Raw genomic sequence first — 51203 nt, 5'->3', positions numbered from 1 at the left:
TATACCTTCTCAATCAAATTGCCATACTGTTCAAATATACAGCAGCTAATGGCTTAGGTATAGTGATAATTAGGTAACTTTTTAAGAAAGAGTAGTTTAATTGTTTGACAGAAAATTCATTTTACTGACATGCTTTTTTAAAAAATAGATCACAAAAAATTAACTTATGGGACAGACATAGGTAATGTAATTAAAAATGCGGCTCCCTGGTCAGGGGTGAGTGTTTCTATTTGCCCACCCAATGGGCCAACTACTAAATTATGTACTATATGCAAGCCTAAACCACTACCACCTTTTCCTCGTCGTGTAGTATAAAATGGCTCATAAATATGAGGTATTATATCTAAACTAATCCCTTTACCATTATCTTTATATAGTAAAGTTATATGGGTTGCCCCTTTTCTATTGACCTCTAGTACAATCTTTCCATGCTGGTCAGGTTCAAAACCATGGATTAATGAATTCATTAGTAAATTTGTAATAATTTGAGCAAGTAGTCCAGGATAACTATCCAACTCAATAGCATCATCACACTGAACAGTTATGATAATATTAGTTTTTCTAAAGTTTGGTCTTAAGCTATCCAATATATCCTCAAGATAGGATTGCAACTTAAATAGCCTCCTTTCTGCGTTCGTTTGATCAACAGCAACTGTTTTAAAACTACGGATAAGCTGTGAAGCTCTATTTGCATTTTTTAATAGCAATTGAACTGACTCTTGTATTTTATTCAGCCCTTCATTAAATACCTCTTCTGTCAATTCTCCACTACTATAATCACCAATAATCTGATTTATTTCCCCATTAATATGGCTTGCAGTCGTAACAGCAATACCCAGAGGGGTATTAACTTCATGAGCAATCCCTGCAACTAATTGCCCTAATGCTGCTAGCTTTTCTGTCTGCACTAAATGGTTTTGCATACTTTGTAGTTTTTCTAATGTATTTTCTGCCTGTTGTTTCGCATTCAATACCTGTAATTCTTTCTCTTTGCGTTCTGAAATATCCTTCAAAATAAGTGTATAGTAATTGTTTTTAGTTAAGGCTGTTTTAGCAAGACTAACTTCCAATAACAGTTTTTTGCCATCAGCTCGCCTACCTTCAATTTCTTCATATTTTGTATTTATCTTGCGTTTTAGCAAAGTATTCATTTTTTCTGCAGAAACCAGCTGAGTAATTGGTTTATTAAGCATTTCTTCTAAACCATACCCAAACAGCCGCTTAGTTGCTTTATTAACAGATACTACTATTAAATCATTGGGTTTGAAAGCTATTATAGGGTCTGCCACAGACTGTAATATGACATTACTTTGAGTGACTGTTTGCTGTAGCTTATCCAATACTTGATTATATTTTTCTGCAATAACACCAATCTCTGAAAATGGATCAATATTAGCTCGTAGAGATAAATCTTCATGAATAGTCTGCTGGTGCAGAAAATCCATAAAATCATGTAGCTCTGTTGGAGCCCCATGTTCAGTAATATTCAACCCCATCCGCTCAGCCACAGGTGTTACTCTTAACGGCGTAAATCGATTAATAGCATGTAATGCCAGAAATGAAACACCAAATGCCCACAACCCACAAACAATTACTCCTATACATTGTATTGCAAACTGTTCCAATGCATCCCAATGTGCCAAAGCTGGTTGAAAAGGACTTATCAGCACTAAACCTAGTGTTCCCCAGCAACCAGCCCCCAAATGAACAGCAATAGCATCCACTGCATCATCAATTTTCATATATACCAATAAACGACTGACAGATATCATGACATACCCACCAATCCCTCCCATAAAGATAGCTCCCCAGCTCGATAACACATTGGCACCTGCAGTTACTGATACCAAACCTGCCAAACATCCATTTAACAACATAGTTGGGTGTATTTTTACATTTCTATTTTTTAATAAACTGGACAAAACAGCACAACCACCAGCTGTTCCACCTAATAGTGTATTTACTACAGCAATAACTGACTGCTCATTAAAAGTAAAATTACTCCCACCATTGAAGCCAAACCAGCCTAACCACAACAGTAATGTCCCCAATAAAGAAATAGCTAAATTATGAGAAGAAAACTGGTTAACTTCTCCATTTTTGTTAAAGCGTTGCTGTCTGGGCCCAATTACGATGACTGCAGCTAATGCGACCCACCCTCCTAAACTATGAACAACAGTTGAGCCAGCATAATCATAAAACCCTAGCGCCGCCAACCAACCTTGTTGTGAATTATCAGTATGCCATGCCCAATGACCAAACAGAGGATAAATCACTAATGAAATAATCATGGCAATAAAAATAAAACCACGGTATCTAAGGCGTTCAGCTACTGCTCCTGACATTAAAGTAACAGCTGTCGCACAGAACATTGCCTGAAAGAAAAATATAATTATTTCACTGGAGCTGCCATACTCATATAAAGCAAATGTATCAAGCCCCACCAATCCATAAAAACTATCTCCATACATCAAGCTGTAGCCTACCAGCCAAAAAGCAGCGACTGATATTACTAAGTCAGTTGCATTTTTCATGGCAACATTAATAGTATTTTTTGACCGAGTAATACCTGCTTCAAGTGAAGTAAATCCCAGCTGCATAGTAAAAACAAGCGCAGCACAAATAAGCATCCATATTTGATCAATAACTGTAAGCTGGGGCATTAGATATGCAATTTACTTAATTAAAGGATTCATAAACTTGTTTGGAGTCGACATCTGCAGCAACTTCCATAAATGCTCGTACGACTGTTGGATCAAAATGAGAGCCGCTCTCTTCACTCACTTCAACGAATGCTTTTTGAAATGGCCAAGGAGGTTTATAAGGTCGCTGAGCCCTTAAAGCATCAAATACATCAGCCACTGCAACAATTCTTGCTGGTAATGGAATTGCCCTACCTATTAATCCATCCGGGTAGCCGTTGCCATCCCAATGCTCATGATGATAATGAGCAATCTCTTTAGCCATACCTAATAGCCCAGCTTCTTGCACAAAATGACTAGCACCTTCTAGAGTTTGATACCCTACTACTGAGTGGGTTTTCATGATCTCAAACTCTTTAGTTGTCAACGACCGTCGTGCATTTAAAATAGAATCAGGAACTGCAATTTTACCTGTATCATGAAGGGTGGCAGCAAGTTCAACTAACTCAATAAAATGTTCATCTACATTTTCTATCCTCATTTCCATCAGCTTTTGTGCAATTGCTTTGCTCATCGCCGCTACTCGTTGCACATGAGAACCTAGCCGGTGGTCACGACTCTCACATAAAGTAGCCATAGCATAAACTATCGCTTTTTGATTCCAGTCCATAATAGCAAGCAATTTTTTGATTGCTATTATATCATCATACCCCCGAAGCCCTGTTATAGTAGATGTCAGTAGTCTTTCGGCGGTCAGTTCTGACTTATCCTTGTAGTCATTAATGCCATAATCTAATACAACATTTTTTTCTGGTGCTTGACCTGGTTGGCCAGTCCTTAATACAACACGTATGTCTTTGGTTTGATGCACCTTGCGTAACCACTCAACAAAATCAAGCCCTGCACTTTCTGTTTCCATTACAACATCAACAAAAGCTAAAGCAATATCTGTATGTTCTTCAACCTTTTCCTTTGCCTCTTCAGCTGTATATGCACTAATAAATGATAGACTGCGCTGTTTATACACTAAACCACTTAAAGCAATTTTAGTTGCAACATGTACATCTTCATCATCATCGACTAATAATATTTTCCAGGGTTGAAGCCTGCTTTTACCCTGAGCCTCTTCTACACTTTTTGCCTTAAACTTTAGTTTTGTTCCCTTTCCCATGCTACTACCTCAACTGCACTTCACTATTTATAGCCAAGCTTATCTGAAGGAAGGGTATTCAGTATTTTTAAATATAGATGGTCTTACTGTGGGGCAAAAAGTTTATAGCGGAGTATAAAAAAGAAACATGTCAGCTAAACAAAAGAATAATAGCATTAAGAAATTAAAACACTACTAATGTAGCAAATAGTTTTAGGGATAAGCACCCTTCTCTCAAATCCGATTCAATATAGCACGCAAAAATTAACAAATAGTAAAAGGCCAAGTTGAATAACCTGGCCTTTCGTTTCTATGAGAGCAACTGTGTACTAACAGGTTAATTTGCTAGTTTAGCTCTGATAGTCACATTTTTATAGCTATTTTTGGGTTTTACTAGAATGTGATAATAATGATTTTCCTTTGGTGCTTCTATTAAAATTTGCTCAGTCGTACCATTATTAGTCGATGAATAATGATGCTCAGAGTCGGTTGGCCATCCTTCATCATTAGCATAGATATCTACATCACCTTCACCACCAGATGTTATTAATTGCAGCTGCTTAGTACCTGCAGGCACATAAATATAATAATAAGCAGGTGTTGCCCCTGAAATTACTTTAGGTGTACAACCATCCAGCTCATCTTCTCGACCACTTGTACTTGCTTCACAATCCTTTGGTGGATTAGGTGTATTCGTCGTATCAGAGCCATTATTTAAACTTGCCCTTAAAGAAAGCCCTGAATAGGCCTGTGCTGCCTCAACCATTATATGGTAATAACCTGCACCTGGTGTTTGTAAAGCAACTTGTTCTGAATTACCTGATTGATTCGACATCTGGTCATACTCAGTAGCACTTGGCCAACCCTCTTTTTTCAGATAAAGATTGGCATTACCTTCACCACCAGACAACTTCACTGTTAGCTGTTTAGCACAGTCAGGCACATAAACAAAATAATATTCATTGTCATTACCTGACAACTCTTGTTTAGCCTGATCAAGTAATATTTCATCATTTCTATCAGTAGACGTATTTCCTTTACAGTTACCATCTGGATTTGGATCATCCGGTGTTGGGTTTGGATCAGGATCCGGCTTAGGATCTGGATCTGGTTTTGGATTAGGCTTCGGATCAGGATCCGGCTTTGGATTAGGCTTCGGGTCTGGATCCGGCTTTGGATCAGGGTCTGGTTTCGGATCTGGCTTACCATCTTTCACTTCATCCAACCAGCGATGGAACTCCTGATTATAATTATTTCGCATACTATTTAAGTATTCCTCATAGGCTTTATATTCGCCTTTGCGGAAATATGACGTCATTTTATATACATCATTACTGTGATTTTCATGCATAAACCGAACAGCTAAATAGCCCCATCGGTAAATCCGATCAACACCTTTGCTATAGTCATTGGAAAATATTTCACTTAAGTGGAATGCTTTGGTTTTTGCTAGACGAATTGCTTCAGGGTTAACATCTTTTTTAGCAATATACTCACCTAATCCTTCAATCCACCAAACTGTAGATGATAATGGATAATCATTAAAGCCTCCTTTCATATCAAAACGACCATCCAGATAATGCACAAATTCGTGGCGTAAATTCCAAACCTCACCACCTTGTTCATAGGCAATAAAGCGAGCTTGGTTGTTAGGTTTAGATGGATCGCCTTCTAAATACATGCCACCATTGTTCGTATCCATGTTAAATAATACACCTGCGTAAGTGGAATAATCGTCCTTTGAATTAAAGGCCACCACTTCTATAGTGTCGTTATTATCATTTGCAACCGGCGTATAATTCGTATTTAGCTTATTATGAAAATAAGTTGCTTGTTTTGCCAAGGTTTGACATATTCCCGCTAACTCTTTTGCTGACAATTGCTGGGCACGAATTGAAATAGCATCATTACATTGATGCTTTATCGATAAAACACGGCTCTTAACCCTATCTTTAAAACCACAAATATTATACTCTTCACAGTTCTTCTGATCAAAATAGTCAGCCATCTCTGCTGCACCCATCCATAGTGCAGCTCCTTTACCTGTTTCATTATACTGACTTAATATTCTCTTAATACCTTTCTTTGCCTGGCTTTTCAGTGTACCTTCATACTGCAAAAAACGCCCAAGCTCTCTCACTGAGTTAGCTAATACATACTGGCTATCTGTACCCAGCAAATCAGCCTGACTCTTAGTAAATTGATCCAATGATGTGACAATTTGTGGAAATTCTTTTACTTTAGCTTTAAAATCATCAAATTGGTGACCACGGAATAGTACTGTAAACACACTATTAATCGATACAACCATATCCCGATATTTAGTGTATTGATAATTAAATTTATCCAGCATACGCTGCAAAGTTTCTAAATATTTTGCATTTAACTCAGCACTATCCATTAATGTTATAACTTCACTTAATACTTTTCCATGTTCATTAGAAATATTATTGAAATTTCGATTATTAATAAATGCATCAATAGCTCTTGCTATTTGCTGTTTTAATCTGTTGGAGTATTTGCTTATATCGTCCTGATAACCCCACTGGGCATAATATCCTGCACGTAAAAATAATACTGTCTGCAATAGCTTATCTTTATTATTACCTTGATAGTTACGAGATAAGTTTTCAACTTCGCTAGCCACCGAAAGCATTTGATCTTCACTGAAGATTGCTTTACTTTGACTTAAACTGGCACTGAACAGCTGATTGATACAGCTACTTGTCACTGATTTTACTTTACTAACTAGTGCACCTCCCCTTAAGTTTTGAAACTCATTCGTCTTACAGTTAGCTAGTTCATACATTTCCATACTAGCTTTAATAGGGTTTTGCGTGCCTAAGATTGGTGGTCTTACACTAGCTGACAAATTTTTTTGATGAGTATTATGCTGATGATGGGTTTGAATATAATTACTCTTCACCGGTGAAGGTAATTCAGCAGCAACTGTACAGGATAAAAGTGGTAAAACCCCTATCAGGATTTTCTTTTTCATATCACCTCTCTTAACTGCAAATATTATTCAATAATCAAATCGCAGATAATTAACAATCTTTCCAGAATTATAAAAACTATATATAGTTTATTTCCCTGTACATTTTTCACTCATTATATTTCTGGACATACCGTCGGATACCTAATGATCATTCGGCGGGATAGATAGTTTACTTTTATCTTTAATTGATCAAGCCATCCAATGTCATCTTTTTAAAATTTGGGACTAATTCTATTCTATAGTTGAATACACAGTGCAAGAGGTTATTAATTAATTCTCAAATAAAAAGGAAAAAAACAAACTTTGTAAATACAAATATCGAATTTAGTCATTACTAATATAGCAAATCAAAAAAATCACTCCTTTATATTAATATCAAGAAATCAATTAAGCTACATCACAAAATTCAAGAGCAATAACTCTGTAACAACAACGTCAGGAGTTGCTATGCTCTTTTAGGATTCACAGGCTAACAAGCTTCCCCATAGAGTTTCCTGTTGAAAGCATCCTTAGCAGGTCAAATACTACATCCAAAAGTATCAAATAGTGATACTTATCTAATAAAGCTGTTGCTAGAAAAACCCTTATGCAAAAATCCTTAGCAAGCAAACGCATCTTAACTAATACTTGGATTAAGAGGATCTAAACTGTGTTAGCAATGAACGAAGAAACTCACATTCATTATCAAGACAACTCAATTGATGAGCTTATTAATATCGTTAATAATAATATTAAAGAGGGTGATTTATTATTTATTTCAATAAGAAGTCCATTGTATAAACAAGTCGCCAAAACAACTAATACTTGGGTTTCTCATGTAGGTATTGCTCTATTTGAAAACGGACAATGGGTTGTTGCTGAAAGCGCCGTACCCTTCTCAAGAAAAACTCCTTTAAGCAAATATATTAAGAGAACTGTTGGTACACAACTATCCATACGCCGTCTTAATCAACCATTAAGTGAGGAGCAGCTTAGTGGTATAAAATCAAGCATTGATAAGCGTTTAGGTATTCTTTACCACCTAGGGTTTAAATATGACTCTAAACTACAGTTTTGCTCCAAATTTGTCCATGATGTATTTTCTGAATCACTCTCTATCCAATTAGGTAAAATTGAAACATTTAATGAGCTACTCAGGAGCAACCCCTCTACTAATTTAACATTTTGGCGCCTATGGTATTTTGGTCGAATTCCATGGCAACGTGAAACAGTCACTCCCTATAGTCAATTAATAGACGAACAAATGTATACTGTCTTATTCTCTGAATAAAATTAAGATATATCCCTATAGTTCACTTTATATCTAACAATCAGCTAGTCTTAACACTCTTTACCTATTAGTAGGTTATAGTACACCTTGTTCAAGCTCACTGAGCGCCAAAATAAATATATCACGATAGCCACCTTGAGGAGCAACTGTTAAAAAATCTGTTGTATTGTGATAAAGCAATTGATCATTAAACATCAGTAACTGGTTAACTGCCAAGGTTTGCTGCCAAATAGGAGCTTCATCTTTACTTTTAAACAATTGAGTCTCCTCACCTGAGACCCCTTGCTTGTTGACAACGGCTATACCTACATATAACCGTTCATCTCGATGAATACCTTCAGGTACAGGCTTACCTGGCAATGAAGACGATACATTGATTCGGATTTGGTGCACCCATAGAACTTTACCTACTGGTGATTCAGGTAAATTACTAATAAATAGTTTAACTAGAGCAATAAAACTACTATGGAAGACCAACTCCGGTTTTAATGGTTTAAATCGCCTGGATAAATCACCAAAAACCCGATTATTCTCTCTAGTTTGGTATACTGCAGTTGGTTGCAATAGATAAAGCTTATTATTTTCGCACTTAAAGCGACTAAGACAGCGCTGTCGATACCCACCAGCCAAATAGGGATCTCGCGGCATCTCATGCCAGTAAGGATATAATGCTTTTAACTTTTTACTAGTAATAGTCATTAACTTGTGAGTATTACAGCTATAGTCAACTCTTGCTTCTATATCAGCAACTCTCTCTAAATCAATCACATCAAACCTATTGAAGCGCTCTCCCATTACACTAATCACTCCATTGATCATCTTAGTCTACATATTTTACTAAACTGCCAACATTTTCAATATAACCCAATCAAATCAATGACTTCAACATGTCTCAGGCCATTATCATTCATACCAAATTAACTTAAAAACACAAAATGACTACTAGGCAAGGTTATCAAATTCTTACACTCTGTTAATGACTTCATATGATGTAAGGATACGAATAACACGAGTGTCTTATGAAAAGATCATATATTGGTTATTGGACGAACAGTTGACTTTAATCAATAATTTAAACTTACCAATACAAGACAAATAAAAAAGGAGACTTTATATAAACAACATATATACATTAAATACTAAAAAACAAACTTATTATAATCAAAATAATTTGAGACTAGTATTTTAATTAAAATGCACTTCTAGCTCACCAGTCAACTGGTAACGCTTGTTTACTTAGAAATTCAAAAATATTCTTCGTAAACAAACCTGCCAAGATGAGCACTCTTTTTATTAAAATCCTAGACCACTTAATTATAATTTATATCTACGCAGTCTTTTACATGTAGAATTGCCTGCTTTTAAATTATTTTCAAAAATTAATTTAGCACTTAGATTAATTTAATCCAGGGACGAACAACTATGAACAAAAAATTATTTCTAAGTTTTTTTATTTTTTCATCTATGCATAGCTATGCTGTAACATCACCAACAATTACAGCATTAACCAATCACCAGCCATCAAAGCAGTTAACTGCAAACCTTCGACCTCCTCACAAACTCAATTTACTCTCTGAGCATTCACTCTTCAATAATCTTCCCTTACAACTTACTGCCTGCAGAATTAGTGATTTTGAAAACCTTCAGGACAGTGTTTTGACTAATAAAGTAAAGTCTGTTAATACTAGCTGTATAAACCAGCTTTTTTCTACCAACTTACAGCAAACAAAAGCTATTTTCACTGAGCCTCAAATGCTTGCCGTAGCTAGTGAAATGGTTAGACTCGCCAAAGATTATAGCGGAGATAATCAAAATAAAATCCTAGAAATTATTTTATTTTTGAGGGCTGGCTATTACGCTAACTGGAACTACCAGGATCAACTTGACCCTTATTCAGAAAACTTAAAAAAACAAGTTGCTTATGCTCTGGATGCGTTTATAGCTAATCCTCATTTTAAAGATGTTAATGCTAAACATGGTGATGTTTTAAATGAAGCTATCATTTTAATCGACAGCTCAGAACTTAATGCCAAATACCTTGATACTTTAGCAGTTATGCTTTATCGCTTTAACGATAGCTACCTAAAACACTGGGGAATGCGTGCTGCAGTTAATAGCATTTTCACTATTTTATTTCGAGGGCATCAGTTTAATGACTTTCAGCAAAAGGTTAAAGATAATCCTCGCATGGCTAACACCCTAAGCGACTTTATTAAAACTAATGAAAAGCTTCTAGGTACAGATAATGAGTTTCTACTTGTTAATGCTACAAGGGAAATGGCAAGGTTTTTACAATATAATACAAAATCAAAAAACCAAGTACAAAGCAATGTAAAACGTATTTTTGACGACTATAGCATGCTCGGTTCTGGTGCAGCTTTATGGATTGGCGCTGCTGAAATGGTTAATTATTATGACCCAGCTAATTGCAGCTACTATGGTGTTTGCAACTTCAAAGATAAGTTAGCTGCAGCTGTTTTGCCAATTCGACATCAATGTGACAAGAGCATTGTCATCCGTGCACAAAACATTTCTAACCAAGACCTAACGATTACTTGTAATAAGCTAGCGCAACACAAAGTTACATTTCACAATAAGCTCAATACAAACTATAACCCAGTTGCTGATGACTATAATGAAACCCTGGAGGTTATAACATTTAATACTCGTAAGGATTATCAAACCTATGCTGGAGCTTTATTTGATATCAGTACAGATAATGGTGGCATGTATTTAGAAGGCGACCCTGCCGATCCTAACAATCAAGCACGCTTTATTGCTTATGAACGATCCACACCAGATAAAACCATTATCTGGAATTTAGAGCATGAGTACACTCACTACTTAGATGGTCGCTTTAATATGTGGGGTGGTTTTAATGATTTACCTTTGTACTCAACGGTATGGTGGGTAGAAGGGCTGGGAGAATACATGGCGTATGGTGATGACTACCAAGCTGCATTAGATTTAGCAAAAACTAAAGCCTTTCAGTTAAGTGACCTGTTTTACAACAACTACAATAGTGGTGTTAACCGGATTTACCGCTGGGGCTACTTAGCTGTTCGCTATATGTTTGAAAATCAACAAAATACACTACAACAAATGCTGGTTTATTTTAGGAAAGGAGACTACAGCAATTATAATGCTTATCTAAGTCAAATCAGGTATAGCTTTGACACAGATTTCCATAACTGGCTTGATAAAATAACAGATACTGATGGAGATAATGGTAACTGCAAAGGCAACACATCAACTGATAGGAATGATGAGTTAATTACCTCAAAGCCAAAGATGCTAACAAGCAGCTATAGCCAGATGTTTTTTATCCATGTGCCAGACTGCGCTACTAAATTTTCTCTTAAGTTATCAGGGGGAACAGGTGACGCAGACTTATACCTTAACCAAACAGGCTGGCCTGACACAAACAATTATGATTATGCATCAAAACAGACTGGCAATGAGGAAGAGATTTTAATCAACAGTCCTAGCTCTGGTTACTTTCATATCATGGTAAACCCGAAGGAATCTTATCAGCAGGTCAAATTGTCAGCTCATTTTAGCAGCAAGGAAAGTCATTAAAGTAACACTTAAAAAGGAGGACAGCATTCCTCCTTTTTAAATTATTTTGAGGGCACAGCTTTATGAGAGGAGGGAAACACAATCTATTTTGTTTCAGGCTTAAAAGCGCCACTCAAACTCAATTGCTACTTCATCAAGGTCATAATCTGACTTTAACTGTACCGAACCAAAACCTTTTATGCAGGTAACAGCTCGAAGTTGCTTTCTTAGCTTTACTTCTCCACATTGACCAAAGTTAAATTCAGTATTTTCTTTAACATATTTGACAGTATCTTCTACTGGCTCCAGCATATCCAGACTATCCAGCCCTTTCGCCAATGCCCCTGTTAGTAACTGCCTGGATACTTTTGAAGGATTATCCAGAGTCTGGTATAAGGCTTTAGCAACACCTTGCTCTGATATTTTATCTGACTTAAAAAACCGAATATGACTATATGGCCTGGTTTCATAACCTCTTGATGAGCTTGTTGACTCAGCAGAAACGGCTGATGAAACCAATAAGCTACCAACAAATAGCTTCACAGATAAAAGTTTAGGCTTGAAGTTATTAGATGCCATGTCCATAGCACTTATTATCTATTATCACTTTCACACCAGAGTTATGCTTTCCATAGCTCACTCTAACGCTGATTAAAATAAGGTTTATACATCTTGAATTAAACCTGCTGCAAGGGTAACCCCTGTTATCAACAAAGAGTTTAGCTCAAGATTTCAATAACGCACCGCCAAATTTATACCTTAAAAAAATGACATTATAAAAACAAAAAAGCCAGGCATTTGCCTGGCTTTTTTTCGATTAAACAACCCTACAAAAGAAGCTTAATCTTCAGCATCCTCTTCTAGCTCTGGCTGAGGGCGATCTACCAACTCAACATAAGCCATAGGCGCTTGGTCTCCCTGACGGTAACCACACTTTAAAATGCGGATATAACCACCTGGGCGCTCAGAAAAACGAGGTCCAAGCTCACTGAATAACTTACCAACAGTCGCTTTATTTCTTAGACGATCAAACGCCAAACGACGATTAGCAACACTATCTTCTTTTGCCAAAGTAATTAAAGGCTCAGCTACACGGCGAAGCTCTTTAGCTTTTGGCAAAGTTGTTTTAATTAACTCATGCTCTACAAGCGAACACGTCATGTTACGAAACATGGCGTGACGGTGAGAGCTGGTACGATTTAATTTTCTACCACTCTTACGATGACGCATTGCGAAAATCCTTAACCAAACTTGATGCTTGGTTACTCGTAATCTTTAAGCTGATACTTTATCGTCGTTTTTTAAACTGGCAGGAGGCCAATTATCTAAACGCATACCCAACGATAAGCCTCTTGAGGCAAGGACATCTTTAATTTCAGTTAAAGATTTTTTACCTAAGTTTGGCGTTTTTAACAACTCAACTTCAGTACGTTGGATTAAGTCACCAATGTAGTAGATATTTTCTGCTTTTAAGCAGTTAGCACTACGAACAGTGAGTTCCAAATCATCAACAGGACGCAATAGAATTGGATCAATTTCATCCTCTTCTTCTTCTGGCTCAGGTTCTTTGTCACCTTCAAGGTCAACAAAAACTGCCAGCTGTTGCTGAAGAATGGTTGCAGCTCGACGAATTGCTTCTTCTGGATCTAATGTTCCATCAGTTTCTAAGTCGAGCACTAACTTATCAAGGTCTGTGCGCTGCTCTACCCGAGCACTTTCAACTACATAAGACACACGGTAAACCGGGCTATATGTAGCATCTAGCTGAAGACGACCGATTGAGCGACTTTCATCTTCATCGCCCATACGCATATCAACAGGCTCATAACCACGACCACGAGCAACTTTGAGCTTCATATTAAGCTCACCTGCATCACTCAGGTGGGCAATGACATGGTCTGGGTTAACGATTTCAACATCGTGATCAAGCTGGATATCACCGGCAGTGACAGCTCCAGCACCCTTTTTCGATAAAGAGAGAATCACTTCATCGCGACCATGCATTTTTACAGCTAGGCCTTTTAGGTTCAGCAGGATCTCAATCACATCCTCCTGGACACCTTCGATCGCACTGTACTCGTGTAATACACCCTCGATTTCCGCTTCAACCACTGCACAACCGGGCATTGAAGAAAGCAAGATTCGACGAAGCGCATTACCCAAAGTATGTCCAAAGCCACGCTCTAATGGCTCCAGAGTTACTTTTGCGCGGGTAGCGCTGATTTCTTGTACGTCAATATGACGTGGTGTGAGAAATTCAGTTACTGAACTCTGCATGGATGTAATACCCTACTTAACCCTGATGCCTATCCTTTACTTGGAGTACAGCTCAACAATCAAGTTTTCGTTGATGTCTGCTGATAATTCACTCCGTTCAGGCTGAGCTTTGAACACACCTTCTTTTTTCTTAGTGTCCACCTCAACCCACTCAACCAAACCACGCTGAGCTGCTAATTCAAGTGCGGCATTAATACGCAACTGGTTTTTCGCTTTTTCACGAATAGCAATAACGTCACCTGGTTTTATTTGGTAAGAAGGAATATTTACTGCCTTACCATTAACCAGAATAGCTTTATGACTAACCAGCTGTCTCGCTTCAGCACGGGTGGAGCTAAAGCCCATCCGATATACGACATTATCTAAGCGAGACTCAAGCATCTGCAGCAGGTTTACGCCTGTGGCGCCTTTACGGCGGTCAGCTTCTTTATAGTAGTTGCGGAATTGTTTTTCCAGCAAACCGTACATTCTGCGTACTTTTTGCTTTTCCCGTAACTGTAAACCATAGTCTGAAAGACGACCGCGACGCTGACCATGTTGACCAGGAGCTGATTCAGCTCTGCACTTCGAGTCGTGAGGACGTACGCCACTTTTCAGAAATAAGTCGGTACCTTCACGACGAGACAGTTTACACTTAGGACCTAAATATCTAGCCATTTACTGTCTCCCCATTAAACACGACGTTTCTTAGGTGGACGACAACCGTTGTGTGGAATCGGTGTCACGTCTACGATGTTAGTAATCTTATAGCCACATGCATTTAATGCACGAACGGCAGACTCACGTCCTGGTCCTGGGCCTTTGACACACACATCTAAATTCTTCAGACCGTATTCAGCAGCGGCATTGCCTGCTCTTTCTGCTGCCACCTGAGCAGCGAAAGGCGTGCTTTTACGAGAACCACGGAAGCCGGAGCCACCCGCAGTTGCCCAAGCTAATGCATTGCCTTGACGATCGGTAATTGTCACGATTGTATTGTTAAAAGACGCATGGATGTGAGCAATGCCATCCACCACGGTCTTTTTCACTTTTTTACGTGAACGAGTACCTGGCTTTGCCATATTAGAACTTTCCTGTAATTGCGACTGCTACAGATTAAAAATTCTGTTTGCAGCGATTATTTACGAATTGGCTTGCGTGGACCTTTACGGGTACGAGCGTTAGTTTTAGAACGCTGTCCACGTACAGGTAAACTACGACGGTGGCGTAAACCACGGTAGCAACCCAAATCCATCAAACGCTTAATATTCATGCTAACTTCGCGGCGTAAGTCACCTTCTGTAGTATACTTGGCAACTTCATTACGCAGCTGATCAACCTGTTCTTCAGTAAGATCTTTTACTTTTGCCTCTGGGTTAATGCCAGTTGCTGCACAGATCTTCTGAGCGGTTGGTTTTCCTACACCAAAAATATAGGTGAGGGAGATAACAGCATGTTTGTTATCTGGAATATTGACGCCAGCTATACGGGCCATTCAATTAACTCCATCCTCGAACGAGCACTTAATATGCTCAACCTTAAATTACACCATTAGCGAAAGGCGCAATAGCATACTGACTACTGATCAATAAATCAACCGCCTGACTAGCCAGGCGGTAGTTATCAGTAAAACTGTATCCTTAGCCTTGACGCTGTTTATGGCGTGGTTCGGCACTGCAAATCACTCGCACAGAGCCATTTCGGCGAATGACTTTACAGTTACGACAGATTTTCTTTACAGAAGCTCTTACTTTCATAACTGTCTCCAAATCAATCGTCAGGGTAAATGTTTGTGAATAATTAATTCGCTAATTAGCGAATTAAGCCTCCACTACCATAGCCCTTAAGATTAGATTTTTTCATCAATGACTCATATTGGTGTGACATTAAATGTGACTGTACTTGTGACATGAAATCCATCACCACCACAACTACGATCAAGAGTGAAGTACCACCTAAATAGAAGGGAATATTCCACGCAACATTTAAAAATTGAGGCAGTAAACATACCGCCGCCATGTAAATCGCACCAACCATAGTCAAACGTGTGAGCACGCCATCAATATACTTGGCTGAATGTTCTCCAGGACGAATACCTGGAATATAGGCACCTGACTTTTTCAAATTATCCGCTACTTCTTTCGGGTTGAAAACAAGAGCCGTATAGAAGAAGCAGAAGAAGATGATACCCGCTGCAAATAAAATTAAATTCAGTGGTTGACCAGGGCCTATAGCTTGCGCTAAATCATTCAGCAAGCTCGTCACCCAGCTTTCTTCACCTTGCTGGCCTGGCGTACCAAACCATTGAGCAATCGACGCTGGAAAAAGCAAGATACTGCTAGCAAAGATAGCAGGTATTACACCCGCCATGTTTACTTTCAAGGGTAAATGACTTGATTGCGCAGCAAATACTTTTCTACCCTGCTGGCGTTTTGCATAATTCACCGTAATTCTACGCTGACCACGCTCAATAAACACCACAAATGCGATAACGGAAATTGCAATGATTGCAACTGCTAAAATTTTCAGCACAGCTCTTGCGTCTCGCTCACTAGAAGACTCAAAAAGCTGCCCTATTGCACTTGGTAATCCAGCTACTATCCCCGCAAATATTAAGATAGAAATACCATTACCAATTCCTCGCTCAGTCACCTGTTCTCCTAACCACATTAAGAAAACAGCACCAGTAACGAAGGTAGTAATAGCAACAAAATAAAAGCTGGGACCAGTGTCGTAGGCGATACCCTGATTAGCTAAGCTAACGGTAATACCAAAGCCTTGTACTAAAGCCAATAATACAGTGCCATAGCGCGTATACTGACTTATTTTACGTCGACCGGCTTCGCCTTCTTTTTTCAATTGCTCAAGTTGAGGACTAACAACAGTCATCAACTGCATTATGATGGAAGCTGAAATATACGGCATGATGCCTAGAGCTAATACAGACATTCGCTCTAGAGCACCACCCGAAAACATATTAAAAAGGCCAAGGATGGTTCCCTGATTTTGGTCGAATAAATTCGCCAGCGCGTCAGGATTAATTCCTGGAACAGGAATATGTGCACCGATGCGATAAACGATAATCGCCAAAAACACAAAGCGAAGCCGAGACCAAAGCTCGGTCAGCCCACTTTGATTACCTACGGGTAATGATCCTTTCTTAGCCATTTAGTCCTCGACTTTACCACCAGCAGCTTCAATTGCAGCACGAGCGCCTTTAGTAGCAGTAATACCTTTTAAGGTAACAGCCTTAGATAGCTCGCCTGAAAGAATGACTTTAGCACGTTGAATGCTGGCATTGATAATATTCGCCTCACGAAGTGCTTGTAAATCAATAATTTCACTATTGACCTTAGCCAACTCACTTAAGCGAATTTCTGCAGTAACCCGAGCCAGACGAGAGGTAAAGCCATACTTAGGTAGACGACGCTGTAATGGCTGTTGACCGCCTTCAAATCCTGGCTTAACAGAACCACCTGAGCGAGACTTCTGACCTTTGTGACCGCGACCACCGGTTTTACCCAAGCCGCTACCAATCCCGCGTCCAACACGTTTACCCGCTGGACGGCTACCCGGAGCAGAACCAAGAGAATTCAAACGCATGGTTATTCTCCTTCCACTTTAACCAGATAGGATACTTTATTAATCATGCCGCGTACTGAAGGGGTATCTTCCACTTCAACAGTATGGCCGATGCGCTTTAAGCCTAAGCCTGATACACAGGCTTTATGGCTGGCAAGACGGCCGCTACTGCTACGGACAAGCGTTACTTTGATTCGTTTCGCTGCTGCCATTGTCTTATCCCAGAATATCTTCTACCGACTTGCCACGCTTAGTCGCTACGTCTTCAGGTGAACGCATTTCTTTCAGGCCTTTAAAAGTAGCCTGAACAACGTTTACAGGATTAGTAGAGCCATAGCACTTAGCCAATACGTTTTGTACGCCAGTTACTTCCAAAACTGCACGCATTGCACCACCGGCAATTACACCAGTACCTTCAGAGGCTGGCTGCATGAATACTTTGGAAGCACCATGACGTGCTTTAACTGGATATTGGAGAGTCGTTCCATTCAGGTCGACTTGAATCATGTTACGACGAGCAGCTTCCATTGCTTTTTGAATAGCAATTGGCACTTCACGCGCTTTACCACGACCAAAGCCTACTTTGCCTTTACCGTCACCAACCACTGTTAATGCAGTAAAACCAAAAATACGACCACCTTTAACAACTTTTGCAACACGGTTAACTTGAACTAACTTCTCAATGTAACCTTCGTCGCTCTTACGTTCATTATTTGCCATAGTTCAGTACCTTTAGAACTCTAAGCCACCTTCGCGTGCAGCATCAGCTAATGCTTTCACACGACCATGGAATTGAAAGCCAGAGCGATCAAACGCTACATCTGTAACGCCAGCTGCTTTGGCACGCTCAGCAATCAGCGCACCTACTTTTTTAGCCGCTTCAACGTTGCCTGTCTTCTCATCGCGCAATTGTTTATCCAGCGTTGAGGCACTAGCCAACACTTGGCTGCCATCTGCTGCAATAACCTGAGCATAAATGTGACGAGGTGTACGGTGTACACACAAACGGGTTTTACCGAGCTCGCGAATTTTTGAGCGAGTGCTGCGGGCACGGCGTAACCGAGAATCTCTTTTAATAGACATATCAGTGCCCTACCTTACTTTTTCTTAGCTTCTTTACGGCGAACATGTTCATCCGCGTAACGAATTCCCTTGCCTTTATAAGGCTCAGGTGGACGGAAGTCGCGAATTTCTGCTGCTACCTGACCAACTAACTGCTTATCGATACCTCTGATAACAATTTCAGTTTGGCTTGGAGTTTCTGCAGAAATACCTTCTGGTAATTCGTAATCAACTGGATGAGAGAAGCCTAAGGTAAGGTTGATAGATTTACCTTTAGCTTGTGCCCGGTAACCAACACCAATCAACTGCAGCTTTTTCTCAAAACCACTATTTACACCAGTTACCATGTTACTAACTAAAGCACGAGTGGTACCAGCCATAGCACGAGAGTGTTTAGCACCGTTTTTAGCAACAAATGTTAGCACACTCTCTTCTTGAGCCACTTCAACACATGAAGCTAAGCCCATAGAAAGACTGCCTTTACTACCTTTAATAGTGATTTGTCCACCAGCAAGGCTAACTTCTACACCGCTAGGAAGTTCAACAGGGCTTTTTGCAATACGAGACATATCAAACCCTCCTAGAATACCGTGCAGAGAATTTCACCACCAACGCCAGCAGCACGAGCTGCACGGTCGGTCATGACGCCTTTATTAGTAGATACGATAGCAATCCCTAAACCACCATTCACTTTTGGCAGTTCTTCTTTACCTGCATAAGCACGTAATCCTGGGCGGCTAACACGCTTCAATTCTTCGATAACAGGCTTGCCTTGAAAGTACTTTAGCTCGATGCTCAGTACAGGCTTGGCATCGCCTTCTACCTGATAGTTTTCAATATAACCTTCTTCTTTCAGTACACTGGCAACAGCCACTTTTACCTTAGAGGAAGGCATGCTGACAGAAGTTTTTTCTGCCATTTGGGCATTACGGATGCGAGTTAGCATATCAGCTAACGGGTCCTGCATACTCATTTCTAAATTCTCCTCAGAATTTTAGCTACCAGCTCGCTTTCACTAAGCCAGGAATATCTCCACGCATCGCTGCTTCACGTAATTTAATCCGGCTTAAGCCAAACTTACGATAGTAGCCATGAGGACGCCCTGTTACACGACAACGGTTGTGTAGTCGGCTTGGGCTAGCATCACGAGGAAGCTTTTGAAAAGCCACTTGGGCTTCCCATTTTTCTTCTTCTGATGCATTAATATCAGCTAAAATTGCTTTAAGCTTAGCGCGCTTTTCAGCGAACTTTTGGACTGTCTTCTGGCGCTTTAATTCGCGCTGTTTCATTCCGATCTTTGCCATAACCCTACCCTAACTCTTAAAAGGGAAATTGAACGCTTTTAATAAAGCGCGCCCTTCTTCGTCAGTTTTAGCAGTGGTGGTAAGCGTAATATCCAACCCACGAAGTACATCGATTTTGTCGTAATCGATTTCTGGGAAGATAATTTGCTCTTTCACACCCATGCTGTAATTACCACGACCATCAAAAGACTTTGGGTTTAACCCACGGAAGTCGCGAACACGGGGTAGTGCCATTGATACCAAGCGATCCAAGAACTCATACATCCGATCACGGCGCAGAGTTACTTTTACACCGATTGGCCAACCTTGACGAATCTTAAAGCCGGCAACTGACTTACGAGCACGGGTTACGATTGGCTTTTGACCTGCGATTTTTTCCAGGTCAGCCAACGCATTTTGGATTACTTTTTTATCACCAACTGCTTCACCAACACCCATATTTAAGGTGATTTTGGTAATGCTTGGCACTTCATTAATATTGCTGTACCCAAGCTCTTCTTTAAGCTTGGGAGCAATTTCACTGCGATACTTTTCTAACAAATTTGTCATCGTCGTTACCTGCTAGCCCTATGCATCAACTGGCTTACCGGTAGACTTGAAGATACGCTTTTTCTCTTTACCAGCGCCTTCAAAGCCAACGCGATCAGCTTTTTTAGTTTCAGCATTGTAAATTGCAACGTTAGAAGCCTGAATAGGTGCTTCTTTTTCTACAATACCACCAGGCTTACCCAGCATTGGATTAGGCTTCACATGGCGTTTAACCATATTAATGCCAGATATAACAAAACGGCCATCTTGTTGTACTTTTACAACTTTGCCCGTTTTACCTTTATCTTTGCCGGTAATAACGATGACTTCGTCACCACGTTTAATTTTTTGCATTCTCCAGCCCTCTCTCTATAGCACTTCAGGTGCCAAAGAAATAATTTTCATAAACTGCTCTGAACGCAGCTCACGAGTAACAGGGCCGAAAATACGGGTGCCGATTGGCTGATTCTGAGTGTTTAACAGCACTGCAGCATTGCCATCAAAACGAATAACTGATCCGTCCTGACGACGAACACCTTTTCTCGTACGAACAACAACCGCATTCATGACTTGGCCTTTTTTGACCTTGCCACGTGGAATAGCTTCTTTAACTGTTACTTTGATAATATCGCCAACACTAGCGTAGCGACGGTGTGAGCCGCCTAATACCTTTATACACATCACTCGACGCGCACCGCTGTTATCAGCAACGTCAAGCACGGTTTCAGTCTGAATCATCTTTCTTCTCCCACCTCAACTAGGTTTTACCTTGAGGTCAAGAACTACGGTTAAACTTGTGTAGCTCGCTCATCAATAGAAACCAGCTCAAAGGTTTTGCACTTTGAAAGTGGTCTGGTTTCCTTGATGGTTACCCAATCACCAATTTGGCATTCGTTGCGTTCATCATGTGCATGCAACTTAGTTGAGCGTTTCACATACTTACCGTATATAGGGTGCTTCACTTTACGCTCTAGTAACACAGTAACGGTTTTATCCATTTTGTTACTGACTACTCGGCCGCTCAGTGTCCGCACTTTCTTTTCTGTGTCTGCCATCTTACTTACCTGCTCTTTCATTCAGCACAGTCTTAACACGGGCAATGTCACGGCGGACTTGTTTGAGCAAGTGAGTCTGCCCCAATTGTCCAGTCGCTTTTTGCATCCGATAGTTGAACTGGTCGTGCAACAGCGCTAACAGCTGTTCGTTCAGCTCTTCGACGGATTTTTCACGTAATTCAGTTGCTTTCATTACATCACCGTCCGTTTCACGAAAGTTGTTTCTACAGGTAGCTTAGCTGCCGCAAGCGCAAATGCTTCGCGTGCTAATTCTTCAGAAACACCTTCCATTTCGTAGAGCACACGACCTGGCTGAATCTGACAAACCCAGTATTCAACGCTACCTTTACCTTTACCTTGACGTACTTCCAAGGGTTTTTGGGTGATTGGCTTGTCTGGGAAAATACGGATCCAGATTTTACCACCACGCTTGATATGACGAGTCATTGCACGACGTGCTGCTTCGATTTGACGAGCAGTAATACGGCCACGACCAGTCGATTTTAAAGCATACTCACCGAAACTGACTTTAGAGCCACGAATCGCTAGACCGCGGTTACGGCCCTTCATTTGCTTACGAAACTTCGTACGCTTTGGTTGTAACATTTGCGTACTCCTTACTTAGCCGCTTTCTTCTTAGTGGCTGGCTTTTTGGCTGGCTTTTCGTCTTCACGAATACCACCAATTACCTCGCCTTTGAAGATCCAAACTTTAACACCCAAGATGCCGTATGTTGTCAGGGCTTCATAGTGGGCATAATCGATATCAGCACGCAGAGTGTGTAGAGGCACACGCCCTTCGCGGTACCACTCAGTACGGGCGATTTCTGCACCACCTAAACGGCCGCTGATTTGGATTTTGATACCCTTGGCACCTAAGCGCATCGCATTTTGCACCGCACGCTTCATCGCTCGACGGAACATTACACGGCGCTCTAGCTGGCTACACACGCTTTGTGCAACTAGCATGGCATCTAGCTCTGGCTTGCGAATTTCTTCAATGTTGATGTGAACTGGCACACCCATTTTTGCAGAAATATCGCGACGTAGTTTTTCAACGTCCTCGCCTTTTTTACCAATCACAATCCCTGGACGAGCAGTGTGAATAGTAATTTTGGCGTTCTGAGCAGGGCGTTGGATTTCTACGCGACTAACAGAAGCATTTTTCAGTTTCTCTTGAATATACTTACGAACTTGTAAGTCGGTAATCAGCTTGTCAGCGTATTCCCGTCCTTCTGCAAACCATACAGAAGTGTGGTCTTTTACGATGCCAAGGCGAATACCCGTTGGATGTACTTTCTGGCCCATCTGATCGTCTCCTATTTCTCAGCAACCTTGACCGTAATATGGCAAGACCGCTTCAGAATGCGATCAGCACGGCCTTTAGCACGAGGACGAATTCTTTTTAGGGTTCTACCTTCGTCAACGAAAACAGTAGAAACCTTTAATTCGTCGATATCAGCACCTTCATTGTGCTCAGCATTGGCAATAGCTGATTCCAATACTTTTTTAACCAAAACAGCAGCTTTTTTGTTGCTGAAGGTTAAAATATTCAGTGCTTCATCTACCGCTTTTCCGCGAATCTGGTCGGCAACCAAGCGCGCTTTTTGGGCAGATATGTTAGCGCCTTTATGACTAGCGGCTACTTCCATTGTCATTACCCCTTACTTACGCTTGGCTTTTTTGTCTGCAGCATGACCACGATAAGTACGTGTAGCTGCAAACTCGCCCAGTTTATGACCAACCATGTCTTCAGTAACAAAGACAGGTACATGCTGACGCCCGTTATGAACCGCAATAGTTAAACCAACCATTTGCGGTAGAATCATAGAGCGACGCGACCAAGTTTTAATGGGACGCTTATCGCTTTTCTCAACAGCGTCCTCAACCTTCTTCAGTAAGTGAAGGTCTATAAATGGACCTTTTTTAAGTGAACGTGGCACTGTCGTTTCCTCTATATCCGGTTAATTACTTGCCGCGGCGACGGACAATAAGTTTGTCTGTACGCTTATTGCTACGAGTCTTACGGCCTTTAGTCGGCATACCCCATGGAGAAACAGGGTGACGACCACCAGAAGTACGACCTTCACCACCACCGTGTGGGTGATCCACTGGGTTCATGGCAACACCACGAACAGTAGGACGAACACCACGCCAGCGTTTTGCACCAGCCTTACCTAAAGAACGTAGGTTATGCTCACTGTTTGACACTTCACCTAAAGTGGCGCGACATTCAGCAAGAATTTTACGCATCTCACCTGAACGAAGCCTTAGGGTAACGTAAGCACCTTCACGGGCAACTAGTTGTGCAGAGGCACCTGCACTACGCGCCATTTGGGCACCTTTACCAGGCTTCATTTCAATACAGTGAATTACACTACCAACAGGGATATTGCGAAGTGGTAGGGTATTACCTACTTTAATCGGCGCATCAACACCAGAAACAACCTGGTCGCCCTGCTTTAAGTTTTTAGGCGCGATGATATAGCGACGCTCACCATCAGCATATTTGATTAAAGCAATATTAGCTGTTCTGTTTGGATCGTACTCAAGACGCTCTACAACGCCATTGATACCATCTTTGTTACGACGAAAATCAATAATCCGGTAGTGTTGCTTGTGACCGCCGCCACGATGGCGAGTAGTAATTCGGCCACTGTTATTACGTCCACCTGACTTAGACTTTTTCTCTACTAAAGGCGCATAAGGAGCACCTTTGTGCAAGTCTTGGTTGACGACTTTAACTACAAAGCGACGCCCCGGAGATGTAGGTTTACATTTTACGATTGCCATACCTTGCTCCTCCGTTACTCAGCGTCAGCAAAATCAATTTCTTGACCTTGCTCAAGACAAACATACGCTTTCTTCCAGTCAGAGCGCTTGCCAAGACCACGCGCAGTGCGCTTGGTTTTGCCTTTAACCTTAACGGTTTGAACCGCTTTGACTTTCACCTCAAAAAGCTTTTCTACGGCTTTTTTGATTTCTAGCTTGGTAGCCGTGGTAGCAACTCGAAATACATACTGACCAGCTAAATCAGCTTGAAGCGTTGCTTTCTCGGAAATGTGTGGACCAAGCAGTACTTTAAAGATTCGCTCCTGGTTCATCCTAACATCTCCTCAAACTTTCTTAAGGCAGCGACAGTTGCGACAACTTTTTCATGAGCAACCAGACTTACTGGATTAGCAGCATTCACATCGCAAACATCAACATGAGGAATGTTCCGCGCACCCAGATACAGGTTTTCTTCAACTGCATCAGTGATGATCAGTGCATTAGTTGCATCAAGCTCTTTTAGCTTGCTCAGCACTTCTTTGGTTTTTGGCGCAGCAACTGAAAAGTCTTCTACAACAACTAAACGCTCTTGACGAACCAGCTCAGACAAGATGCTCCGCAATGCAGCGCGGTACATTTTCTTGTTTAGCTTTTGTGAGTGGTCTTGTGGCTTAGCTGCAAAAGTCACCCCACCAGAACGCCAGATTGGGCTACGAATAGTTCCCGCACGAGCACGACCAGTACCCTTTTGACGCCATGGCTTACGTCCACCGCCACTCACTTCTGAGCGAGTTTTCTGTGCACGAGTACCTTGGCGAGCACCTGCCAAATAAGCGACAACTGCCTGGTGAACCAGAGTTTCGTTAAACGCTGCGGTGAAGGTGTGATCAGAAACTTGAACCGTACCGGCACCAGTTACATTCAAATCCATAACTCTCCCCCTTAGCCACACTTAACGGCTGGACGAACGACCACATCAGAACCTGTAGCACCAGGAACTGCACCTTTGATTAGCAGCAGGTTGCGTTCGACATCAACACGTACAACTTCAAGGGACTGAACTGTCACCCGCTGGTTACCCATTTGACCCGCCATTTTCTTACCTTTGAAAACACGGCCTGGGGTTTGACACTGACCAATTGAGCCAGGGGCACGGTGAGACAGAGAGTTACCATGGCTAGCATCTTGGGTAGAGAAGTTCCAGCGCTTAACTGTGCCGGCAAACCCTTTACCTTTAGAGCGTCCAGTAACATCAACTTTTTGACCAGCCTCGAATAGGCTGACATTGATTTGGTCGCCTACTTTGTACTCTGCGTTATCTGCACGGAATTCCCACAAACCACGACCTGCTGGAGTATCAGCCTTAGCATAGTGGCCAGCCAAAGGCTTGCTTACGCGAGAAGCTTTTTTTGCACCAGTGGTAATTTGGATTGCGTTGTAGCCGTCAGTCGATTCCGTTTTAACCTGGGTAATCCGGTTAGGATCGACTTCAATAACAGTAACAGGTACAGAGGCACCGTCTTCGGTAAAAATGCGCGTCATGCCGCACTTTTTTCCGACTAATCCGATACTCATAATTTACCTCTTTCGTGTACGGGGCTATAACCCGCTATGGCCGCCCATTTCAGAGCGTTACACAAACAAAAAGCGTAGATCTTATTCAGTTCTACGCCCCCAATCACATCAGGCTAAGCTGATTTGAACCTCAACACCGGCAGCCAGATCTAACTTCATCAAAGCGTCAACTGTTTTATCAGTTGGCTCGACGATATCCAGCAAGCGCTTGTGAGTGCGAATTTCATACTGATCACGGGCATCTTTATTGACGTGAGGTGAAATCAGTACGGTAAACCGCTCTTTTTTGGTAGGCAATGGGATTGGACCACGCACCTGAGCCCCAGTACGCTTTGCAGTTTCTACAATTTCCTGGGTAGACACATCGATCAGGCGGTGATCAAACGCTTTTAAACGGATACGAATCTGCTGATTTTGCATTTGATCAAAACTCCGGGTAAAGAACTTAACTAGGCAATCAATGTTGCCATAGCAAAAGGAGGCAAGATTCTATAGACGCCACCTTTTCCTGTCAAGAAATATACAAAAAGAGGCCCTTTCTCCGAAGAGGGGGCCTCTTTTTGTTACAAGCCAATTATTAAGTTAGCTTACTCAATAATTTTTGCTACTACACCAGCACCTACAGTACGACCACCTTCACGGATGGCGAAGCGTAAGCCTTCTTCCATAGCGATTGGCGCAATCAAAGTGACTTTCATTTGAATGTTGTCACCAGGCATTACCATTTCAACGCCTTCTGGTAACTCAACAGCACCAGTCACATCCGTAGTACGGAAGTAGAACTGTGGACGATAACCTTTGAAGAATGGTGTATGACGACCACCTTCATCTTTACTTAATACGTATACTTCTGACTCAAACTTAGTGTGTGGAGTGATAGAGCCAGGAACAGCCAATACTTGGCCACGCTCTACATCATCACGCTTAGTACCACGTAACAACACACCAACGTTCTCACCTGCACGACCTTCGTCAAGCAGCTTACGGAACATCTCAACACCAGTACAGGTAGTCTTTTGAGTGTCACGGATACCAATGATTTCTATTTCTTCACCAACCTTAACAATGCCACGCTCTACACGACCGGTTACGACTGTACCGCGACCTGAAATAGAGAATACGTCTTCGATAGGCATCAAGAATGGCTGATCAATAGCACGCTCTGGCTCTGGAATGTACTCGTCTAAAGTCTCAACCAACTTCTTAACCGCAGAAGAGCCCATACCATTATCATCTTTACCTTCTAGTGCCATTAGCGCAGATCCGGTGATGATTGGGGTGTCGTCGCCTGGGAAGTCATACTGGCTTAACAGCTCACGCACTTCCATTTCTACCAGCTCAAGCAACTCTTCGTCGTCTACCATGTCAGCTTTGTTTAAGAAAACAACGATGTAAGGTACACCGACCTGACGAGACAATAAGATGTGCTCACGAGTCTGAGGCATGGGGCCGTCAGCTGCAGAACAAACTAAGATAGCGCCGTCCATCTGAGCCGCACCAGTGATCATGTTTTTCACATAGTCAGCGTGTCCTGGACAGTCAACGTGTGCATAGTGACGAGTTGGAGAATCATACTCAACGTGTGCAGTTGAGATAGTAATACCACGCTCGCGCTCTTCTGGTGCATTATCGATTTGATCGAATGCTTTTACTTCACCACCAAACGCCTCAGCACAAACCCGAGTTAATGCTGCAGTTAATGTAGTTTTACCATGGTCAACGTGGCCGATAGTACCTACGTTTACGTGGGGTTTGGTACGTTCAAACTTTTCTTTAGCCATTTTTAAAATATACCTTATTCAAATATCAGCGATCTGATTAAGCTTGAGTCTTAGTAACTGCTTCAGCAATACTGGCAGGCGCTTCTGCATAGTCCTCAAATTCCATTGAGTAAGTAGCACGGCCTTGTGTTGCTGAGCGTAAGTCAGTGGCATAGCCAAACATTTCACCCAGAGGTACTTGAGCACGAACGATTTTTCCAGAGGTGCTATCTTCCATCCCCTGAACAATACCGCGGCGGCGGTTCAAGTCACCCATGACATCTCCCATATAATCTTCAGGAGTCACTACTTCAACCTTCATCATCGGCTCAAGCAGTACTGGGCTTGCCTGTGGTGCATATTTTTTCAGTGCCTGAGAGGCAGCGATTTTAAATGCCATTTCGTTGGAGTCAACGTCATGGAAAGAGCCATCATATAAACGAGCTTTTAAGCCTAATAGTGGATAGCCAGCTATCACACCGTTTTGCATTTGCTCTTCGATACCCTTTTGAATCGCTGGAATGTATTCTTTTGGAATGACACCACCCACGATTTCGTTAACAAATTCCAAGCCTTCCTCTTCAGATGGCGAGAATTCAATAACAACGTGACCGTACTGACCACGACCACCGGTTTGACGAGCAAATTTATGATCGGCAACAACAGAACTACGTAGGCGCTCACGATAAGCAACCTGAGGCTTACCAATATTCGCTTCTACTTTAAACTCACGCTTCATCCGGTCGACAATGATATCCAGGTGAAGCTCACCCATACCTGCGATGATAGTCTGCCCAGACTCTTCATCAGTCCACACACGGAATGATGGGTCTTCTTGAGCCAGCTTACCTAAAGCAATACCCATTTTTTCTTGGTCTGCTTTAGACTTTGGCTCAACTGCTACAGAAATAACAGGCTCTGGGAATTCCATCCGCTCAAGCGTAATAATGCTGTCTTGAGAGCACAGAGTATCACCTGTAGTCACATCTTTAAGGCCAATTAGCGCAACGATGTCACCCGCTAATACTTCTTTCAGCTCTTCGCGGTTATTAGAGTGCATCTGTACCATCCGGCCGATACGCTCTTTCTTGTGCTTAACTGGGTTGTATACAGAATCACCAGAGCACACTTTACCAGAGTAAACTCGAACGAATGTCAGAGTTCCAACAAATGGGTCAGTAGCGATCTTAAATGCAAGCGCTGAGAAAGGTGCATTGTCATCCGCCTCACGGGTTTCGACAGTCTCTTCATCTTCAAGCACACCTTCGATAGCTTTTACATCTACTGGTGCTGGCAAATACTCAACAACAGCATCCAGAACAGCCTGCACACCTTTGTTCTTGAATGCAGAGCCACAAGCTACTAATACAATTTCGTTGTTTAGGGTACGCTGACGTAGGCCTTGCTTGATCTCTTCAACTGACAGATCACCTTCTTCCAGGTATTTTTCCATCAGCTCTTCTGTTGCTTCAGCAGCGGCTTCAAGCATTTTCTCACGCCACTCATCTGCAACATCTTGCAAGTCAGCTGGAATATCTTCCAGCTCGTAGGTCATACCTTGATCAGCCTCATTCCACATGATGGCTTTCATTCTGATCAGGTCAACAACCCCTTTAAATTCATCTTCAGCGCCAATATTAATTTGAATTGGCACAGCGTTAGCGCCTAAGCGATCAACCAGTTGGTCGACTACCATGAAGAAGTCAGCACCAGCACGGTCCATTTTGTTTACGAATACCATACGCGGTACTTCGTATTTGTTAGCCTGACGCCAAACTGTTTCAGTTTGCGGCTGCACACCAGAAGATCCACATAGAACAACAACTGCACCGTCAAGCACACGTAGTGAGCGCTCTACTTCGATGGTAAAGTCAACGTGTCCTGGCGTGTCAATGATATTGATCCGGTGTTCGTCGAACTGCTGGTTCATACCACTCCAGAAACAAGTGGTTGCAGCAGAAGTGATGGTGATACCACGCTCCTGTTCCTGCTCCATCCAGTCCATAGTGGCGGCGCCGTCGTGTACCTCACCAATTTTATGAGATACCCCGGTATAGAACAGAACACGCTCAGTTGTCGTAGTTTTACCAGCATCAACGTGAGCACAGATACCGATATTGCGGTAACGGCTAATGGGAGTTTTACGAGCCACGATACTATCCCCTGGTCATTAGAAACGGTAATGAGAGAAGGCTTTGTTGGCCTCAGCCATACGATGGACATCTTCACGTTTCTTAACAGCGGCACCTTTACCTTCTGCTGCATCTAGCATTTCACCAGCCAGACGTAAAGCCATCGATTTTTCGCCACGCTTACGAGCAGCGTCTACCAACCAGCGCATAGCTAACGCTGTACGACGAGAAGGACGCACTTCAACAGGCACTTGATAAGTAGCACCACCTACACGGCGAGACTTCACCTCTACCATCGGTGAAATAGCTTCTAGTGCTTTTTCAAACAATTCGATAGGCTCGCCCTTGCTACGCTCTTGCACTTTATCCAAAGCACCATAAACAATGCGTTCAGCAACGGACTTTTTACCACTGATCATTACGTGGTTGATAAATTTCGCTAATGTCTGATTTCCAAACTTGGGATCAGGCAGGATTTCTCTTTTTGCGACGACTCGTCTTCTTGGCATGATAAGCTCTCAAAAATCTGGTCTTCAGGATAGCCTAAGACACATTACCTTGCGCAATAATTAGCTTATTGACACAACAGGGACGTACTTAGCCTTACTCTTATCTAATATTCAGTCTATTAAGACTTAGGACGCTTGGTACCATACTTAGAACGACCTTGTTTACGATCGTTAACACCTTGAGTATCCAAGCTGCCACGTACTGTGTGATAACGCACACCTGGCAAGTCTTTTACCCGTCCACCACGAATCAGTACCACACTGTGCTCTTGCAAGTTGTGGCCTTCACCGCCGATGTAAGAAGTCACCTCAAAGCCATTCGTTAAGCGCACACGGCAAACTTTACGAAGCGCAGAGTTAGGCTTCTTGGGGGTAGTAGTGTAAACCCGGGTACAAACGCCACGACGCTGAGGACAGCTCTGCAAAGCAGGCACGTCACTCTTAGCTACTTTGCGTTTGCGAGGCTTGCGTACCAACTGGTTAATGGTAGCCATTTAAGCAAACTCCAATTTACTTTCATTTTTTGATGAAGAGACAACAAAATTCGGCAGGTATAAAACCTGCCGAAGAAAAAGACGCGAAATTTTAATGAGTGTACAAATCTGAGTCAAGCAAATGACTATAATCCACCCACTTTAGTGATGTAATCTTCAACGAAAATTGCACCACCAAACTTTATTTCGCTTAAGAACTACTTGAGTTCAGCGCCTCACTTAGTGCTTGCTCTACATCGCTAGCACTCACTTTAGCACTGGTTTTCAGTTCTTCCAGTTCACGCTTACGACGGCGCTCAGAGTGATAAGCCAAGCCGGTTCCTGCCGGAATCAAACGTCCAACTACAACGTTTTCTTTCAGTCCACGCAAGAAGTCCTGCTTACCTGTCACCGCCGCTTCCGTTAACACCCTAGTAGTTTCCTGGAAGGATGCTGCCGAAATAAAGGACTCAGTTGCCAATGACGCTTTAGTAATACCTAGCAGTACTCGCTCGCACTTCGCAGGGAACTTGTTGTTCTCTGCCAACACTTCGTTTTCTTCAAGTACAGAGGTGTACTCCAGCTGCTCACCTTTAATAAAGTCAGAGTCACCAGACTCACTGATCTCAGCTTTACGCAACATTTGTCGCAGAATGACTTCAATATGTTTATCGTTAATTTTTACCCCTTGTAAGCGGTATACATCTTGGATTTCATTAACGATATATTTAGCTAACTCGCTGACACCTAGTAGGCGTAATATGTCATGCGGGTTAGAAGGCCCATCAGAAACGACTTCCCCTTTCGTTACCTGCTCACCTTCAAATACGTTGAGATGACGCCATTTTGGAATCAGCTCTTCATAAGTGTCGCCATCAGGTGAAGTAATGATGAGTCGTTTCTTGCCTTTAGTTTCTTTACCAAAGCTGATAGTACCGCTGATTTCCGCCAGGATTGCAGACTCTTTTGGCTTACGCGCTTCAAACAGGTCAGCAACTCGAGGCAGACCACCCGTAATATCCTTGTTACCAGAAGTGGCTTGTGGAATCCGGGCAATTACATCACCCACTTCTACCTTAGCGTTATCAGTCAGGGTAACCAATGCATTTGCAGGCAAGAAGTACTGTGCCGGCATATCACTACCAGGCATCTTCAGCTCTTTGCCATTGCTATCTAATAACTGAATAGCTGGACGAATGTCTTTACCTGCAGACGGACGATCTTTAGGGTCAATTACCTCAATGTTGGACAAACCAGTAAATTCATCAGTTTGCTTCTTGATAGTAATCCCTTCATCCATACCTGAGAACGAAACAGTACCTGCCAGCTCAGCAACAATTGGGTGAGTATGTGGATCCCACTTAGCTACAACTTGGCCTGCTTCAACTTTAACGCCATCTTTAACGCTAATTACAGCACCATAAGGTAGCTTATAACGCTCACGCTCACGACCAAATTCATCAGCCAATGCCAGTTCACCTGAACGAGAGGTAGCCACAATTGAACCATCTTTACGCTCAACAAACTTCATATTATGCAAGCGGATAGTACCGGCATTTTTCACTTGAACGTTATCAGTTGCCGATGTTCTGGAAGCCGCACCACCAATGTGGAAGGTACGCATTGTCAGCTGGGTACCTGGCTCACCGATTGACTGAGCAGCAATAACCCCAATCGCCTCACCAACATTTACTAAATGCCCGCGACCAAGGTCACGTCCATAACAGCTTGAGCAGATACCGAAGCGAGTTTCACAGGTAATCGGCGAGCGAACCACCATCTCATCCACGTTCATGGCTTCTAGCTTTTCAACCCAAGCCTCGTCAATCAGAGTGCCTGCAGGAATAGCAATCTCACCATCAGCACCAGGCTTAGGCACATCAACCGCTACTACCCGGCCAAGAATACGCTCACCTAATGGCTCAACTACATCACCACCCTCAATGTGAGGCGTCATTATCAAGCCTTTATCAGTACCACAGTCTTGCCCTGTAACCACTAAGTCCTGAGCAACGTCCACTAAACGACGGGTCAGATAACCAGAGTTTGCCGTTTTCAGAGCGGTATCCGCCAAACCTTTCCGCGCACCGTGAGTCGAGATGAAGTACTGTAATACGTTCAAGCCTTCACGGAAGTTTGCCGTAATAGGTGTTTCGATGATCGAGCCATCTGGCTTAGCCATCAGCCCCCGCATCCCGGCCAACTGACGAATCTGCGCCGCACTACCCCGAGCACCGGAGTCTGCCATCATGTAAACAGAGTTGAACGACTCTTGCTGAACTGTTTTACCTTCACGGTCAACCACATCATCAGAGCCCAGGTTCTCCATCATTTTCTTGGCCACCAGCTCATTGGCACGAGACCAGATGTCGATTACCTTGTTGTATTTTTCACCCTGAGTTACCAGACCAGAAGCAAACTGGCTTTCGATTTCTTTTACTTCATCAGAAGCAGCATCAATAATTTCCAGTTTTTCATCAGGGATTACAAAGTCATTTACACCGATGGACGCACCTGACTTAGTTGCATAGGAAAAGCCCATGTACATCAGCTGGTCAGCAAAGATAACTGTCTCTTTTAAGCCAACATTGCGGTAGCAAGTGTTAATCAGCTTAGAGATAGACTTTTTCTTCATTGCCTGGTTAACCAGGTCAAATGGCATACCTTTAGGGCAAATTTCAAATAACAAAGCCCGGCCTACTGTGGTATCAGCAATACGAGTAGCTGATGTAACATTACCCACTAGGTCTTTAATGGTTTCCTTGATCCTAACCTTAACCTTGGCATGCAGCTCTACTTGACCTGCTCCATAAGCACGGCTGACTTCTTTAATGTCTTTAAATGCCATGCCCTCGCCTTTCGCATTGACCCGGTCTCGGGTCATGTAGTAAAGACCAAGAACCACGTCTTGCGATGGCACAATAATTGGCTCACCGTTAGCAGGTGCAAGCACGTTGTTGGTAGACATCATCAACGCACGAGACTCAAGCTGCGCTTCGATAGTCAACGGTACATGCACCGCCATCTGGTCACCGTCAAAGTCAGCGTTATAAGCCGCACAAACTAACGGGTGCAACTGAATCGCTTTACCTTCAATCAGTACAGGTTCAAATGCCTGAATCCCCAAACGGTGAAGAGTTGGCGCACGATTCAGCAACACAGGGTGCTCACGAATGACTTCTGCCAGGATATCCCATACTTCTGGGGTTTCCCGCTCAACCATTTTCTTAGCCGCTTTAATCGTTGTCGCTAGGCCACGATGCTCAAGCTTACCGAAGATAAAAGGCTTGAATAGCTCAAGTGCCATTTTCTTTGGTAGACCACACTGATGCAGACGCAAAGTAGGTCCAACCACGATTACCGAACGACCAGAGTAGTCAACCCGCTTACCTAACAGGTTCTGACGGAAACGACCTTGCTTACCCTTGATCATATCTGCCAAAGATTTCAGTGGGCGTTTGTTAGAACCAGTAATAGCACGACCACGACGACCGTTATCTAACAGCGCATCAACAGACTCCTGTAACATCCGCTTTTCGTTACGCACGATAATATCGGGTGCACTCAAGTCCAGCAGGCGCTTTAAACGATTATTTCGGTTAATGACTCGACGGTATAAGTCGTTCAAATCAGATGTAGCAAAACGACCACCATCAAGTGGTACTAATGGGCGTAAGTCAGGTGGTAATACAGGCAGAACTTTAAGAATCATCCACTCTGGGTTGTTATCTGACTTATGGAACGCTTCTAGCAGCTTCAAGCGCTTAGAAAGCTTCTTGATTTTGGTTTCAGAGTTCGTGTTAGGGATTTCTTCACGTAACTCTTGTACTTCTTGCTCAAGATCGATATCGAGCAATAATGCCTGAATCGCTTCAGCACCCATTTTGGCATCGAAGTCATCACCGAACTCTTCCAGTGAATCGTAATACTCTTCATCGTTTAGTAGCTGACCACGCTCAAGGGTCGTCATACCTGGGTCGATCACCACATATGACTCAAAGTACAACACACGCTCGATATCACGCAGGGTCATATCCAACATCAAGCCTATTCTGGAAGGCAATGACTTCAAGAACCAAATATGTGCAACTGGGCTAGCCAGCTCGATATGCCCCATTCGGTCACGGCGAACTTTTGAAAGCGCGACTTCTACACCACACTTTTCACAGATAACGCCACGGTGCTTTAAGCGCTTATATTTTCCACACAAACACTCATAATCTTTCACTGGACCAAAAATCTTGGCACAGAACAAACCATCGCGCTCCGGCTTAAAGGTACGATAGTTAATGGTTTCAGGCTTTTTCACTTCACCATATGACCAGGACCGAATCATTTCTGGTGAAGCCAAACCAATGCGTATGGAGTCAAATTCTTCTGACTGTCCTTGAGACTTCAGCAGGTTTAATAAATCTTTCAAGGCTATCTCTCCCAGCGGAGTTATTGATTCCGGGAGCCTTCTGGCTCCCGTGCCGCAATTAGGTTTTGGTCACGTGGACTATTCGCTTTCCAGCTCAATATCAATACCTAGCGAACGAATCTCTTTCACCAACACATTGAATGACTCTGGCATACCCGCTTCCATTCGGTGGTCACCGTCAACAATGTTTTTGTACATCTTGGTCCGACCTGCCACGTCATCAGACTTAACCGTTAGCATTTCCTGCAAGGTATAAGCTGCACCATATGCCTCCAGCGCCCACACCTCCATCTCACCGAAACGCTGACCACCAAACTGAGCTTTACCACCCAGTGGCTGTTGCGTTACTAGACTGTAAGAGCCAGTAGAACGGGCATGCATCTTGTCGTCAACCAAGTGGTTGAGTTTCAGCATATACATATAGCCAACAGTTACTGGTCGATCAAAGCGGTCACCGGTACGACCGTCATGAAGCACCATCTGGCCAGAATCAGGCATATCTGCAAGCCTTAGCAACGCCTTGATTTCTTCTTCTCTGGCACCATCGAATACTTGGGTAGCCATTGGCACCCCACCACGAAGGTTTTGAGCAAGCTCAACAAGCTCAGTATCAGAGAAACTATCAAGATCTTCGTAACGGCCTTCGCCAACTTCGTTGTAGACCTTCTTCAAAAAGTCACGCAGTTCAGCAATAGATTGCTGGGCTTTGACCATCTGATCAATTTTCTCACCCAGCCCTTTTGCCGCTAAGCCAAGGTGTGTCTCAAGAATCTGCCCAACGTTCATCCGTGACGGTACACCCAGCGGGTTAAGCACGATATCGACTGGATTACCCTGTTCGTCATAGGGCATATCCTCTACTGGCATGATGACAGAGATAACCCCCTTGTTACCATGACGCCCCGCCATTTTGTCACCAGGCTGAATTCGACGCTTAATTGCTAGATAAACCTTAACGATCTTCAGTACACCTGGAGCCAAGTCATCACCACACTGGAGCTTTTTCTTCTTGTCTTCGAAGCGTTGATCCAACTGGTCACGACGTTCTTGCAATTGCTCTTGAGCAGCTTCTAGCTGGTCGTTTAGTGCATCATTGGCCATCCGCAATTTAAACCAGTTACGATGCTCTAACTCTGCCAGGTATTCGCTGGTAATCTCATCACCTTTGGTAAGGTTTGGACCGCCTTCAACTTTTTGCCCAACCAAAGCGGCTTCTAAACGCTCAAAAGTAGCCGTTTCGACGATGCGAAACTCTTCATTCAAGTCTTTACGTACTTCATCAAGCTGGGCTTTTTCAATTGCTAATGCACGTGGGTCTTTCTCTACGCCATCACGGGTAAAGACCTGTACATCAATAACCGTACCTTTTACGCTGGTAGGTACCCGTAAAGAAGTGTCTTTAACATCAGAGGCTTTTTCGCCGAAAATTGCACGCAGCAACTTTTCTTCTGGTGTTAGCTGAGTTTCACCTTTCGGTGTCACTTTACCAACCAGAATGTCGCCAGCACCGACTTCAGCACCGACATAGACAATGCCTGACTCATCCAGTTTAGACAGCGCACCCTCTCCAACATTCGGAATATCTGAAGTAATTTCTTCAGACCCAAGTTTGGTATCTCGGGCGACACAGGTCATTTCCTGGATGTGGATAGTAGTGAAGCGATCCTCTTGAACGACACGCTCAGAAACTAAGATAGAATCCTCAAAGTTGTAGCCATTCCAAGGCATGAAGGCCACACGCATATTCTGACCAAGCGCCAGCTCACCCATATCAACAGATGGGCCATCAGCCAGAATATCACCACGAGTCACTTGATCACCCGTGCTCACCAAGGGGCGCTGGTTAATACAAGTATTTTGGTTAGAACGGGTGTATTTAGTCAGGTTGTAAATTTCTACGCCTGCTTCACCAGTAATCAGCTCGTCTTCATTAACCCGGACAACAATCCGTGCCGCATCAACAGACTCAATCACCCCACCCCGTCTGGCAACCACACAAACCCCAGAGTCGCTCGCCACGTTGCGCTCCATACCCGTACCCACTAATGGCTTTTCAGAAATTAGTGTAGGTACCGCCTGACGTTGCATGTTTGAGCCCATCAAAGCCCGGTTAGCATCGTCATGCTCAAGGAACGGGATTAATGAGGCAGCAACCGAAACCACCTGACGCGGTGATACGTCCATATACTGAACGTTTTCTGGAGGCATCAAGGTAAATTCATTCTTGTGGCGAACGTTTACCAGCTCATTTATTAGCTTACGATCTTCATCTAAAGGCGCATTTGCCTGAGCAATTACATATTCGCTCTCTTCGATGGCAGATAGGTAGTCAATTTCATCAGTAACCACACCATCAACCACTTTCCGGTAAGGCGACTCAAGGAAACCAAAAGCATTGGTTCTAGCGTAAGTCGCTAGAGAGTTAATCAGACCAATGTTTGGACCTTCAGGCGTTTCGATAGGACATACCCGACCATAATGAGTTGGGTGTACGTCACGCACCTCAAAACCAGCACGCTCACGAGTCAAACCACCTGGGCCTAACGCAGATACCCGACGCTTGTGAGTAACCTCAGAGAGCGGGTTATTCTGGTCCATAAACTGAGATAGCTGGCTAGAGCCAAAGAACTCTTTAATTGCTGCTGCTACTGGCTTGGCATTAATTAAATCCTGAGGCATAAGACCTTCAGACTCTGCCATACTTAAGCGCTCTTTTACTGCACGCTCAACTCGAACCAGGCCAACACGGAATTGGTTCTCAGCCATTTCACCAACGCTACGAATCCGGCGATTACCCAAGTGATCAATATCATCCACTTGACCTTTACCATTACGGATGTCTACCAGGGTCTTCATAACATCAATGATGTCACTGTTATCAAGCACACCCTGGCCTTGGTCATCTTTTCGACCTAACCGACGATTAAACTTCATCCGGCCTACGCCAGATAAGTCGTAACGCTCTGGAGAGAAAAACAGGTTTTCAAATAATGCTTCTGCCGCCTCTTTGGTTGGAGGCTCACCTGGACGCATCATTCGATAGATTTCAACTAAAGCTTCAAGCTGACTTGTCGTATTATCAGCTTTTACGGTATCTGAAATATAAGGCCCACAGTCGAGATCATTAATATAAAGCGTCTCGATTGTTTTAATGCCTTTAGTAATTAATTTTTCCAGCATTTCCAGGGTGATTTCAGAGTTACAGTTAAATAACACTTCACCTGTTGCTGAATCGATAATATCAGTGGCAGTAACCTTACCTAATAAGTATTCCGTTGGTGCATCAAGTGTCTTCAAATTAGACTTCTGCATCTGCCGTATATGACGTGCAGTAATCCGACGACCTTGCTCAACAATAACACTGCCATCTATATCTTTAATATCAAAGCTAGCCGCTTCACCACGCAAGCGTTCAGGCACCAGTTCCATTGACACCCCATCATCACTGACGTGAAACTTATTGGTATCAAAGAACATATCGAGAATTTGCTCAGATGAATAGCCTAACGCTCTAAGCAATATTGATGCTGGCAACTTACGACGACGGTCGATACGCACATATAGCAAGTCTTTTGGATCAAACTCGTAATCCAGCCAAGAGCCGCGATAAGGAATAATTCGGGCAGAATAAAGCAACTTGCCTGAAGAGTGAGTTTTTCCACGGTCATGATCAAAGAACACCCCAGGAGAACGATGCAACTGGGAAACTATCACCCGCTCAGTACCATTAATAACAAAGGTACCGTTTTCGGTCATTAATGGGATCTCTCCCATATAAACTTCTTGCTCTTTGATGTCTTTGATTGCTTTGTTTGCTGAATCCTTGTCGTAAATAATCAGGCGGACTTTAACCCGAAGTGGAACAGCATAAGTGACGCCGCGGAGTTGACACTCTTTAACATCAAAAGCTGGTTCACCCAGTTTGTAGCCTACGTACTCAAGAGCCGCACTACCTGAGTAACTTACGATTGGAAAAACGGATTTAAAAGCGGCATGCAAACCAAAGTCATTACGTTGATTCGAGCTGACTCCTGCCTGTAAAAACTTGCGGTAAGAATCAAGCTGAATTGCCAGGAGATAAGGAATATCCATAACATGCGGCAGTTTGCCGAAATCCTTACGGATACGTTTTTTCTCAGTATATGAGTAAGCCATTAGCGTTCCCCAGCTTGGTCACCTGCTAACCAGCGCTTTTACGCATGTCGTAAATAAGCGCGCAGTGAAAATAAGAACTAAAGTATTGTCCTTTTAAGCAGCATCTGTATGCTGTAATTGTGCAACATCAGCTGTATATTACTGACTTTACAACAGCAAAAGGCCGGCACCACGAGGTACCAGCCAAATTGGAAAAGAATTTATGCAGTCAGTGGAATTACTTAACTTCCACAGTTGCACCAGCTTCTTCCAGCTGCTTTTTAGCGTCTTCAGCTTCTTCTTTAGTAGCACCTTCTTTAACAGGAGCAGGCGCACCGTCAACTAAAGCTTTAGCTTCTTTTAAGCCAAGACCAGTGATACCGCGAACCGCTTTGATTACGTTCACTTTCTTGTCACCAGCGCTAGCTAAGATTACGTCAAATTCAGTTTGCTCTTCAGCAGCTGGAGCGTCACCAGCAGCAACAGGAGCAGCAGCAACTGCAGCAGCAGCAGAAACACCGAATTTGTCTTCCATTGCTTCAACAAGCTCAACAACTTCCATTACGCTCATTTCAGCAATTGCATTTAAGATATCTTCTTTAGACAGAGCCATTACTCTAATCTCCTAAAATTCTGTAGGTAAAACCAAACTTGTAAAAAACAGCTAATTAATAAAATTAAGCTGCTTCTTTCTTCTGGTCGCGAACCGCTGCCACTGCACGGGTAATTTTCGCTGGGAACTCGTTTAGAGTACGTGCCAGCTTGGTTACTGGTGCAATCATTACACTCATCAGCATTGCGCGAGCCTGATCCAAAGTAGGCATCTTCGCCAGCACATCAATTTGCTCTGGGCCAAGTAATTGACCACCAATTGACAATGCTTTTACTTCCAGTTCTTTGTTTTCTTTAGCGAAGTCTTGAATTACACGTGCAGCTGCACCTGGATCTTCGTTAGAGAAAGCAATTACTGTTGGACCAGTTAACGCTTCTTGTAGACACTCATAATCAGTGCCTTCAACTGCGCGGCGAGCAAGTGTGTTACGAACAACCTTTAAATAAACGCTGCCTTCACGAGCTTGCTTGCGGAGAGCAGTCATCTGATCAACCGTTAAACCACGGTAATCAGCGATTACTGCTGATAAAGCGCTTTTGGCAGCCTCGTTGACCTCAGCGACAATCGCCTTCTTGTCTTCGAGTTTTAATGCCATTGGCTTTACTCCTAAAAAAAGGAATTTCTGTTTTGGTAAAAAGCATTTGTATAAAACAACTGCCTTTTACTTAAGAATACGGTGAAGGGCTCATTGGATAATGAAGCTACACCGTCTGCGTAGGAAAATTAAGCTATTTTTTATCACTAAAAAACAACACCTACGGTCTTTGACGGCTCCTGTCTTACCTTAAACATTAATTACTATTTAAGATAAGCAAGAACCCCAAAGTCTGTTAAACGTCTAGGCTTGAAATATCAACCGTCAAGCCAGGCCCCATCGTTGTAGATAAGGTAACCTTTTTCATGTAGACGCCTTTGGCAGAAGCTGGCTTAGCTTTTTTCAAGTCAGCCAGCAACGCTTCAATATTCTGTTTAACTGCATCAGCAGCAAAACCTACTTTACCAACGCCACAGTGGATAATACCGTTTTTATCTGTACGGTATCTTACCTGACCAGCCTTAGCATTTTTTACCGCTTCAGCTACGTTAGGTGTTACAGTGCCCACTTTAGGGTTTGGCATCAGACCGCGTGGGCCTAGAATTTGACCTAACTGACCAACAACACGCATTGCATCAGGAGAAGCAATAACAACGTCAAAGTTTAAGTTGCCGCCTTTTACTTCAGCTGCCAAATCGTCCATACCAATGATATCAGCACCAGCTTCTTTAGCTGCATCAGCATTTGGGCCTTGGGTAAAAACTGCAACACGCACATCTTTACCAGTACCGTTAGGCAATACAGTAGAGCCACGAACAACTTGGTCAGATTTACGAGGATCAACGCCCAAGTTAACTGCAACATCAAAAGACTCAGTAAACTTGACAGCAGAGATTTCAGCTAATAGCTGTGCAGCTTCTTGAATTGGATACGCTTTTGTGCGATCAATTTTCTCAGCAATGGCTTTTGCGCGCTTAGATAACTTGGCCATTACACACCCTCCACATTTAAGCCCATGCTGCGAGCACTACCAGCGATAGTTCGAACCGCTGCATCAAGATCGGCTGCCGTTAAGTCAGGCTCTTTAGTCTTAGCGATCTCTTCTAGTTGCTCACGAGTCACAGTACCTACTTTTTCAGTGTTAGGACGGCCACTGCCTTTTTTCAGCTTGGCTGCTTTTTTCAATAACACAGATGCAGGTGGGGTTTTAGTCTCAAAAGTAAAGCTGCGGTCACTGTATACAGTAATCACAACTGGAATAGGCATACCCTGTTCCATGCTTTGAGTTTTGGCGTTAAACGCTTTACAGAACTCCATAATGTTAACGCCATGCTGACCCAATGCAGGACCAACAGGAGGGCTTGGGTTAGCTTGACCAGCTGCCACTTGCAGCTTGATATAGGCTTCTACTTTTTTAGCCATTGTTCACCTCGACTATGGGTTAAGCGCTTTGTTACTTAGGACTAGGCTTATTATGAAAGGCCTTCTAGTAACTCAGCTCCCCTTTGTTGAAAGTCATCATTTTGACAGACAATAAAGACCCACACTGCGTATGCAGTGCAGGTCTAAAAGAAATCTATTAGCCTTTTTCTACTTGGACAAATTCTAGTTCAACTGGTGTTGAACGACCAAATATTAATACGGCAACTTGTAACCTGTTTTTCTCGTAGTTAACTTCTTCAACTACGCCATTAAAATCTGCAAATGGTCCATCGATAACCCGAACAACCTCACCTGGTTCAAACAGAGTTTTCGGTTTCGGCTTATCTGAACCATCTTCAACACGCTTTAAGATAGCTTGAGCCTCACGCTCAGTAATAGGCGCAGGACGATCAGCAGTTCCGCCAATAAAGCCCATTACTCTTGGGGTATCTTTAATTAGGTGCCAACTGTCGTCGTTCATTTCCATCTGTACTAATACATAGCCTGGAAAGAACTTACGTTCACTTTTACGCTTCTGGCCACTTTTAATCTCTACTACTTCTTCAGTAGGTACTAAAACCTCACCAAATAAGTCTTGCATGTCGTGCAACTCAATGCGTTCTTTAATAGAACGCATAACTTGCTTTTCATATCCTGAATATGCATGCACAACATACCAACGCTTAGCCATGAGCGGTTACCCAATCAAACCATTAACAATTGAATTCAATGCCCAATCAATTAGCCACAAAACAAATCCCATCAAGATCACTACAGCTACAACAATTATGGTAGTTTGAACGGTTTCTTGCTTAGTCGGCCAAACAACTTTCCGTACTTCAACTTTAGCATCTTTAACTAAAGTCCAGAATTTTTGGCCTTTAACCGTAGTTAAAGCAACGTAGCCTGCTGCTAAACCTAGGACAAGGAGGGCTATTACACGATAAAGCAAAGATTCGCTTTGATAAAAGTAATTACCGTAGGCTCCCGCAGCTACAACAGCAAATACCACAAACCACTTTAGACCATCTAGACGGCCTTGGTTTTCAACTTCAATCTTTGCATTCATGATCAGGTGCTCTAAGAGATGGCAGGCCAGGAGGGAATCGAACCCCCAACCCCCGGTTTTGGAGACCGGTGCTCTACCAATTGAACTACTGGCCTGTAACCATGGTGCTAGCTAAAAACTAGCACCATATTCCAACTTTACTCAATAATTTTTGCTACTACACCAGCACCTACAGTACGACCACCTTCACGGATAGCGAAGCGTAAGCCTTCTTCCATAGCAATTGGTGCAATCAGCTCAACTTTCATTTGAATGTTATCGCCAGGCATTACCATTTCAACGCCTTCTGGTAACTCAACAGCACCTGTCACATCCGTAGTACGGAAGTAGAACTGTGGGCGATAGCCTTTGAAGAATGGTGTATGACGACCACCTTCATCTTTACTTAATACGTATACTTCTGACTCAAACTTAGTGTGTGGAGTGATAGAGCCAGGAACAGCCAATACTTGGCCACGCTCTACATCATCACGCTTAGTACCACGTAACAACACACCAACGTTCTCACCTGCACGACCTTCGTCAAGCAGCTTACGGAACATCTCAACACCAGTACAGGTAGTCTTTTGAGTGTCACGGATACCAATGATTTCTATTTCTTCACCAACCTTAACAATGCCACGCTCTACACGACCGGTTACGACTGTACCGCGACCTGAAATAGAGAATACGTCTTCGATAGGCATCAAGAATGGCTGATCAATAGCACGCTCTGGCTCTGGAATGTACTCGTCTAAAGTCTCAACCAACTTCTTAACCGCAGAAGAGCCCATACCATTATCATCTTTACCTTCTAGTGCCATTAGCGCAGATCCGGTGATGATTGGGGTGTCGTCGCCTGGGAAGTCATACTGGCTTAACAGCTCACGCACTTCCATTTCTACCAGCTCAAGCAACTCTTCGTCGTCTACCATGTCAGCTTTGTTTAAGAAAACAACGATGTAAGGTACACCGACCTGACGAGACAATAAGATGTGCTCACGAGTCTGAGGCATGGGGCCGTCAGCTGCAGAACAAACTAAGATAGCGCCGTCCATCTGAGCCGCACCAGTGATCATGTTTTTCACATAGTCAGCGTGTCCTGGACAGTCAACGTGTGCATAGTGACGAGTTGGAGAATCATACTCAACGTGTGCAGTTGAGATAGTAATACCACGCTCGCGCTCTTCTGGTGCATTATCGATTTGATCGAATGCTTTTACTTCACCACCAAACGCCTCAGCACAAACCCGAGTTAATGCTGCAGTTAATGTAGTTTTACCGTGGTCAACGTGGCCGATAGTACCCACGTTAACATGCGGCTTGGTACGTTCAAACTTTTCTTTAGCCATCGAGACCAACTCCCATTAAGAGATTCGCCACTCTACACAAAAAAGCAGATGAACCACTTATCACCTGCCAACTCTGGAGCTCATAACCGGATTTGAACCGGTGACCTCTTCCTTACCAAGGAAGTGCTCTACCGACTGAGCTATATGAGCTTTAATAAATACTGTATTACTTTATTTGGAGCGGGTGGCGGGAATCGAACCCGCATCATCAGCTTGGAAGGCTGAGGTAATAGCCATTATACGACACCCGCTTGAATTTGGTGGTGGGGGCTGGATTCGAACCAGCGAAGCTTACGCGTCAGATTTACAGTCTGATCCCTTTGGCCGCTCGGGAACCCCACCAAGGAGACGCTTATAATATTTAGAGAATTTGCTTTGTCAAGCTTATTTTGGTGCCGGCACTAGGAGTCGAACCCAGGACCTACTGATTACAAGTCAGTTGCTCTACCAACTGAGCTATACCGGCAAAAACTCTCCGTTAAACGCGGGCGCAATTCTACGGGAAGACTTAATAAGATGCAACGTCTTTACAACGAATTCTTCTTTTTTCTATAAATCGGTAATTATTAGCCAGTCCGACCCAAACCTGATCAGCAATTAGCTCTAATTCTGATGGCGAAAAGTTCAACCATGTTTCGTTTTTAAACCGCTCAACAACTTTGACAGCTACATCATAACCCGCAGATTTCATTTCATTTTGTAAGTTAAGTGCAGAGCTTTGCTTAGTAAACAAGCCTAAGGATAGCCCATTCTTTAATTCGCCATCAGTAATAATAAAGCTATCGCGCCCTTGCGCCTTTAACTCTTTTAGCTTTCTTAATGCTGTTCGACGGGAAATCAGTGGTTTAATATACACCCAATAATCAGGCTCCGTATTTACCTGAACATTTTTTCGGGCAGGCTTAATTCCTATAGCCAAAAAGCGCTGCTCAATTTGCTTTAGTATTTTTGCTTCAGCAATTGGGCCAATGCTAGCGCAAAACTCTTCTTTATTAGTTATTGAGTTTCCAGTTGCCGTATTAACACCAGTCGTACTTTTATTGCTCTTGCTATTTGACGAAAGCTTACGAGGCTTTAATTCAGATTCAGCAAGCAAGGTAAGAGAGGCAACCTTACTGCTAGTTTTAACAGACAAGCTTGCACCTTTAACTGGTGCTGTTTGATTGCCTTGATGCCAGTAGTAACCCGCCACAATCAAGTTTGTTATTACCAAGCAAATAAATATCCAACGCATATTATTGTGCGATCAATGCCAACCCATCGAGTACCAGCTCAGGCTCATGCAGATAGTCGACTGTTAAAGAAGAAGCGATAGCAGCTGCATCACCCCCGGCTATCACCACAATAGCTTCGCTATTTTGTAGCTTTAACGGAGCAACCACTGATTCAATAAAAGCTATGACCATTTTTAACATGCCATGTTCTACAGCTTCAGCCGTATTTTTACCTAAATCAACTCGCCGCAAATTAGTACTATCAACTTGCACCTGAGCAGTGTTCACACGAAGGCTTTCTCTCATCAGCCGAAAACCTGGCACTATATAACCACCTTCATGCATACCATTCATATCAATAACATCAATCGTTATTGCCGACCCCAAGCTCACAACTACCTTACTGCAATTAGGGTATAAATGATGACAACCCAGCATAGCCAGCCAGCGGTCTACTCCCAGCTTTGTCACATCAGCATAGGCCACTTCAATGCCATAAGCATTTTTTTGGGTTTTAACAAAATAAGGCTCTACCTCCCAGCCACTTTGACAACTTTGCTTAAGCTGCAACCCAACTTCTTCACCAGCAACATTTGCAACAAAAACTTGCTGCGGCATGATACCTTGTATTCTTAGTTTTTTAGCAAGTCCTGACGCCTCATTTAAGTCAAGCACCCCCTTAGCTACATAGCAGCTACTTTCTGCATAGCGCCACTTAATTCGAGTATTTCCTACATCTACTTCTAGACGATTCATAAGGGTCTCAGGCTAACCTCACCACCACTAAACGTTTGCCGCTGCCCATCTTCCATTTCGACGATAAGGGCTCCGCTGTCTTCTACCCCTCTAGCAACTCCAAACAGCTCACTTTCACCTGCAATCACTTTTACAGGCTGGTTTAAACATGCATCGTATTCTGCCCAGTCTTCTTTAAATGCTGAGAACCCAGTTTCTGTAAATCTATCAAGGAAGGAGAATATGTTTTTCAACACATTTAAAGCGACTTCGTTTCGATCTACTCGATCTTGTTTAATTGATGCTAGATCAACAAACTGCTGACTCACTTTGCTTCGCCAATCAGAAGGCATCATTACATTTAAGCCAACACCAATAATGACAGTGCAGCTACCATATAAATCACCCACTATCTCTATTAATATCCCAGCTAATTTTTGGCGCCGCCAATAAAGGTCATTAGGCCATTTTACTTTTAAGTCATTGATGCCTAGTTGAGATAACCCTTTCGCTAATGCCAAGCCTACAACCAAGCTCAGCCCTTCTAGCGTGTGTACTCCTTTGCTAACCGGCCAACTGAGGGTCATATATAAGTTGCTTGCAAACGGACTCACCCACTGTTTACCTTGCCTACCACGCCCACTAGCTTGATACTCAGCCATACAAATAAGCTTTTTACCTGGACTCTGCTTAAGGAACTGCTGAACATCGTCATTAGTAGAGGTAGAAGTAGCTAGTAACCTTAATTGATATTCCCCACTAAGAATTTGCGGTAGCTGCTCCAACTTTGCTTGACTCAACAAACTAACACCTGCCCCGAGGCGATAGCCTTTACCTTTTACTGATTGAAGCTCTAACCCCCACTCTTGCAACTTTTTTAACTGTTTCCAAACTGCAGCACGACTAACCCCCAAAGACTTCCCAAGGGCATCACCAGAGTGAAATTGGCCATCAGCCAACAGCTTTAATAAAGCATCCATAATGTTCAGTTCAAATAAAATAATTGGGCAGCTTAATGAAAAGCCAATATGATGCAAGTTAGTCCTATCAATTATTTTTTAACTAAGCGACTTCAAACAGGAATGAAGCTCTGGATATTTAAATTGATATCCATTTTTAACTATTTTTGAAGGCACAACTCTTTGTCCTGTTAACAGTACTTCTGTTGCCATCTCACCAACCAACACTTTTAACCAAGCTGCCGGCATCCTAAATTTAAACCAAGTTTTCTCAACTCTACCTAAACTTTCTGCAAATTGCTCATTAGTGACTGGCTGGGGCGCAGTGATATTTACTGCTCCTTCGATATCATGCTGAGCAACCAAATAGCACATCATGGCAATTACATCATCCAAATGTACCCAAGACATCCATTGCTTACCTTCTCCTAATTGGGTTGCTACCTTTAACTTAAATGGAATCTGTAACTGCACCAAGGGGCCACCATTTTTTCCCAGCACAACCCCCATTCTTAATAGACACACTCTTAAGCCATGCTCTTCAAACTTGAGCGCAGCTTGCTCCCACTGATGACATAGCTGGTGTGAAAAGCCATCAACACAACCTGCCTGCTCATCTAACTCTTCATCCGCATGAGGGCCATAGAAACCAATTGCCGAGCCACTGATCAGCGACTGAGGTTTTTGCTCAAGCCTCTGCACTAACGCAAGCAATTCACTAGTTGTATTTAATCGGCTAGATAAAAAACCGGCTTTCTTCTTTTTATTCCAACGACTACCTGCAAGCGGCTCGCCAGCTAAATTAATAATAACGTCTATTTGATCTTTATCAGACACATAGTCCAGCGCAGTAATATAAGTTACTTTACCTTGAATACCTTTGGCTCCCGATGCAATATTTCTAGTTAACACTATTACTTCATGCCCTTGATCAATCAGTGTTTGCACCAACGGCTTGCCAATAAAACCAGTACCACCTGTGATTAAAAATTTCTTTTTGTCATTTAGCTTATATTGCTCAGGAAGAACAATACGGTAGTTCACTGCTTGTCTTGGTTTTAGCAATAACATAGGTAGCAACATAGCCAATCCTACGGGCATATTTAAATAAGCATGAACTTCTATGCCCCAGTAAAGAGAAATGCAAGTATCAAGCACAAGCCAAACAACGACCGCTATACAAATTGCTTTTTTGAGTAGAGAACCTCCGTCACACCAATATTGATGCACTGCTACTGTAAATAACACTCCCCAGCTGGCAACAGTGACCCCAAATAATTGCAACATAGTGCCAAGTAGATCAACTTGATTAGCAGCTTGAGTAGCATCAAACTGCTTAAATAAATATTGAGTGTAAGCAGCAAACAGCTGAGTATTTGCCAATACAGCAAATAAAAGACCTAACAACACATGGGAAATACCAAGAAAAATTAGCCAGCGATAGATTAGTTGCTGCATTTAAAAATACCCTGTTAGCCAGTTTGTTTTATTTGCCAAGAAAACCAAAGAGTCTCAGAAAACAAAAAAGGGTTAGCAGCTTTGCACTACTAACCCTTTTTTTTAAATGAATAAACTTCTAATCCCAATTTAACACAACTTTTCCTGACTGACCGGAACGCATGATATCGAACCCCTGCTGAAAGTCATCAACATGAAAGCGATGGGTAATCATTGGGGTCAAATCCAGTCCGGACTGAATTAAACTGGCCATTTTATACCAGGTTTCAAACATCTCTCTGCCGTAAATACCTTTAATATCAAGCCCTTTAAAAATGACCTCACTCCAATCAATAGCCATTTCCCCTGGTGGAATCCCCAGCATAGCGATCTTGCCACCATGATTCATATTTTTCAGCATGGACTTAAAGGCAACAGGTACACCAGACATTTCCAGGCCCACATCAAAGCCCTCTTCCATTTTCAGCTGCTTCATTACTTCTTCCAGCTGTTCTTTAGCTACATTAACCGTGCGGGTAGCCCCCATTTGCTTGGCTAAACTCAGTCGATAATCATTAATATCTGTGATTACTACGTGCCGTGCCCCCACATGCTTAGCAACAGCTGCAGCCATAATACCAATAGGGCCTGCACCAGTAATCAGCACATCCTCTCCCACCAAGTCAAAGGCAAGTGCCGTATGTACTGCATTACCAAACGGATCAAAAATAGCTGCTAATTCATCACTAATTTCATCTGGCAGCTTGAAAGCATTAAACGCAGGAATAACTAAATACTCTGCAAAAGCGCCATCACGATTAACCCCGACACCTACAGTGTTTCGGCATAAATGGCGGCGCCCAGCCCGGCAGTTACGACAATGCCCACAGGTAATATGGCCTTCCCCAGAAACCCGATCACCAATCTCAAATCCAACAACTTCTTCACCAATACCAACAACTTCCCCTGCATATTCATGGCCTGTCACCATTGGCACCGGAATGGTTTTTTGTGACCATTCATCCCAGTTATAAATATGAATATCAGTACCACAAATCGCTGTTTTATTTATTTTAATTAGCAGATCGTTATGACCAACTTCAGGCTGAGGCCTGTCAGTCATCCAAATACCTTCTTCCCGCTTGAGCTTGGCTAATGCTTTCATGCCATCCTCTTAATTAAATAATGTTGAGGGCTTTTCCTACTTCAATAAAAACTGCAACTGCTTTATCAATTTGCTGTTTGGTGTGCCCAGCACTAATTTGAGTCCGAATTCGCGCTTGACCTTTGGGTACCACAGGATAACTGAAACCAATCACATAGATACCTTTTTCTAACATCATATCCGCCATTTGGGCAGCCAAAGCAGCATCACCAATCATCACAGGGATAATCGCATGATCTTTACCAGCCAAAGTAAAGCCTGCTTTTTCCATTTCTGCACGGAAATAAGCAGCGTTATCCCACAGGCGCGCACGAAGATCACTACCTTGTTTCAGCATATCCAACACTTCAATAGAAGCAGTAGCGATTGAAGGTGCAAGTGAATTAGAAAATAAATAAGGGCGAGAGCGTTGGCGAAGAATATCAATTATTTCTTTCCGACCCGAGGTATAACCACCAGAAGCACCACCTAGCGCCTTCCCTAAAGTACCAGTAATAATATCAATACGATCAATTACTCCCGCATACTCATGACTGCCACGGCCATTTTCACCAACAAAACCTACCGCATGAGAATCATCAACCATTACCAAGGCATCGTATTTGTCAGCTAAATCACAAACTGATTTAAGATCAGCAATAATCCCATCCATAGAAAATACACCATCAGTAACGATTAGCTTAAACCGAGCTCCTGCTTCATCAACTGCTTTTAACTGAGCTTCCAAGTCAGCCATATCATTATTGGCATAGCGGTAACGTTTTGCTTTACACAAGCGAACCCCATCAATAATCGAGGCATGATTTAACGCATCAGAAATAACGGCATCTTCAGTGCCTAAAATCGTCTCAAATAAACCACCATTTGCATCAAAGCAGGAGGAGTAAAGGATAGTATCTTCCATCCCTAAAAATTCACTTAATTTAGCTTCTAAGCTTTTATGAATATCCTGGGTACCACAAATAAAACGAACTGAAGCTACACCAAAGCCATAACGATCCAGACCTTTTTGTGCAGCCTCAATTAAGCGGGGATGGTTAGCCAAACCTAGGTAGTTATTGGCACAAAAATTAAGAACGTGCTCACCACCAGCAACTTCAATATTAGCCTGCTGCTGCGAAGTAATTACCCGTTCGCCTTTAAATAGCCCCTCAGACTTGATACTGTCTAGCTCACTACTTAAATGCTCTAAAAATGCTTGATTCATCCTTCTATCCTCTGCTCCACTTTCATTGCTGCGATTCTAACGCTTTTAATTAAAACAAAATACAACAACTAATTTATTAACAAAGGAGAGACTAACAAATCCACTTGTACAGGCAAATAAAACCAATTGTTTCTGGCTAAAGGGCCTATTGCCTATGCTATACAAACATTAGGAGTGTAGAACTCAAAGGGGAAAAGAGCAGCCGCTCCCCCAAAGCAAAAAACCCCCAGCACAGAGTGCTGAGGGTTTTGGTATTAGGCGCTTGACGATGACCTACTCTCACATGGGGAGACCCCACACTACCATCGGCGCGGAGCGGTTTCACTACTGAGTTCGG

Annotated in this window: 54 protein-coding genes, 5 tRNA genes and 1 rRNA gene; 2 read left to right on the top strand and 58 right to left on the bottom strand. The window is 42.8% G+C overall.

The genetic code is table 11. The features are described from left to right. Positions 1-164 precede the first annotated feature (164 nt). The 3 genes from amt to ORQ98_RS22525 form a co-directional block, all read right to left on the bottom strand. The gene (amt, locus tag ORQ98_RS22535; RefSeq protein ID WP_274691068.1) at positions 165-2663 is read right to left on the bottom strand and encodes an ammonium transporter; all 2499 of its coding nucleotides are present in this window, start codon (positions 2661-2663) and stop codon (positions 165-167) included. A gap of 16 nt (positions 2664-2679) precedes the next feature. Continuing rightward, entirely contained in the window at positions 2680-3813 is a 1134-nt protein-coding gene (locus tag ORQ98_RS22530; protein WP_274691067.1) for an HD-GYP domain-containing protein, read from the bottom strand. Between the two features lie 316 nt (positions 3814-4129). Then, complete coding sequence (locus tag ORQ98_RS22525) at positions 4130-6790, bottom strand: M9 family metallopeptidase (protein WP_274691066.1); 2661 nt, start codon at positions 6788-6790, stop codon at positions 4130-4132. Positions 6791-7448: 658 nt separating this feature from the next. Here ORQ98_RS22525 and ORQ98_RS22520 point away from each other — a divergent pair. Next, positions 7449-8060, top strand: coding sequence for a YiiX/YebB-like N1pC/P60 family cysteine hydrolase (locus tag ORQ98_RS22520; RefSeq protein WP_274691069.1), 612 nt, complete (start codon positions 7449-7451; stop codon positions 8058-8060). A 75-nt stretch (positions 8061-8135) separates the two neighbouring features. Here the strand turns inward: ORQ98_RS22520 and ORQ98_RS22515 are convergent, their stop codons facing one another. Beyond that, complete coding sequence (locus tag ORQ98_RS22515; RefSeq protein WP_274691065.1) at positions 8136-8879, bottom strand: 2OG-Fe dioxygenase family protein; 744 nt, start codon at positions 8877-8879, stop codon at positions 8136-8138. A gap of 603 nt (positions 8880-9482) precedes the next feature. On the opposite strand from ORQ98_RS22515, the gene ORQ98_RS22510 reads away from it, so the two are divergent. Beyond that, positions 9483-11639 (top strand): M9 family metallopeptidase, encoded by a 2157-nt coding sequence (locus ORQ98_RS22510; protein ID WP_274691064.1) that lies wholly within the window; start codon positions 9483-9485, stop codon positions 11637-11639. 99 nt (positions 11640-11738) lie between these two features. Here ORQ98_RS22510 and ORQ98_RS22505 read toward each other — a convergent pair whose 3' ends face one another. The 54 genes from ORQ98_RS22505 to rrf all read right to left on the bottom strand — a co-directional run. Continuing rightward, positions 11739-12197: a hypothetical protein gene (locus ORQ98_RS22505; protein ID WP_274691063.1), complete on the bottom strand. Its 459-nt coding sequence runs from the start codon at positions 12195-12197 to the stop codon at positions 11739-11741. Positions 12198-12458: 261 nt separating this feature from the next. Continuing rightward, the gene (rplQ, locus tag ORQ98_RS22500) at positions 12459-12848 is read right to left on the bottom strand and encodes a 50S ribosomal protein L17 (protein WP_180570485.1); all 390 of its coding nucleotides are present in this window, start codon (positions 12846-12848) and stop codon (positions 12459-12461) included. Positions 12849-12893: 45 nt separating this feature from the next. Continuing rightward, positions 12894-13895, bottom strand: a complete 1002-nt coding sequence (locus ORQ98_RS22495) for a DNA-directed RNA polymerase subunit alpha (protein ID WP_180570486.1) — start codon at positions 13893-13895, stop codon at positions 12894-12896. Between the two features lie 36 nt (positions 13896-13931). After that, positions 13932-14552, bottom strand: coding sequence for a 30S ribosomal protein S4 (gene rpsD, locus ORQ98_RS22490; protein ID WP_274691062.1), 621 nt, complete (start codon positions 14550-14552; stop codon positions 13932-13934). A 14-nt stretch (positions 14553-14566) separates the two neighbouring features. Beyond that, entirely contained in the window at positions 14567-14956 is a 390-nt protein-coding gene (rpsK, locus tag ORQ98_RS22485; protein WP_274691061.1) for a 30S ribosomal protein S11, read from the bottom strand. A gap of 56 nt (positions 14957-15012) precedes the next feature. Continuing rightward, positions 15013-15369 carry a 30S ribosomal protein S13 gene (rpsM, locus tag ORQ98_RS22480; RefSeq protein WP_274691060.1) on the bottom strand — a complete coding sequence of 119 codons (357 nt, stop codon included), beginning with the start codon at positions 15367-15369 and terminating at the stop codon, positions 15013-15015. Between the two features lie 145 nt (positions 15370-15514). Continuing rightward, complete coding sequence (rpmJ, locus tag ORQ98_RS22475) at positions 15515-15631, bottom strand: 50S ribosomal protein L36 (RefSeq protein ID WP_163835686.1); 117 nt, start codon at positions 15629-15631, stop codon at positions 15515-15517. Positions 15632-15686: 55 nt separating this feature from the next. Then, the gene (gene secY / locus ORQ98_RS22470; protein WP_274691059.1) at positions 15687-17042 is read right to left on the bottom strand and encodes a preprotein translocase subunit SecY; all 1356 of its coding nucleotides are present in this window, start codon (positions 17040-17042) and stop codon (positions 15687-15689) included. Then, entirely contained in the window at positions 17043-17477 is a 435-nt protein-coding gene (gene rplO, locus ORQ98_RS22465; RefSeq protein WP_274691058.1) for a 50S ribosomal protein L15, read from the bottom strand. Between the two features lie 2 nt (positions 17478-17479). After that, positions 17480-17668 carry a 50S ribosomal protein L30 gene (rpmD, locus tag ORQ98_RS22460; protein ID WP_163835692.1) on the bottom strand — a complete coding sequence of 63 codons (189 nt, stop codon included), beginning with the start codon at positions 17666-17668 and terminating at the stop codon, positions 17480-17482. Positions 17669-17672: 4 nt separating this feature from the next. Beyond that, positions 17673-18176, bottom strand: a complete 504-nt coding sequence (gene rpsE, locus ORQ98_RS22455; RefSeq protein ID WP_163835694.1) for a 30S ribosomal protein S5 — start codon at positions 18174-18176, stop codon at positions 17673-17675. A gap of 12 nt (positions 18177-18188) precedes the next feature. Beyond that, positions 18189-18539: a 50S ribosomal protein L18 gene (rplR, locus tag ORQ98_RS22450; RefSeq protein WP_274691057.1), complete on the bottom strand. Its 351-nt coding sequence runs from the start codon at positions 18537-18539 to the stop codon at positions 18189-18191. Between the two features lie 14 nt (positions 18540-18553). Continuing rightward, the gene (rplF, locus tag ORQ98_RS22445) at positions 18554-19087 is read right to left on the bottom strand and encodes a 50S ribosomal protein L6 (RefSeq protein ID WP_274691056.1); all 534 of its coding nucleotides are present in this window, start codon (positions 19085-19087) and stop codon (positions 18554-18556) included. Between the two features lie 11 nt (positions 19088-19098). Then, positions 19099-19491 carry a 30S ribosomal protein S8 gene (rpsH, locus tag ORQ98_RS22440; RefSeq protein ID WP_180570493.1) on the bottom strand — a complete coding sequence of 131 codons (393 nt, stop codon included), beginning with the start codon at positions 19489-19491 and terminating at the stop codon, positions 19099-19101. A gap of 25 nt (positions 19492-19516) precedes the next feature. Beyond that, positions 19517-19822, bottom strand: a complete 306-nt coding sequence (gene rpsN / locus ORQ98_RS22435) for a 30S ribosomal protein S14 (protein ID WP_163835701.1) — start codon at positions 19820-19822, stop codon at positions 19517-19519. Positions 19823-19831: 9 nt separating this feature from the next. Beyond that, complete coding sequence (gene rplE, locus ORQ98_RS22430) at positions 19832-20371, bottom strand: 50S ribosomal protein L5 (protein ID WP_274691055.1); 540 nt, start codon at positions 20369-20371, stop codon at positions 19832-19834. 18 nt (positions 20372-20389) lie between these two features. Beyond that, complete coding sequence (gene rplX, locus ORQ98_RS22425) at positions 20390-20704, bottom strand: 50S ribosomal protein L24 (protein WP_274691054.1); 315 nt, start codon at positions 20702-20704, stop codon at positions 20390-20392. A gap of 15 nt (positions 20705-20719) precedes the next feature. After that, complete coding sequence (rplN, locus tag ORQ98_RS22420; RefSeq protein ID WP_274691053.1) at positions 20720-21088, bottom strand: 50S ribosomal protein L14; 369 nt, start codon at positions 21086-21088, stop codon at positions 20720-20722. A 50-nt stretch (positions 21089-21138) separates the two neighbouring features. Beyond that, complete coding sequence (gene rpsQ, locus ORQ98_RS22415; protein WP_274691052.1) at positions 21139-21405, bottom strand: 30S ribosomal protein S17; 267 nt, start codon at positions 21403-21405, stop codon at positions 21139-21141. A gap of 1 nt (position 21406) precedes the next feature. After that, complete coding sequence (gene rpmC, locus ORQ98_RS22410; RefSeq protein WP_163835711.1) at positions 21407-21598, bottom strand: 50S ribosomal protein L29; 192 nt, start codon at positions 21596-21598, stop codon at positions 21407-21409. Further along, positions 21598-22011, bottom strand: coding sequence for a 50S ribosomal protein L16 (gene rplP, locus ORQ98_RS22405; RefSeq protein WP_163835712.1), 414 nt, complete (start codon positions 22009-22011; stop codon positions 21598-21600). Before rplP ends, rpmC begins: the two co-directional genes overlap by 1 nt. A gap of 11 nt (positions 22012-22022) precedes the next feature. Next, positions 22023-22712 (bottom strand): 30S ribosomal protein S3, encoded by a 690-nt coding sequence (gene rpsC, locus ORQ98_RS22400; RefSeq protein ID WP_274691051.1) that lies wholly within the window; start codon positions 22710-22712, stop codon positions 22023-22025. A gap of 11 nt (positions 22713-22723) precedes the next feature. Further along, complete coding sequence (rplV, locus tag ORQ98_RS22395) at positions 22724-23062, bottom strand: 50S ribosomal protein L22 (protein WP_425347703.1); 339 nt, start codon at positions 23060-23062, stop codon at positions 22724-22726. A gap of 6 nt (positions 23063-23068) precedes the next feature. Continuing rightward, positions 23069-23347: a 30S ribosomal protein S19 gene (gene rpsS / locus ORQ98_RS22390; protein ID WP_163835715.1), complete on the bottom strand. Its 279-nt coding sequence runs from the start codon at positions 23345-23347 to the stop codon at positions 23069-23071. Between the two features lie 25 nt (positions 23348-23372). After that, entirely contained in the window at positions 23373-24197 is an 825-nt protein-coding gene (rplB, locus tag ORQ98_RS22385) for a 50S ribosomal protein L2 (protein WP_163835717.1), read from the bottom strand. 14 nt (positions 24198-24211) lie between these two features. Then, positions 24212-24508: a 50S ribosomal protein L23 gene (gene rplW / locus ORQ98_RS22380; protein ID WP_274691049.1), complete on the bottom strand. Its 297-nt coding sequence runs from the start codon at positions 24506-24508 to the stop codon at positions 24212-24214. Then, positions 24505-25107 (bottom strand): 50S ribosomal protein L4, encoded by a 603-nt coding sequence (gene rplD / locus ORQ98_RS22375; RefSeq protein WP_274691048.1) that lies wholly within the window; start codon positions 25105-25107, stop codon positions 24505-24507. The genes rplW and rplD overlap by 4 nt, the downstream gene beginning before the upstream one ends. An 11-nt stretch (positions 25108-25118) precedes the next feature. Continuing rightward, positions 25119-25751: a 50S ribosomal protein L3 gene (rplC, locus tag ORQ98_RS22370; RefSeq protein ID WP_274691047.1), complete on the bottom strand. Its 633-nt coding sequence runs from the start codon at positions 25749-25751 to the stop codon at positions 25119-25121. Positions 25752-25859: 108 nt separating this feature from the next. Then, positions 25860-26171, bottom strand: coding sequence for a 30S ribosomal protein S10 (gene rpsJ / locus ORQ98_RS22365; RefSeq protein ID WP_163835725.1), 312 nt, complete (start codon positions 26169-26171; stop codon positions 25860-25862). 167 nt (positions 26172-26338) lie between these two features. Next, a complete protein-coding gene (gene tuf / locus ORQ98_RS22360) occupies positions 26339-27532 on the bottom strand; it encodes an elongation factor Tu (RefSeq protein WP_274691046.1) in 1194 nt (397 codons plus the stop codon). 37 nt (positions 27533-27569) lie between these two features. Further along, on the bottom strand, positions 27570-29663 hold the full coding sequence (gene fusA / locus ORQ98_RS22355; RefSeq protein WP_274691045.1) for an elongation factor G: 2094 nt from the start codon (positions 29661-29663) through the stop codon (positions 27570-27572). A gap of 18 nt (positions 29664-29681) precedes the next feature. After that, complete coding sequence (gene rpsG / locus ORQ98_RS22350) at positions 29682-30152, bottom strand: 30S ribosomal protein S7 (protein WP_274691044.1); 471 nt, start codon at positions 30150-30152, stop codon at positions 29682-29684. Positions 30153-30271: 119 nt separating this feature from the next. Continuing rightward, entirely contained in the window at positions 30272-30646 is a 375-nt protein-coding gene (rpsL, locus tag ORQ98_RS22345) for a 30S ribosomal protein S12 (RefSeq protein WP_163835732.1), read from the bottom strand. Between the two features lie 190 nt (positions 30647-30836). Beyond that, the gene (gene rpoC / locus ORQ98_RS22340; RefSeq protein WP_274691043.1) at positions 30837-35045 is read right to left on the bottom strand and encodes a DNA-directed RNA polymerase subunit beta'; all 4209 of its coding nucleotides are present in this window, start codon (positions 35043-35045) and stop codon (positions 30837-30839) included. Between the two features lie 78 nt (positions 35046-35123). Next, positions 35124-39200: a DNA-directed RNA polymerase subunit beta gene (rpoB, locus tag ORQ98_RS22335; RefSeq protein ID WP_274691042.1), complete on the bottom strand. Its 4077-nt coding sequence runs from the start codon at positions 39198-39200 to the stop codon at positions 35124-35126. A gap of 217 nt (positions 39201-39417) precedes the next feature. Next, the gene (rplL, locus tag ORQ98_RS22330) at positions 39418-39792 is read right to left on the bottom strand and encodes a 50S ribosomal protein L7/L12 (protein ID WP_163835736.1); all 375 of its coding nucleotides are present in this window, start codon (positions 39790-39792) and stop codon (positions 39418-39420) included. Between the two features lie 64 nt (positions 39793-39856). Beyond that, entirely contained in the window at positions 39857-40387 is a 531-nt protein-coding gene (gene rplJ / locus ORQ98_RS22325) for a 50S ribosomal protein L10 (protein WP_163835738.1), read from the bottom strand. Positions 40388-40622: 235 nt separating this feature from the next. Then, entirely contained in the window at positions 40623-41318 is a 696-nt protein-coding gene (rplA, locus tag ORQ98_RS22320; RefSeq protein WP_274691041.1) for a 50S ribosomal protein L1, read from the bottom strand. Then, entirely contained in the window at positions 41318-41749 is a 432-nt protein-coding gene (gene rplK, locus ORQ98_RS22315) for a 50S ribosomal protein L11 (protein WP_163835742.1), read from the bottom strand. Before rplK ends, rplA begins: the two co-directional genes overlap by 1 nt. Before the next feature lie 157 nt (positions 41750-41906). Continuing rightward, positions 41907-42440, bottom strand: a complete 534-nt coding sequence (nusG, locus tag ORQ98_RS22310) for a transcription termination/antitermination protein NusG (protein ID WP_180570514.1) — start codon at positions 42438-42440, stop codon at positions 41907-41909. Positions 42441-42446: 6 nt separating this feature from the next. After that, a complete protein-coding gene (gene secE, locus ORQ98_RS22305) occupies positions 42447-42818 on the bottom strand; it encodes a preprotein translocase subunit SecE (protein WP_274691040.1) in 372 nt (123 codons plus the stop codon). Between the two features lie 19 nt (positions 42819-42837). Then, a tRNA-Trp gene (locus ORQ98_RS22300) sits at positions 42838-42913 on the bottom strand. 42 nt (positions 42914-42955) lie between these two features. Further along, positions 42956-44149 carry an elongation factor Tu gene (gene tuf, locus ORQ98_RS22295; protein WP_274691039.1) on the bottom strand — a complete coding sequence of 398 codons (1194 nt, stop codon included), beginning with the start codon at positions 44147-44149 and terminating at the stop codon, positions 42956-42958. 74 nt (positions 44150-44223) lie between these two features. Then, positions 44224-44299: transfer RNA gene (locus ORQ98_RS22290), tRNA-Thr, on the bottom strand. A gap of 26 nt (positions 44300-44325) precedes the next feature. Beyond that, positions 44326-44400 (bottom strand) — tRNA-Gly (locus ORQ98_RS22285). A gap of 7 nt (positions 44401-44407) precedes the next feature. Then, positions 44408-44491 (bottom strand) — tRNA-Tyr (locus ORQ98_RS22280). A 48-nt stretch (positions 44492-44539) separates the two neighbouring features. Then, positions 44540-44615, bottom strand: a tRNA-Thr gene (locus ORQ98_RS22275). A 42-nt stretch (positions 44616-44657) separates the two neighbouring features. Beyond that, on the bottom strand, positions 44658-45383 hold the full coding sequence (locus ORQ98_RS22270) for a hypothetical protein (RefSeq protein WP_274691038.1): 726 nt from the start codon (positions 45381-45383) through the stop codon (positions 44658-44660). A 1-nt stretch (position 45384) separates the two neighbouring features. Then, positions 45385-46119: a type III pantothenate kinase gene (locus ORQ98_RS22265; RefSeq protein WP_274691037.1), complete on the bottom strand. Its 735-nt coding sequence runs from the start codon at positions 46117-46119 to the stop codon at positions 45385-45387. Continuing rightward, positions 46116-47078, bottom strand: a complete 963-nt coding sequence (gene birA / locus ORQ98_RS22260) for a bifunctional biotin--[acetyl-CoA-carboxylase] ligase/biotin operon repressor BirA (RefSeq protein ID WP_274691036.1) — start codon at positions 47076-47078, stop codon at positions 46116-46118. The genes ORQ98_RS22265 and birA overlap by 4 nt, the downstream gene beginning before the upstream one ends. A 78-nt stretch (positions 47079-47156) precedes the next feature. Further along, positions 47157-48515, bottom strand: coding sequence for a TIGR01777 family oxidoreductase (locus tag ORQ98_RS22255; RefSeq protein ID WP_274691035.1), 1359 nt, complete (start codon positions 48513-48515; stop codon positions 47157-47159). Between the two features lie 118 nt (positions 48516-48633). Beyond that, on the bottom strand, positions 48634-49659 hold the full coding sequence (tdh, locus tag ORQ98_RS22250; RefSeq protein WP_274691034.1) for an L-threonine 3-dehydrogenase: 1026 nt from the start codon (positions 49657-49659) through the stop codon (positions 48634-48636). 13 nt (positions 49660-49672) lie between these two features. Beyond that, entirely contained in the window at positions 49673-50866 is a 1194-nt protein-coding gene (locus tag ORQ98_RS22245; protein WP_274691033.1) for a glycine C-acetyltransferase, read from the bottom strand. Positions 50867-51126: 260 nt separating this feature from the next. Beyond that, positions 51127-51203, bottom strand: a 5S ribosomal RNA gene (gene rrf / locus ORQ98_RS29655); the annotation flags it as partial.

It is taken from the genome of Spartinivicinus poritis, assembly GCF_028858535.1.
Lineage (GTDB): Bacteria > Pseudomonadota > Gammaproteobacteria > Pseudomonadales > Zooshikellaceae > Spartinivicinus > Spartinivicinus poritis.
This window is presented reverse-complemented; position numbering and strand designations above follow the sequence as displayed.

Bases quoted from the DNA above. Each gene is read 5' to 3' on its own strand.
- rplF (WP_274691056.1), bottom strand. From the start codon at position 19,087: ATGTCTCGTATTGCAAAAAGCCCTGTTGAACTTCCTAGCGGTGTAGAA.
- rpsJ (WP_163835725.1), bottom strand. From the start codon at position 26,171: ATGCAAAATCAGCAGATTCGTATCCGTTTAAAAGCGTTTGATCACCGC.
- rpsD (WP_274691062.1), bottom strand. From the start codon at position 14,552: ATGGCTAGATATTTAGGTCCTAAGTGTAAACTGTCTCGTCGTGAAGGT.
- rplE (WP_274691055.1), bottom strand. From the start codon at position 20,371: ATGACAAATTTGTTAGAAAAGTATCGCAGTGAAATTGCTCCCAAGCTT.
- rplQ (WP_180570485.1), bottom strand. From the start codon at position 12,848: ATGCGTCATCGTAAGAGTGGTAGAAAATTAAATCGTACCAGCTCTCAC.
- rplV (WP_425347703.1), bottom strand. From the start codon at position 23,062: ATGACAATGGAAGTAGCCGCTAGTCATAAAGGCGCTAACATATCTGCC.
- secY (WP_274691059.1), bottom strand. From the start codon at position 17,042: ATGGCTAAGAAAGGATCATTACCCGTAGGTAATCAAAGTGGGCTGACC.
- rplX (WP_274691054.1), bottom strand. From the start codon at position 20,704: ATGCAAAAAATTAAACGTGGTGACGAAGTCATCGTTATTACCGGCAAA.
- rplA (WP_274691041.1), bottom strand. From the start codon at position 41,318: ATGGCCAAGTTATCTAAGCGCGCAAAAGCCATTGCTGAGAAAATTGAT.
- rplC (WP_274691047.1), bottom strand. From the start codon at position 25,751: ATGAGTATCGGATTAGTCGGAAAAAAGTGCGGCATGACGCGCATTTTT.
- rpmD (WP_163835692.1), bottom strand. From the start codon at position 17,668: ATGGCAGCAGCGAAACGAATCAAAGTAACGCTTGTCCGTAGCAGTAGC.
- tuf (WP_274691039.1), bottom strand. From the start codon at position 44,149: ATGGCTAAAGAAAAGTTTGAACGTACCAAGCCGCATGTTAACGTGGGT.
- rplW (WP_274691049.1), bottom strand. From the start codon at position 24,508: ATGAACCAGGAGCGAATCTTTAAAGTACTGCTTGGTCCACACATTTCC.
- rpsM (WP_274691060.1), bottom strand. From the start codon at position 15,369: ATGGCCCGTATAGCTGGCGTCAATATTCCAGATAACAAACATGCTGTT.
- ORQ98_RS22530 (WP_274691067.1), bottom strand. From the start codon at position 3,813: ATGGGAAAGGGAACAAAACTAAAGTTTAAGGCAAAAAGTGTAGAAGAG.
- nusG (WP_180570514.1), bottom strand. From the start codon at position 42,440: ATGGCTAAGCGTTGGTATGTTGTGCATGCATATTCAGGATATGAAAAG.
- rpsG (WP_274691044.1), bottom strand. From the start codon at position 30,152: ATGCCAAGAAGACGAGTCGTCGCAAAAAGAGAAATCCTGCCTGATCCC.
- birA (WP_274691036.1), bottom strand. From the start codon at position 47,078: ATGGATGCTTTATTAAAGCTGTTGGCTGATGGCCAATTTCACTCTGGT.
- rplB (WP_163835717.1), bottom strand. From the start codon at position 24,197: ATGGCAATCGTAAAATGTAAACCTACATCTCCGGGGCGTCGCTTTGTA.
- ORQ98_RS22510 (WP_274691064.1), top strand. From the start codon at position 9,483: ATGAACAAAAAATTATTTCTAAGTTTTTTTATTTTTTCATCTATGCAT.
- rpsL (WP_163835732.1), bottom strand. From the start codon at position 30,646: ATGGCTACCATTAACCAGTTGGTACGCAAGCCTCGCAAACGCAAAGTA.
- ORQ98_RS22515 (WP_274691065.1), bottom strand. From the start codon at position 8,879: ATGATCAATGGAGTGATTAGTGTAATGGGAGAGCGCTTCAATAGGTTT.
- rpsQ (WP_274691052.1), bottom strand. From the start codon at position 21,405: ATGGCAGACACAGAAAAGAAAGTGCGGACACTGAGCGGCCGAGTAGTC.
- ORQ98_RS22255 (WP_274691035.1), bottom strand. From the start codon at position 48,515: ATGCAGCAACTAATCTATCGCTGGCTAATTTTTCTTGGTATTTCCCAT.
- rplP (WP_163835712.1), bottom strand. From the start codon at position 22,011: ATGTTACAACCAAAGCGTACGAAGTTTCGTAAGCAAATGAAGGGCCGT.
- rpsN (WP_163835701.1), bottom strand. From the start codon at position 19,822: ATGGCAAAGATCGGAATGAAACAGCGCGAATTAAAGCGCCAGAAGACA.
- ORQ98_RS22270 (WP_274691038.1), bottom strand. From the start codon at position 45,383: ATGCGTTGGATATTTATTTGCTTGGTAATAACAAACTTGATTGTGGCG.
- rplD (WP_274691048.1), bottom strand. From the start codon at position 25,107: ATGGATTTGAATGTAACTGGTGCCGGTACGGTTCAAGTTTCTGATCAC.
- rpoB (WP_274691042.1), bottom strand. From the start codon at position 39,200: ATGGCTTACTCATATACTGAGAAAAAACGTATCCGTAAGGATTTCGGC.
- secE (WP_274691040.1), bottom strand. From the start codon at position 42,818: ATGAATGCAAAGATTGAAGTTGAAAACCAAGGCCGTCTAGATGGTCTA.
- rplR (WP_274691057.1), bottom strand. From the start codon at position 18,539: ATGTCTATTAAAAGAGATTCTCGGTTACGCCGTGCCCGCAGCACTCGC.
- ORQ98_RS22505 (WP_274691063.1), bottom strand. From the start codon at position 12,197: ATGGCATCTAATAACTTCAAGCCTAAACTTTTATCTGTGAAGCTATTT.
- ORQ98_RS22520 (WP_274691069.1), top strand. From the start codon at position 7,449: ATGAACGAAGAAACTCACATTCATTATCAAGACAACTCAATTGATGAG.
- ORQ98_RS22245 (WP_274691033.1), bottom strand. From the start codon at position 50,866: ATGAATCAAGCATTTTTAGAGCATTTAAGTAGTGAGCTAGACAGTATC.
- ORQ98_RS22525 (WP_274691066.1), bottom strand. From the start codon at position 6,790: ATGAAAAAGAAAATCCTGATAGGGGTTTTACCACTTTTATCCTGTACA.
- rpsH (WP_180570493.1), bottom strand. From the start codon at position 19,491: ATGAGTATGCAGGACCCGTTAGCTGATATGCTAACTCGCATCCGTAAT.
- rpsC (WP_274691051.1), bottom strand. From the start codon at position 22,712: ATGGGCCAGAAAGTACATCCAACGGGTATTCGCCTTGGCATCGTAAAA.
- rplK (WP_163835742.1), bottom strand. From the start codon at position 41,749: ATGGCTAAAAAAGTAGAAGCCTATATCAAGCTGCAAGTGGCAGCTGGT.
- tdh (WP_274691034.1), bottom strand. From the start codon at position 49,659: ATGAAAGCATTAGCCAAGCTCAAGCGGGAAGAAGGTATTTGGATGACT.
- rplJ (WP_163835738.1), bottom strand. From the start codon at position 40,387: ATGGCATTAAAACTCGAAGACAAGAAGGCGATTGTCGCTGAGGTCAAC.
- ORQ98_RS22495 (WP_180570486.1), bottom strand. From the start codon at position 13,895: ATGCAGAGTTCAGTAACTGAATTTCTCACACCACGTCATATTGACGTA.
- rplN (WP_274691053.1), bottom strand. From the start codon at position 21,088: ATGATTCAGACTGAAACCGTGCTTGACGTTGCTGATAACAGCGGTGCG.
- rpmC (WP_163835711.1), bottom strand. From the start codon at position 21,598: ATGAAAGCAACTGAATTACGTGAAAAATCCGTCGAAGAGCTGAACGAA.
- rplO (WP_274691058.1), bottom strand. From the start codon at position 17,477: ATGCGTTTGAATTCTCTTGGTTCTGCTCCGGGTAGCCGTCCAGCGGGT.
- rpmJ (WP_163835686.1), bottom strand. From the start codon at position 15,631: ATGAAAGTAAGAGCTTCTGTAAAGAAAATCTGTCGTAACTGTAAAGTC.
- rpsK (WP_274691061.1), bottom strand. From the start codon at position 14,956: ATGGCAAAGCCAGGTACTCGTTCACGTAAAAAAGTGAAAAAGACCGTG.
- rpsE (WP_163835694.1), bottom strand. From the start codon at position 18,176: ATGGCAAATAATGAACGTAAGAGCGACGAAGGTTACATTGAGAAGTTA.
- tuf (WP_274691046.1), bottom strand. From the start codon at position 27,532: ATGGCTAAAGAAAAGTTTGAACGTACCAAACCCCACGTAAACGTAGGT.
- ORQ98_RS22265 (WP_274691037.1), bottom strand. From the start codon at position 46,119: ATGAATCGTCTAGAAGTAGATGTAGGAAATACTCGAATTAAGTGGCGC.
- amt (WP_274691068.1), bottom strand. From the start codon at position 2,663: ATGCCCCAGCTTACAGTTATTGATCAAATATGGATGCTTATTTGTGCT.
- rplL (WP_163835736.1), bottom strand. From the start codon at position 39,792: ATGGCTCTGTCTAAAGAAGATATCTTAAATGCAATTGCTGAAATGAGC.